The organism is Burkholderia sp. AU45274 (assembly GCF_030482505.1).
GTDB lineage: Bacteria > Pseudomonadota > Gammaproteobacteria > Burkholderiales > Burkholderiaceae > Burkholderia.
Genome location: NZ_JAUJQE010000002.1, coordinates 229292 through 286962 on the forward strand (window position 1 = coordinate 229292; position 57671 = coordinate 286962).

The window sequence follows — 57671 nt, forward strand, 5'->3', positions numbered from 1 at the left end:
TGCGTGCGCGCAGCGCCTGTTCGATACGTCGGTCGTTGCGATCTGCAGCCCCGCGCTGTTGTCGGCCGGGCCGCCGTTGCGCAAGCCGCGCGACCTGCTGCGCCACACGCTGTGCCACGTGGACTGCGAAGTCGATGGCGTGACCTGGCCGCGCTGGTCCGCATGGATGGCCGCTGCCGGCATCGACGGTTTCGACGACAGGCGGTGCGTCGCGTTTCCGGATTCGAGCCACGTCGTGCAGGCCGTGACGGATGGCACGGCGGTCGGGCTGGCGGAGCCGCACATGATCGCGCGCGATCTCGCCGAAGGGCGCGTCGTGCAACTGTTCGACGTGAACGTCGACGTGGCGCCGGGGCTCGCCTATCACGTCGTGTATCCGGAGCACACGCAGGACGATCCGCGCATCGTCGCATTGCGCGACTGGCTCGCGGATGAAGTCGCGACGATGCACGCGTAGCGGTGACGGGGGCGCGTGCTATCGTGCCCGCATCTCCACCGCGCGATGCCCGATTCCGGGCATGTTCCTCCGATGAGCCAACCTGAAAACGACCTGGCGATCCTGCTGAGCACGATGCAGCCCGAACTGCATCCGGGCGCGTTCGCCTTCGTATCGCTGCCGACCGGCGCAGACGTATCGTTATCCGAAGTGATCGCAACGTTTCGCGAAGCGGAGGGGCTGACCGTCGTGGTCGAAGAGGAGACGGCGGGGCGTCATGGCTGGTCCGTGCTGTTCCGTGCGGCCTGGATCACGTTGACCGTGCATTCCGACCTTGCGGCTGTCGGCCTCACGGCGGCGTTCGCACGCGCGCTCGGCGCGGCCGGCATCAGTTGCAACGTGATGGCGGCTGCCTGCCACGATCACATCTTCGTGCCTTTCGACGACGGCCCGCGCGCACTCGATGCGCTCGTCGCGCTCCAGCGCGACGCGATGCGCGGTAAGCGGTGAGCGCTGGCAACGCCTCTGCAGCACGCGAAAAAAAACGGGCCCGTAACGGGCCCGCGAACGGAAAGGATTGCGCCGGAACACGACCACGGCGCACGGCGGCTTACTTGTTCGCGCCACCCTCGAACCACGCGGCGAGCTTCGTGCGCTCGTCGTCGGTCATGTGCGTGACGTTGCCGATCGGCATCGCCTTCAGGCGCACGGCCTGTTCATAGATACGCTGCGCGTTCTTCGACACTTCGTCCGGCGTGTCGAACATCACGCCTGCGGGCGCGCTGCCCATCAGCGTCGGCTTCGCCGAGTGGCACTCGACGCAGCGCTGCTGCAGGATCGGCATGATGTCGTTGATCACGACCTTCGGCGCGTTCGCGGCCTGCGCTTCCGGCGCGACCGGCTTCGGCGTCGTCCAGACCAGTGCGCCGGCCAGCAGCGCGACGCCGCCGATCGGCAGGTACCACAGCTGCTTGCCGCGGTGGCGCATCACGAAGAACTGGCGAATCAGCGCGCCGGCCAGCATGATCAGCACGAGCACGACCCAGTTGAACTTGTTCGTGTACGTCATCGCATAGTGGTTCGACAGCATCGCGAACACGACCGGCAGCGTGAAGTACGTGTTGTGCACCGAGCGCTGCTTGCCACGCTTGCCGTAGATCGGGTTCGGCTCTTCGCCCTTGAGCATCTTGTCGACCATCTTGCGCTGGCCGGGGATGATCACGAAGAACACGTTCGCCGACATGATCGTCGCGAGCATCGCGCCGACGATCAGGTAGGCGGCACGACCCGCGAAGATGTGGCACGCGAGGTACGCGGCGGCGACCACGTAGATGCCGACGCAGATGCCGAGCACGCGGTCGTTGGTGCCGAGGATGCGGCACAGCGAGTCGTAGACGATCCAGCCGGCCGCGAGGAAGCCGAGTGCGGACGCGACGGCGACCACCGGGCCCATGTCGAGCACGCTCTTGTCGATCAGGTACGTGTTCGGTGCGAGCAGGTACAGCACGAAGAACAGCGAGAAGCCCGACAGCCAGGTCGTGTACGACGGCCACTTCGACCAGTGCAGGTCATCCGGCATTTCCGGCGGGGCGACCGTGTACTTCTGCATGTTGTAGAAGCCGCCGCCGTGGACGTGCCACAGCTCGCCGAACACACCGCGCTTGCGCTGGTTCGGGTCGGTCGGCGGTTTCAGGCTGTTGTCGAGCGCGACGAAATAGAACGACTCGCCGATCCACGCAATGGCGACGATGACGTGCAGCCATCGCAGCGCGAGGTTCAGCCAGTCGGTGATGAAGCCTTCCATGAAACTCCTCCAGACTCAAATCGTTTGTTTGATGCGGGCGCTGATTCGAATGTCAGCTGCCGCGATAGGTGCTGTACGACCACGGCGACACGAGCAGCGGCACGTGGTAGTGCGAGCCGGTGTCGGCGATGCCGAAGCGGAGCACGACGCGATCGACGAAACGGGGTTCGGGCACCTTCACGCCGAGCGACGCGAAGTAGTCGCCGGCATGGAACACGAGTTCGTATTCGCCGGCGGCGAGCGCGGCGCCTTCGAGCAGGGGTTCGTCGCAGCGGCCGTCGCTATTGGTCAGCACGGTCTTGATCGCGCGGCGCGATTCGCCGTCCAGCGCGTAGAGGTCCACCTTGATTGCAGCGCCGGGACGGCCGTGCGCCGTATCGAGTACGTGGGTAGTGAGCTTTCCCATTCGTTGTGTCCTTGTGTGAATGCGAGGTTCGGCGGCGACTCGATCCATTGACTGTGCGGCGGATCGAGGCTCCACGTCACGTGGCTACATACCCGTCGGCGAGATTGAAGCGAGCGCCGTGCAGGCATTGTAAAAAGGTTCCCCGCGCAAATACGGGCGCGATATCAAAGATAATGCGCCGCGCATGAGCGGCTGTCGACGGCACGCCGGAGACGGTTTCCGGTGGGCTTCCGGCGGGCATTTCGGGCCGGCGGCGGGGCGTTGCGCGGCGTACCATATCGAAACCGTGAAACGCGGTATTCCGGATCGCGCATTGTGTGCGGCGCGCGCTTGGGCGATCCTCCCGCCGTGCGCGTCGGCCCGTGGCCTGCGCGTACCCCGAAGACGGCGAGCACGCCGGGTAACCGGGCCAGGGCGTTCGAACGGACGCAGGCACCGGAGCGTGCCGCGATTCAGCGTTCGAACGGCTGTGTGACCGCTCCCAGGATCCGCCCCTGGGGGCAGACCGACGCGGAGAACGCATGAACCTCGAGCAGCACGCTGGCGCACGCGCGCCGAACCCCTCCTCATCCCGCCCGACAACCCTGCTGGTCAAGCACGCCGACGTGCTCGTGACCATGGACGACACGCGTCGCGAGCTGCGCGATGCGGGGCTCTACATCGAAGACAACCGGATCGTCGCGGTCGGTCCGACCGCCGAGCTGCCCGAGACGGCCGACGAAGTGCTCGACCTGCGCGGCCACCTCGTGATCCCGGGGCTCGTGAACACGCACCACCACATGTATCAGAGCCTCACGCGCGCGGTGCCGGCGGCGCAGAACGCCGAGCTGTTCGGCTGGCTCACGAACCTGTACCGGATCTGGGCGCACCTGACGCCCGAGATGATCGAAGTGTCGACGCTCACCGCGATGGCCGAGCTGCTGCAGTCGGGCTGCACGACGTCGAGCGATCATCTGTACATCTATCCGAACGGCAGCCGCCTCGACGACAGCATCGGCGCCGCACAGCGGATCGGCATGCGTTTTCACGCGAGCCGCGGTGCGATGAGCGTCGGCCAGCGCGACGGTGGGCTGCCGCCCGATTCGGTCGTCGAGCGCGAGCCCGACATCCTGCGCGACACGCAGCGCCTGATCGAGACCTATCACGACGAAGGCCGTTACGCGATGCTGCGCGTGGTCGTCGCGCCGTGCTCGCCGTTCTCGGTGAGCCGCGACCTGATGCGCGACGCGGCCGTGCTCGCGCGCGAATACGGGGTGTCGCTGCACACGCACCTCGCGGAGAACGTCAACGACATCGCGTACAGCCGCGAGAAATTCGGGATGACGCCGGCGGAATATGCGGAAGATCTCGGCTGGGTCGGCCACGACGTGTGGCACGCACACTGCGTGCAGCTCGACGATGCGGGTATCAGCCTGTTCGCGCGCACCGGCACGGGCGTCGCGCACTGTCCATGCTCCAACATGCGGCTCGCGTCGGGTATCGCGCCGGTGAAGAAGATGCGTCTCGCGGGCGTGCCGGTCGGCCTCGGCGTCGACGGCTCCGCATCGAACGACGGCGCGCAGATGGTCGCGGAAGTGCGGCAGGCGCTGCTGTTGCAGCGGGTCGGTTTCGGGCCCGATGCGATGACCGCGCGCGAAGCGCTCGAGATCGCGACGCTCGGCGGTGCGAAGGTGCTGAATCGCGACGACATCGGCGCGCTGAAGCCCGGCATGGCCGCGGACTTCGCCGCATTCGACCTGCGCCAGCCGCTGTTCGCGGGCGCGCTGCACGATCCGGTCGCGGCGCTCGTGTTCTGCGCGCCGTCGCAGACGGCGTACACGGTCGTGAACGGGAAGGTGGTGGTAAGGGAGGGACGTCTGGCGACGCTCGACCTGCCGCTTGTCATCGCGCGTCACAACGCGCTCGCGCAGGCACTGGTCGAGGCATCGCGCTGAAGGAAGGCTGGCGCCATCCGGCGGCCGCGTTGCCGCCGGGCAGGCCGCCGGCTGTCGCCACGCCGCGCCGAAACGGCGCGTGCGGCCCGCGCCGTTACGCTTCGATCAGCGTGCGGGTGGCTTCGGCGACGAGGCTGCGCAGCCAGCGCACTTCATCGGAGTAGTGGCAACGCTCGTGCCACAGCTGGTAGTACTGCATCGGCGGGAAGTCGAGCGGCGCCGGCACGACCGACAGCGGCAGGAACTTCGCGTAGTGATCGGCGAACAGGCGCGTCGTCGTGAAGATCAGGTCGGACTTCACGAGCACGTACGGTGCGAGGTTGAAGTACGGCAGCGTGACGACCACGTGGCGCTTGAGCCGTTCGCGCGCGAGATGCACGTCGATCGCGCCGCGCTGGCCGACCGAGTACGGCGTCGGCGCGAGATGCGGGGCGTTCAGGTACTGATCGAGCGTGAGCCCGCCGCGCTTCGCGAACGGGTGCGTGTTGCTCATCAGGCAGACGATTTCATCGACGAACAGGTTCGACAGGTGCAGCTGCTCGGGCGGCTCGGGCCAGTTGCCGACGACGATGTCGAGCTTGCCGTCTTCCAGCGCGAGCTCGTAGTCGAACGCGGGGCCGAGCGAATGGAACTCGAGCGTCGCGTTCGGCGCGGCCTGGCGGAAGCGCTCGACCACGGTCGGCACGAACAGCACGTTCAGGTAGTCGGGGCAGCCGATCCGGTAGCAGCGGATCGACGTGGCCGGGTCGAAATTGTGCTGCTGGAACTTGATGCGCTCGATTTCACGCAGCGCGTTCTGCACGGGCTCGAGCAGGCGCAGCCCGTATTCGGTCGGCACCATGCCGGATTTGCCGCGCACCAGCAGCGGATCGCCGGTGATGTCGCGCAGGCGCCGCAGCGCGGCGCTGATCGCCGGTTGCGACTGGTTCAGTTTGACGGCCGCGCGCGTGACGCTGCGCTCCATCAACAAGGTGTGCAAGACGCGCAAGAGGTACGTGTCGATCGCCTCGCGTTGCTGACTCATGTTATCTCCGGTTTATATGGCTGGGCTGATCGAGGGGTGGGGTGGGTATATTGTTTTTAATATGAACGAAAATCAGCGTCAAGAGATGGATACCCGCAGGTACCCGCCGGCCGGGCCGCGACAAGGGGCCTGAACGGGGGCGAAGTGAAGCGCGCGGCGCCGCGCGGAAGCGCGTTGCACGGATCCGGTCAGCGGCGCGGCGTGTGATGCAGGGGGCGCGTCAGTCGTCGATGCGCATGCCGACCTTCAGCGTGACCTGCCAGTGCACGACCTGGTCGCCTTCGATGTGGCCGCGCGTTTCGGTCACCTGGAACCAGTGCAGGTTGTGCAGCGTCTTGCCGGCTTTCGAGATCGCGTTGCGGATGGCGTCGTCGCTCGATTGCTTCGACGAACCGGTCAGCTCGATCATCTTGTACACGTGGTCGCTCATGATGCGCTCCCTGGGATGTCGGTATGGATGGCCGGCGCAAGCCGTGGTCCCGAAGCGGCGCCGCGCGTGCCCGGCTTCTTGAGTGATAGGTATGATGGGCGGCAAGTTCAACCCATATCGGAGACGAGGAGCATCGTGGAAGTCGGATTTTGCGGACCGGGATTGATGGGCGCGCCGATGATTCGGCATTTGCTGGCGGCAGGGCATCGGGTCAGCGTGTGGAATCGCTCGCGCGACAAGGCCGAGGCGCTCGTGAAGGACGGCGCGCAGGTGCTCGGCACGCCGCGCGAACTGGCGGAGCGCGTCGAGACGGTATTCGTGTGCGTGCTCGACGGCCGCGCGGTGGGCGATGTCGTGTTCCGCGAGCACGGCCTGCTCTCCGGCGATGCGCGTGCGCGTCGCCTGCAGCGCATCGTCGATCATTCGAGCATTGCGCCCGCCGCTACGCGCGATTACGCGGCGCGTGCAGCCGCGCTCGGCGTCGGCTGGGTCGATGCGCCGGTGTCGGGCGGCGTGCCCGGCGCGCAGGCCGGCACGCTCGCGGTGATGGCCGGCGGCCGCGCGGCCGATCTCGACGCGGTGCGGCCGCTGATCGACGCGTATGCGTCGCGGATCACGCACATGGGCGACGCGGGGGCGGGGCAGACGGCGAAGCTGTGCAACCAGGCGATCGTCACCGCGACGGTGACCGCGATCGCCGAGGCCGTCGGTCTGGCGCAGGCGAGCGGCATCGATGCCGCGCGGCTCGCCGAAGCGCTGGCCGGCGGCTGGGCCGATTCGGTGCTGCTGCAGACGTTCGTGCCGCGCATGACGTCGGGCGGCCATGCTCCGATCGGCGCGCTCAGCACGTTCCAGAAGGACGTCGATGCGATCGCCGACGCGGCGCGCGACACGGGCGCCGTGATGCCCGTATCGGCCACCGTGCAGCAGGTGTTGCGGCTCGGCGCCGCGCAAGGGCTCGCCGGTGCCGATTTCGCCGCATTCATCGACATCGTGCGACCCGGCAACGAGCGTCAGCAGGTGTCGTGACGGGTAAGCGAGGCGCGTGAATGACAGATGGGCCACCCGAAGGCGGCCCATCGATCGGCAGGGTGATTAGCCGAGGGAGCGTGGTGTCGTGTCGCCGGCGTTCTGGCGACCGAGCCCGCCGCGCAGGCTCGCTTTCGTGCCTGCACCAAACTCGGGCAGGATGCGCGCACGCGCACGGCTGGCAAACACGAGGAAGCCGAAGCCGTTTGCTTCATACCAGTATCCGCCGTTCTCGAGGCCGTCCAGCGGTTGCTCGAGCGCGTTGGCGATCGATTCGATGCAGCGCTTGCGCAACTCGGCGATGGCGGGATAAGGCGGCTGGGCGCCGCGTACGCTGCACAGGAGCACGTCGAGACCGGGCAGCACATGTGCGTACAGGACGGGTTCGTCCTGCGCACGGGCGCGGGCAATCTTGGTGTCGAGCTGGGCAAACGGTTTCGAGTGGCGCAATACCGCGAGGAATGACTCCTGGCCATCCTGCTGGGCACGCCGACGTTTTTTCGGGAAGGACATAAACACTCGCCTCAAAAACAATTGCAAGAAATGCGGCACTTTCATGCGACCCACTCCCGGCTATGTACGCCGCATGTCGATCCTTTATAGCACACGAAAATGCTGCCTTCGTGCAGTACGACGATCAATGTCTCCCGTCGACCTGCTCGCCATGATCGACACAGCCAGCGTCTTGGCGCCCGTACTGTCGTTTAGTCTCCATCATAGACCTGCTTTCCCCGCGCGTGCATTCGCCCGTCACAAAAAAGTGAGATAGGCCGCATGCGGCGGTGCATCGCGCGCGCAATAAAAAGGCCCGCACGAGGCGGGCCTGGCTGGCGGGGCGCTGGGCGATCAGCGCTGCTTCAGCGAATCGCGGATCTCGCGCAGCAGCACCGTGTCTTCCGGCGTCGCGGCCGGTGCGGCTTCTTCCGGCTTGCGCAGCTTGTTGATGAATTTCACCATCAGGAAAATGATGAACGCGAGGATGACGAAATTGATTGCCACCGTGATGAACGAGCCGTAGCCGAATGCGGCGACACCCGCGGCCTGCAGGTCCTTGAACGAATCGGGATTACCCTTGAACGTCGGGGGGATGGTGCCGAGCAGAACGAACTTGTTCGAGAAATCCAGGCCGCCGGTCAGCACGCCGATGACCGGCATGATGAGGTCTTTCACGACCGAGTCGACGATCTTCGAGAACGCGCCGCCGATGATCACGCCGACGGCGAGATCCATGACGTTGCCCTTGACGGCGAACTCCTTGAATTCCTTGATGATGCTCATGAGCGGCTTTCTCCTGTTTGGGGCGAGAGGAGGCGTGCCGCGACGCGCAGGGATGCAGAGCGTCGAATGAGGGTCGGTGGCACGCCGATGGCCGCATGATAGCGAACGCTCCCCATTGCCGGTAGTCCATCTTGAAATGATTGACAAATCCGCGCGTCGGCGCGGCCGGCCCTGCAGGGGAGCGTGGCGTGCAATGCAGCGCGTCGCGGGGGCGTCGACGCGCTGCGTAGCGTCAGGTGTTGTCGTCGGTCCAGCCGTCGTCGTTGCTGCCGAGATCCATGCCGCCGCCGCCGCCGTTGCCGTCGCTCCAGTTCGAACTGTCGCCGCGGCCGAGGTCGAAGCCCGGGTCGTTCTCCTGCCGGCGGCGCTCGCCGTCGACGATCACGTCGCGTTCGACCACGCGCTCGCGGCCACCGGACATCGCCTCGCCGAGCAACACACCGGTCAGCAACCCGCCCATGCCGCCGCCGAACCCGCCGCCGCCTTGCTGGATCACCACCGGCGGTTGCTGTTGCGGGTAGGGCTGCTGAGGATACGGCTGGCCTTGCGCGCCCGTCATGCGATCGGCTTCCTGCGCATACACGGAGCCGCTGCCGTTCGCCGGTGCCGCGGGTTGCGCGGCCGGGTCGGGACGGCCTTCGACGCGTGCCTTCACGCTTGCATGACGCTGTTCGAGTTCATCGACGCGATACGGCGGCACCGGGTTCTTGCCGTTCGACAGCGTTTCGACGAGCGTGCGCGCATCGGTCTCTATCGCTTCGAGTTCGCCCGTGAGCGCCGCGGCGCCGGGCGCCGTCGACAGCTTCGCGTCGAGCTTCAGCGGGCGGATGTCGTTCAGCACGTCGGTGGCGCGCTTGAGCTGCGTGCGGCGTTCGTCGTCGGCGCGGCTGTCGTCGGCCGTGCGTGCGCGCCGCAGCGTCCAGCGCAGCACCAGCGCGATCACCGCGGCAATCAACCCGAAGCCGATCCACATGCCGGTCGACGGGCCGTGTTTTTCGGCCGGCGCGACAGCGGGCGCGAGCCCCGGCTGCAGCGTCCCTGCCTGCGTGGCCGACGGCACGTTGCCGCTCACGCGCGCGGCGTCGGCGCGGATGCGCGACTCGGTCTGCGCGAAGCGCGATGCGTCGGTGAACTTGAGTTGCGGATCGAGCGACTTCGCGCGCTGCAGCTGCTCGAGTGCGTCGGACGCGCGGCCCTCGCGGTCCAGCACCTGTGCGTACAGGTAGCGCGCATGCGCATTGTTCGGATGGGCGTCGATGACTTGCGACAGCTGCGTGTCGGCTTGCTGCCAGTTGCGTTGCGCGATCGATTGCTCGACCTGCTGCAGCGACGGGACCGCAAACGCGGCGGACGACAGCACCATCAGCGAGAGGCCGAGTGCGGCGAGAGATTTCTTCATGGTCGAACCGGGCGCAGGCGCCCGTCTCCTGACGATCGGTTCGCGCCGCGCCCGGGGCGGGCGGCGGCGCGGTTGCCCGCAGTGGCCGTTACTGCGCGGGCGTGTCGAGCTGCTTCTTCAGCGCGGCGAGGCGATCCTCGACCGACGGGCCCTTGTTCAGCGCGGCGAGCTTGTCGTCGAGCGCCTTGCCGCTCGACGTGTCGGCCGAATTCAGGCGCGCGTCCGAGCGGGCGTTCTGCAGCGCGACCTTGTCCTCGAGCTTCTGGAAGTCCTCGGACAGGTTCTTGCCGCCGATGCCGCCCAGGGCGCTGGCCGCGACGTCCTTCGCCTGCGCGATTTCCTGCTTGGCCTGCAGGATGTTCGAGCGTGCATTCAGGTCGTTGCGGCGCTGACGCATGTCGGCGATCTGCCCCTTCAGCTTGTCGACCGACGGCTCGAGCGTCGTCAATTCGGCTGCGAGCGCGTCACGCTCGGCTTCCGCGTTCGACTGCGCGGCGAGGGCCTCGCGGGCGAGCGCTTCGTCACCGGACTGCAGCGCGCGCTTCGCGCCGTCCTCGTACTTCTTCACCTTGTCGTCGGCCGCATCGCGCTTGCTGCGCTGGGTCGCGACCTGTGCCTCGATCTCGATCAGCGAATTCTCGGCACGGCCGATGCTGTCGTCGAGCTCCCGCACGATCTGCCGTGCGTCGCGCGACGGATCCTGTACCGAATCGGCCGCATCGTTCAGCAGGCCTTTGATCGTGCGCGAAACAGAGTCGAAAAGCGACATGGAATCCTCCGTGGTTGAAAGGCGCCGCGTGAGAGCGGCAGTGCCCGTTGCGAGCCGGTTCCGACCCGCATGAGCCGGCGGATATTACACCACCGGTTCACTTAAATACGGCTTAAACGCGCGAGTTCAAGCGGCTTGCGCATCACGATGTCGAACCTTTCGCGACTGAAAGAAAGCCGGCGCGTGCGCGCGATATTGCGTGTCCATGATAGGCAGAGGATGCCGACAATACGTTCCTTAAATCACGGCATTGCGGGAATTTTTACAAAAAATCGCGAAGGCACCCGGTCGATTTCATTAAAATGCGCTGTCACGTCGCGGGAACGGATCGCCGCGCGGCGGGGGCTGTCGACGTGACAGCCGCATCACGCTGTATCCGCTCTGATTCATTCGCCTGCATTTCCGCATGCGTCCGAGGGCGCCACGACCGCCCGCCATTCCGACATGCCAATTATCAAACGACCGCCTTCTTCTTCCGACAGGAACGAACCCCACTACACGCTGCGCCGTTCGCCGTCCGGAGCCTATTACCCCGATGACGACGATCGCGACGACGACCGCCGCACCCAGCGCAGCGGCGGCGGAGGGCGCGGTCGCTCGTTCGGCTCGCGCGTCATGCTGTGGTTCGCCGGCCTCATCGCGACGCTGGCGATCGTCGGCGCGCTGATCGTCGGCTACGCGCTGGTCGTGATGGCGCCGCAACTGCCGTCGCTCGACGCGCTGACCAACTACCAGCCGAAGGTGCCGCTGCGCGTGTTCACGGCCGATCATGTGCTGATCGGCGAATTCGGCGAAGAGCGCCGCAGCCTCGTGCGCTTCCAGGACATTCCGGACGTGATGAAGAAGGCGGTGCTCGCGATCGAGGACTACCGCTTCTACGAACACGGCGGCGTCGACTTCGTCGGCATCCTGCGCGCGGGTGTCGCCGACCTGATGCACGGCGGCGCGCGCCAGGGAGCGAGCACGATCACGATGCAGGTCGCGCGCAACTTCTTCCTGTCGAGCGAGAAGACCTACACGCGCAAGATTTACGAAATGCTGCTCGCGTACAAGATCGAGAAGGCCCTGACGAAGGACCAGATTCTCGAGCTGTACATGAACCAGATCTATCTCGGCCAGCGCTCGTACGGCTTCGCGGCCGCCGCGCGCGTGTATTTCGGCAAGGACCTGAAGGACATCACGCTCGCGGAAGCGGCGATGCTCGCGGGGCTGCCGAAGGCGCCGTCCGCGTATAACCCGGTCGTCAATCCGAAGCGCGCGAAGGTGCGCCAGGAATACATCCTGAAGCGCATGCTCGAGGTTGGCTACATCACGCAGCCGCAGTACGACGAGGCCGTGAAGGAGGAGATCCACGTGCGCACGCCGGGCAACCAGTACGCGGTGCACGGCGAGTACGTCGCCGAGATGGTGCGGCAGATGATGTACCAGCAGTACAAGGACGAAACCTATACGCGCGGGCTGACCGTCACGACGACGATCAACTCGTCCGACCAGGAAGCCGCGTACCAGGCCGTGCGTCGCGGCATTCTCGACTACGAGCGCCGCCACGGCTATCGCGGGCCGGAAGCGTCGATCAAGCTGCCGGCGGCCGGCGACGACCGCGACGAGGCGATCGACGACGCGCTCGCCGATCACCCGGACAACGGCGACCTGCAGTCGGCGGTCGTGCTGTCGGCATCGCCGAATGCGGTCGAGGTGCAGTTCGTCGGCGGCGCGACCACGACGATCGGCCCGGCCGGGCTGCGCTTCGTGGCGGGCGCGCTCAGCCCCCGCGCGAACGACACGCTGCGCATCAAGCCGGGCTCGGTCGTGCGCGTGCTGAAGGACGGCAAGACGGGCTGGCAGGTCGTGCAGCTGCCGCAGGTCGAAGGCGCGCTCGTCGCGATCGCGCCGCAGGATGGCGCGATCCGCTCGCTCGTCGGCGGCTTCGACTTCAACAAGAGCAAGTTCAACCACGTGACGCAGGCCTGGCGGCAGCCGGGCTCGTCGTTCAAGCCGTTCATCTACTCGGCGTCGCTCGACAAGGGGCTCGGGCCGGCGACGATGATCAACGACGCGCCGCTGTACTTCCCGCCGAGCGTGCCGGGCGGCACCGCCTGGGAGCCGAAGGACGACGACCAGCCGGACGGCCCGATGACGATGCGCACCGGCCTGCAGCGTTCGAAGAACCTCGTGTCGATCCGGATCCTCGCGTCGATCGGTACGCAGTACGCGCAGCAGTACGTGACGCAGCGCTTCGGCTTCGATCCCGCGAAGACGCCGCCTTACCTGCCGATGGCCCTCGGCGCGGGCCTCGTGACGCCGCTGCAGCTCGCGACCGGCTATGCGGTGTTCGCGAACGGCGGCTACAAGGTCGATCCGTACCTGATCGCCGAGGTCGACGACGCACGCGGCCAGGCGCTGCAGAAGTCGCAGCCGGTGCTCGCGGGCAGCACGGCGCCGCGCACGATCGAAGGCCGCAATGCGTACGTGATGAACAGCCTGCTGCATTCGGTCGCGACGGCCGGCACGGGCGCGGGCACCAACGCACTGGGCCGCAGCGACCTGCAGGGCAAGACGGGTACGACGAACGACGCGAAGGACGGCTGGTTCGCCGGCTACCAGCAGTCGCTCGTCGCGGTCGCGTGGATGGGCTTCGACCAGCCGAAGAGCCTCGGCAGCCGCGAATTCGGCGCACAGCTCGCATTGCCGATCTGGGTGAACTACATGCGCACCGCGCTGAACGGCGTGCCCGAGCAGCAGATGCCGATGCCGGACGGCCTGACGTCGATCGACGGCGAGCTGTACTACGCCGATCGCACGCCGGGCAATGGCTTCGTCGCGAACGTCGACATCAACCCGGCCGAGAATTCGATCAGCGCGAACGATGCGCTCGGCTCGGCTGGCGCGGCGGGGCTTGCGCCGCCGCCCGTCACGCCGCAGGAGAAGCAGCAGATCATGGACATGTTCGAGAGCAAGTAAGCGGCACGCCGCGGTTCCGGCATGCGACGGGCGCCTTCGGGCGCCCGTTTTTTTTGCGCGAATGGCCGGCGGACGGAGAAGGGGGAATCAGAACGATGCGCAGGCCGGCACGACCGTCATGCCGACCGATTGCTGGTGAAAGCGCTGCATATACGCTTGCCGGATCGCGGCGAGCCGCGTGCGCGTATCGGGCGTATCGTCGGCGATGATACGGATCACGAAGCTGTCTTCGCGCGTGATCCCGCCGCTTGTCTGGTCGCGCCACTGGCCGTGTGTGTCCCAGTAGGTGAGGCCGTCGGGGAACCGTGGTGTGACCGTGTCGGCGAGGAATGCCGCGCGCTCCGCATCGGTGACGGGGCCGCGCCCCGTGATGTCGCGCCCGAACAGCAGGTCGGCCTGCAGCATGCGGTTTTCGCCGGGCTGCGTGCAGGCCGGGGGGGCGTCGACGACGGGCGACGGCGGTGCCGCGCAACCGGCGAGCAGGGCGATCGCCATGGCGCAGGCGGCCAGCGGCCGCATCTGCCCATTTCGTGACGATCGACCTCCGCGCGTGCAAAACGCTGCGCGCTCAACCACTTGCGTGCTTGTCCGGCGGGTTATCAACAGGGCTGTCAACATAATCTGGGGATAACCCTAGGTTCGTCCGCGCGTGCCCGATGTGGGGTCAGTGCTTCAGTGTCGCGTGCGCGAGATGCATGCCGAGTGTGGCCGGGTCGGTACTGGTGCCCGATAGCAGCACGCCGACGCGCTTGCCCTGCAGCGTTTCGCGCAGCGGGCCGAGCAGGGCGGCCAGCGCAGCCGCGCAAGCCGGTTCGACCGACAGTTTCAGCTGCGAGAACAGGAACAGCATCGCGGCCCGCAGCGCGTCGTCGGACACGGTGACGATGCGGTCGACGTGGCGCCGGCACAGCTGGTAGCTGTATTCCTCGGTATGCGGCGCCATCAGCGAATCGGCGATCGTCTGCATCGCGCTCATCTTGATCGTGTGATTCGCCGCGAAGCTGCGGCTCATCGCATCGGCGCCTTCCGGTTCGACGCCGTACACGTGCACACGCGGATTCGCGAGCCGCAGCGCGGTCGCCATGCCGGCCGCGAGCCCGCCGCCGCCGATCGGCACGATCACCGCGTCGAGGTCAGGCGTCTGGGTCGCCCATTCGTAGCCGAGCGTCGCGGTGCCGAGGATCGTGTGATAGCCGTTGAACGGATGGATGAAGAAGCGGCCTTCCTCGGCCTCGATCCGCCGGACCAGATCGAATGCCTGCGATGCGCTGCCGGCCAGCACGACTTCCGCGCGGTACTGCTTGCACTGCGCGATGCGCGACGGGCTTGCGGTATGGAACATCACGACCTTGGCGCTGCTGCCGAGCCGCATCGCCGCGTACGCGACGGCCGGCGCGTGATTGCCGGCCGATACGCAGGTGACGCCGGCGTTCCTGCGCGCCTCGTCGAGCGCGAGCAGGTGCGTGAATGCGCCGCGCGCCTTGAAGCTGCCGCTGACCTGCAGCAGCTCGAACTTGAAGTTGACGTGCGTGCCTTCAAGCGATGGCAGGTCGGCGCGTTCGAACACGGGCGTGCGCACGACCCACGGCGACAGCGCGAAATGCTGCGCGGCGATTTCGTCGAGCGTCGGGATCGGCTCGCCGTCGATCGTCGTATGGGCGGCGCCCTGTTGTTCAGTCGACATGACGTGGCGGGTGGCGGAGTGGGCCGGCCCGCACACGCGAGCCGGCGTGGCGGGAGGCAGTCAGTGTGCGTCGACCGACATGCTGCGGATGAACTTGCGCAGGAACTGTTCGCAGCCGGCGAGCTGCGCGAGCTCGACATATTCGTTCGGCTTGTGCGCCTGCTCGATGTTGCCGGGCCCGCACACGACGCTCGGGATGCCCGCGCGTTCGAACAAGCCGGCCTCGGTGCCGTACGCGACCTTGCGCTTGTCCTGGTCGGCCGTCAGCGCGCGCACGAGCTGCGTGATCGCGGCCTGTTCGGTGGCGTCGAGGCCGGGCGCCGCGGCGATCTTCGAGAACTCGATCGCGGCATTCGGATGCTCGCGCAGCATCTGCGGCAGCAGCGTGTCCCGTGCATACGCTTCGATGCGCGTGAAGATCTGCTCGGGATCGAGCGTCGGCAGGTTGCGGAACTCGAAGTCGAAGCGGCACTCGGCCGGCACCGTGTTGATCGCGTTGCCGCCCTGGATCGTGCTCGTCTGCGCGGTCGTGAACGGCACGTCGTACAGTTCGTCGAACGGGCCTTCGGCGCGAAAGCGGTCGGCGATGTCGCGGATGTGGCAGATGAGGCGCGCCGCATACTCGATCGCGTTCAGCCCCTTCGGCGTCAGCGACGAATGCGCCGCGTGGCCGCGCACGCAGCAGCGGTAGGCATTGATGCCCTTGTGCGCGATGATCGGCCGCATGCTGGTCGGCTCGCCGACGATGCAGCCGGACGGCTGCACGCCGCGCTTGACCAGATCCGCAATCATCAGCGGCGCGCCCGCGCAGCCGATTTCCTCGTCATAGGACAGCGCGAAATGGATCGGCTTCGCGAGCTTCGTCGCCTGCATCTCGGGCAGCAGCGCGAGCGCGGCGCCGATGAAGCCCTTCATGTCGCAGGTGCCGCGGCCGTACAGGCGGCCGTCGCGGATCTCCGGCGCGAACGGGTTGCTGTCCCATTGCTGGCCGTCGACCGGCACGACGTCGGTATGCCCGGACAGCACGATGCCGCCGTTCGTCGAGCCGTCGTGCGCGGGCACGGTGGCGAACAGGTTCGCCCAGCCTTCACGCGGATCGTGCGTGATCGTCGATGCGATGCCTTTCGCGGCCAGCGCGTCACGCACCGTTTCGATCAGGCCGAGGTTCGGCACGCGGCTCGTCGTGTCCATCGACACCAGTTGCTTGATCCAGGGCAGGCTGACGAGCGACGCTTCGCCTTGGGGTGCGGCGGACGGCGCTGTCGCGTCGAGAGTGGACATGGCAAAACTCCGTCTGATGAATGGGAAAATCATACTCAAAAACGCGTCGGCCCGCCCGCGCCGGGCGCAGTGCGGTGCAGCAACGCCGCACCTGTCGCTAGCGCGTCAGCGCACCGCGGCAGCCGCTCCCTGCTTGGGTCCGAGCGCGCGCAGCGTTTCCTTGATCGTCGACACGCGGATCGCGAGATCGGGCGAGCGCGTCTCGATGCGCAGCTTGTCCTGGCCCGCGAGCTTGATGTGCCGATGCTTCTGCACCATCTCGATGATCCGCATCGGATCGATCGGCGGATTCGGCTCGAACTGCAGCCCGATCGCCACCTCGCTCGCGTCGATCTTCACGATGCCGAGCGGCTTCGCGGCGATCCGCAGCCGGTGCGTCTCGACGAGCGCGTGCGCCTGCGGCGGCAGCTTGCCGAAGCGGTCGATCAGCTCTTCCTGGATGCCGTCGATCGCGTCGCCGTGTTCGCAGTTCGCGAGCCGCTTGTACAGCGACAGCCGCTCCTGCACGTCCGCGCAGTAGTCGGCCGGCAGGATCGCCGGCGCATGCAGGTTGATTTCCGTCGTCGCAGCGAGCGGGGCGGTGAGGTCGGGCTCCTTGCCGTTCTTCAGCGCCTTCACCGCGTCGTTCAGCATGTCGGTATAGAGCTGGAAGCCGATCTCGTGGATCTCGCCGGACTGCTTGTCGCCGAGCACTTCGCCGGTGCCGCGGATCTCGAGGTCGTGCATCGCGAGATAGAAGCCCGAACCGAGTTCCTCCATCTGCTGGATCGCTTCGAGCCGGCGCTGCGCCTGCTTGGTCAGCGCCTGCGGATCGTGGACCAGCAGGTACGCATATGCCTGGTGGTGCGAGCGGCCGACGCGGCCACGCAGCTGGTGAAGCTGCGCGAGGCCGAACTTGTCCGCGCGATGCATGATGATCGTGTTCGCGCTCGGCACGTCGATGCCGGTCTCGATGATGGTCGTGCACAGCAGCACGTTCGCGCGCTGCGCGACGAAATCGCGCATCACCCGTTCGAGTTCGCGTTCGTGCATCTGGCCGTGCGCGATCACGATGCGTGCTTCGGGTACGAGCGCCTCGAGCATCGCCTTGCGGTTCTCGATCGTCTCGACCTCGTTGTGCAGGAAGTACACCTGGCCGCCGCGCTTCAGTTCGCGCAGCATCGCCTCGCGGATCACGCTTTCCTCCTCGCGGCGCACGAAGGTCTTGATCGCGAGCCGCTTCTGCGGTGCCGTCGCAATCACCGAGAAATCGCGCAGCCCTTCGAGCGCCATCCCGAGCGTGCGCGGGATCGGCGTCGCGGTGAGCGTCAGCACGTCGACTTCCGCGCGCAGCGCCTTCAGCGCTTCCTTCTGGCGCACGCCGAAGCGGTGTTCCTCGTCGATGATCACGAGGCCGAGGCGCTTGAACTGCACGTCCGACGACAGCAGCTTGTGCGTGCCGATCACGATGTCGACGCTGCCTTCGTTGATCTGCGCGATCGCGGCATTGACTTCCTTCGTGGTCTTGAAGCGCGACAGCTCGACGATGCGCACCGGCCAGTCCGCGAAGCGGTCGGCGAAGGTCTGCGTGTGCTGCTCGGCGAGCAGCGTGGTCGGCGACAGCAGCGCGACCTGCTTGCCGCCCAGCACCGCGATGAACGCGGCGCGCAGCGCCACCTCGGTCTTGCCGAAGCCGACGTCGCCGCACACGAGGCGGTCCATCGGCTTGCCGCTCGTCATGTCGCCGATCACGGCGGCAATGGCGGCCGCCTGGTCGGGCGTTTCCTCGAAGCCGAAGCTTTCCGCGAACTTCACGTAGTCGCGCGGATCGAGCGAGAACGCATGGCCTTCGCGGGCCGCGCGGCGTGCGTAGAGGTTCAGCAGCTCGGCGGCGGTATCGCGGATCTGCTGCGCGGCCTTGCGCTTCGCGCGTTCCCACTGGCCGGAGCCGAGCGCGTGCAGCGGCGCGCTGTCGGGATCGGCGCCGCTGTAGCGCGAGATCACGTGCAACTGCGCGACCGGCACGTAGAGCTTGCTGTCGCCCGAGTATTCGAGATGCAGGAATTCGGTTTCGCCTTCGCCGAGATCCATCGACACGAGGCCCATGTAGCGGCCGATGCCGTGCTGTGCGTGGACGACCGGGTCGCCGACCTTCAGCTCCGACAGGTCGCGCACCATCGCGTCGACGTTGCTCGCCTGTTCCTGCCGGCGGCGGCCCGTGCGGCGGCCGAGGGCGCCGTACAGCTCGGTTTCGGTGACGACCGCGTAGCCTTCGCCCGGCACCGCGAAGCCGTTCGCGAGCGGCGCGACGCCGAGCGCGAAACGTGCGTCGCTCTCGAGCCAGCCGGCGAAGTGGTCGTTCGACGCGGGGCGCAGATGGTGTTCGGCGAGCAGTTGCAGGATCGTCTCGCGGCGGCCGGCCGATTCGACCGTCAGCAGCACGCGCTTGCCCGACGATTCGACGAACGTGCGCAGCGACGCGAGCGGATCGTCGGCATGGCGGTCGACGGTGAGCTCGGGCAGCGCCGTCGCCCAGCCGCCGGCCGGCTGCGCGGGCAGCACGACGCGGGCGAACGGCTTCGCGAATGCGAAGAAATCCTCGTCGGACAGGAACAGGCGCTGCGGCTCGAGGATCGGCCGCTCGCGATCGTGCGCGAGGAACGCATGGCGCTGCTTCGTGTCGGCCGTGAAGCGGCGGATCGACGCCTCGAGATCGCCGGTGAACACGAGGTGCGCATCCTGCGGCAGGTAGTGGAACAGCGTGGCGGTTTCGTCGAAGAACAGCGGCAGGTAGTACTCGATGCCGGCCGACGGCACGCCGTTGCCGATGTCCTTGTAGATCGGCGCGCGGCTCGGGTCGCCTTCGAAGGTCTCGCGCCAGCGGCTGCGGAAGGCCGTGCGCGCGGCTTCGTCGAACGGAAACTCGCGGCCGGGCAGGAGGCGCACGTCGCGTACCGGGTAGAGGCTGCGCTGCGTGTCCGGGTCGAACGCGCGGATCGAGTCGACCTGGTCGTCGAACAGGTCGATTCGGTACGGCAGCGGCGAGCCCATCGGGTACAGGTCGATCAGCGAGCCGCGCACGCAGTATTCGCCGGGCCGCACGACCTGGCTCACGTGCTCGTAGCCGGCCAGCGTGAGCTGCGCCTTCAGCTTCGCCTCGTCGAGGCGCTCGCCCTGTGCGAACGCGAACGTGTACGCGGCCATGAACGACGCGGGCGGCATCCGGTACAGCGCGGTGGTTGCGGGCACGAGCAGGATGTCGCAGCGGCCCTCGCCGAGGTCGTGCAGCGTGGCCAGCCGCTCGGACACGAGATCCTGGTGCGGCGAGAACGTGTCGTACGGCAGCGTTTCCCAGTCCGGCAGCAGGCGCACGCGCGCGTCGGGCGAGAAGTAGCGGATTTCCTGCGAGAGCCGCTGCGCGTCGACCGCGTTCGCGCAGATCACCGCGAGGAGCGGCACGTCCTGGCGGTTGTCGGCGAGATAACGGGCGATGGCGAGCGCGTCGGCGGAACCATGCGCGCCGTCGAAGGCGAAGCGCTGGCCGGGCTTGACGCGGGCAACGGGCGAGGCGGACGGGGTGGAAGCGTTATCTGGCATAGGGACGACAGGGGTGGCGTGCACGGGCGCATCGCGGTGCGCCGGTCGAGACGAAAGACCTATTATAAAATCCGCTTCTCGATTTCATCTTTCCGGCGTTTCCCTTCGTGACTCCCCGACTTTTCGCCCTGATTCCCTGTGCCGGCACCGGCAGCCGCTCCGGCTCGGCCGTGCCGAAGCAATACCGCACGCTGGCAGGCCGCGCGCTGCTGCATTACACGCTTGCCGCGTTCGACGCGTGCAGCGAATTCGCGCAGACGCTCGTCGTCCTCGCGCCCGACGATTCCCACTTCGATGCGCGCCGCTTCGCGGGCCTGCGCTTCGCGGTGCGCCGCTGCGGCGGCGGCTCGCGTCAGGCGTCGGTGCTGAACGGGCTGCTCGAACTGGCCGAATTCGGCGCGACCGACCATGACTGGGTGCTGGTGCACGACGCCGCGCGCCCGGGCATCACGCCGGAGCTGATTCGCACGCTCGTCGCGACGCTGAAGGACGATCCGGTCGGCGGCATCGTCGCGCTGCCGGTGGCCGATACGCTCAAGCGCGTGCCGGCCGGCGGCGACGCGATCGCGCGCACCGAGTCGCGCGACGCGCTGTGGCAGGCGCAGACGCCGCAGATGTTCCGCATCGGCATGCTGCGCGAGGCGATCCTGCGCGCGCAGCGCGAAGGGCACGACCTGACCGACGAGGCGAGCGCGATCGAATGGGCTGGCCATACGCCGCGCGTCGTGCAGGGCAGCCTGCGCAATTTCAAGGTCACGTACCCGGAAGATTTCGCGCTCGCGGAAGCGATCCTCGCACGCTCCTCGAACGCTTCCTGACTTTCACCCCTCACAATCGGAATACGCATGGATTTCAGAATCGGACAAGGCTACGACGTGCACCAGCTCGTCGAGGGGCGCCCCCTCATCATCGGCGGCGTGACGATTCCGTACGAACGCGGCCTGCTCGGCCACTCGGACGCGGACGTGCTGCTGCACGCGATCACCGACGCGCTGTTCGGCGCGGCGGCGCTCGGCGACATCGGCCGCCACTTCTCCGACACGGACGCGGCGTTCAAGGGCGCCGACAGCCGCGTGCTGCTGCGCGAGTGCGCCGCACGCGTCAAGGCTGCCGGCTTCACGATCCAGAACGTCGACAGCACCGTGATCGCGCAGGCGCCGAAGCTGGCGCCGCATATCGACGGGATGCGCGCGAACATCGCGGCCGATCTCGGGCTGCCGCTCGATCGCGTGAACGTGAAGGCGAAGACCAACGAGAAGCTCGGCTATCTGGGCCGTGGCGAAGGGATCGAGGCGCAGGCCGCCGCGCTGCTGGTGAAGCAGGGCGGCTGACGCCGGGCGGCGGCGCGCGGTTCGCCCGCTGCGCTGCGCCGCGCTGCGGAAATGAAAAATGCCACGCGGGTGCGTGGCATTTTCGTTTGGCGCGGCGACCGGGCCGGCGCGGTTGCCGGCCGGGTGGTGCAACCGCTTATTCGCCTTCTGCGGCGATCACTTGCGCGGCGGCATTGATCACCGACGCGATACGGCCGACGTCGCGCAGCTGCGTGACGGTCATCCCTTGCTCGTTCTTCAGCAGCGCATAGTGCGACTTCACGCAGAAGTGGCACTTGCCGACGATCGATGCGGCGAGCGCGTACATCTCGAACTTGCGCTTGTCGACGCCACCGTGCGTCGCATACGCGCCCATCCGCAGCTCGGCGCGTTGCGTCTTCAGGTCGGCATCGTCGGCCATCTCGACATACGGATACCAGGTGTTGTTCATCCCCATCAGCGCGGCCGCCGTCAGCACGGCGTTCGTCTCTTCGGGCGACAGGACGCCGGCTTCGCGGATCGTCTTGATGAGCACCGTGCTCTTCGCCGCGATGGCCGCAGCCAGCGCGACGCCCACCGCGTCGGTGCCTTCGAGCGACGAGCGCGAGATCGTGCCGTCGAGGTTCAGGCGAATGTCCTTCGCGTAGTCGGGAATACGTGCCTTAATCGAATCGATGAATTCCATTGATATCTCCTATGGGTTGGCCGTTAAAAAAGCCCGCAGGCAGGACGTGCGCCGCGGGCTTCGTGCATCGATGCGCTTACAGCGTTGCGCCGCCGACTGCACGGTTGCACGGGCACAGTTCGTCCGTTTGCAGGCCGTCCAGAATCCGCAGGACTTCTTCCGGGCTGCGGCCGACGTTCAGGTTGTTCACCGAAACGTGCTGGATCGTGTTGTCCGGATCGACGATGAACGTTGCGCGCAGGGCCACGCCGGCTTCCTTGTCGCGCACGCCGAGCTGGTCGATCAGCTCGCCCTTGACGTCGCCGAACGAGTAGTGGTTCAGCTTGTCGAGGTCCTTGTGCTCACGGCGCCATGCGAGCTTGACGAATTCGTTGTCCGAGCTGCCGCCCAGCAGGACGGCATCGCGCTCTTCGAACTGCTTCGTGAGCTTCGCGAATTCGACGATTTCCGTCGGGCACACGAACGTGAAATCCTTCGGATAGAAGTAGATGATCTTCCACTTGCCCGGGAACGACGCTTCGGTGACGGTCTCGAACGCCGACTGGCCGTTTTCCTCGTGATTGTTGAAGCCCGGCTTCGCGGCTACGACGGTGAAAGCTTCGAGTTTATCGCCCACGGTTTTCATGCGGATACTCCTGTATGAGTTGGGAAGAAGACTGAGTCAAGCTACCTCGGTGCTGCAACGATGATGTGACAGCATGGGCAAAACTATAACACTATTAGTTAGTCGCTTCAATAGATTTTGACTAACGAGCCTCATAGCTTTTTTCAACCGGATCGATAGTGTGCAGCGCAAGAAGCGTGCGCGAGCGCGTCACGCAGTCGCACGCGCCTTGCCGGCGCCGGGGAATTCGACCGTGACTTCGAGGCCCGCTTCCGGGTTGCGGTTGCGCAGCCGCAGCGCGCCGCGATAGCGGCCGACGAGGCGCAGCACGATCGCCATCCCGAGGCCCGTGCCGTCCGCCTTGGTGCGCGCGGTGTCCACGCGGTAGAACGGCCGCATCACGAGCGGCAGCTGATCCTCGGGGATGCCGGGGCCTTCGTCGCTCACCGACAGCTCGACGCGCGCGTGCGACACGCGCGTCTCGAGCGTGATGCGCGACACGCCGTCCTGCGTGCTCTGGCCATACTTGCGCGCGTTCTCGACGAGGTTGCCGATCACGCGGCGCATGTCGGTCTCGTCGGCTTCGATCACCGCGCTCGGCGCGAGCCGCGTGCGGATCTCGACGCCATCCTCGCCCGACACGCGGGCGGCGACTTCCTGCGCGATCGACGACAGATCGACGGGCTCCGGCTTGCGTTGCGACGGGCGGGCGTAGTCGATGAAGGCCGCGATGATGCGATCCATCTGCTCGATGTCGTCGACCATCGCGTCCTTGGTCGCCTGGTCGGACGGGCTCATCTCGGTTTCGAGCCGCAGCCGCGCAAGCGGAGTGCGCAGGTCGTGCGAGATGCCCGCGAGCATCAGCGCGCGGTCGGCCTCGAGCTGCTCGAGGTCACGCACCATCTGGTTGAAGCTGCGATTGGTCTCGGCCGCGACGCCCATCCCGCGCTCGGGCAGCAGCTCGGGTGTCTGGCCCGAGCCGATCTGCCGCGCGGCGAGCGCGAGCCGCGAGAACGGCCGGTTCACCAGACTGGTGATGAACGCGGAGCCGAATAGCGACAACGCGAGCGCGAACAGCCCCCAGCCGGCCCACTGCAGGCCCGTGACGTTGTCGAGCTGGTCGCGGTCGAGCGCGACCCAGTAATCGTCGTCGTCGATCTTGAAGCTGATCCACACGCCGGGAATGTCGTTGACCGACTGCGCGATCACGGTATCGTCGCCGAGGCGGCTGCGGATGTCGTGTTCGATCAGGCGGTTCAGCGATTCGTCGGGCTGCAGCTTGAACTTGTCGGTCTTCTCGCGCGGGTATACGCGCACGCCCTCGTTGCTCTCGAGATCCTGCAGCAGCGCGCGCCGCAAATCGGGATCGGAATAGAGCAGGGCGGTGCGCGTGAGCTTCACGATCGCGACGAGCTGGAGAGCCACGCGCTGCGCACGCGGCTCGCGCTCGATTACGCGAAAGCTCTGGAACCACGCGGCGAGACTGACCGAGATCAGCAGCGCGATCAGCAGGAAGGTGCGCCAGAACAGCCCGCCGAACGCGAGCTGAAGGAGGCGCCGGTCGATACGCATGGGACGGGCCGTGGGCGGGCGAAACCGGAAAGGAAAAAGATCAGGCGGCGCCGTCCGGGATGAACACGTAGCCGAGGCCCCAGACAGTCTGGATGAAGCGCGGGCTGCCCGGATCCGGTTCGATCAGCTTGCGCAGGCGCGAGATCTGCACGTCGAGGCTGCGGTCGAACACTTCGTATTCACGGCCGCGTGCGAGCTCCATCAGCTTTTCGCGCGACAGCGGCTGGCGCGGATGACGCGCGAACACCTTCAGCACCGAGAATTCGCCGGTGGTGAGCGGAATTTCCTGGCCCGACTTCGTCAGCGTGCGCGTCGCGAGGTTCAGCGAGAACTCGCCGAACTCGAACACCTCGGTGGTTTCCGACGGCGCGCCCGGCAGTTCGGCCGGCGCCTGGCGGCGCAGCACCGCATGAATGCGCGCCACGAGTTCGCGCGGGTTGAACGGCTTCGGCAGGTAATCGTCGGCGCCCATCTCGAGGCCGACGATGCGATCCACGTCCTCGCCCTTCGCGGTGAGCATGATGATCGGCGTGCGGTCGTTGCTGCCGCGCAGGCGGCGGCAGATCGACAGGCCGTCTTCGCCCGGGAGCATCAGGTCGAGCACGAGCAGGTCGAAACGCTCGCGTACCCAGAGCTTGTTCATTGCGGTCGCGTTTTCCGCGACGTAGACATTGAAACCCTGCTCGCCGAGATAGCGGCGCAGCAGATCGCGCAGGCGCGGGTCGTCGTCAACGACGAGAATCTTGGAGGGGTTTTTCGTTTCCATGATCGGCATCTTATCGCGAATGGGAATTGACGCACGGCCGCGTATTTTCGTGCGTTACAGTCGGTTACAAAATTTACCCGTAGTGTCGCGCCGAGTAAAGGCAGGCTATAGAGATTCCTTTACTCGAAGCCGAAATTCGGTAGATACTCCCCTGCACTCCATCATCCATCTTTGCACACCCGAATTCCGCAGGGTTTTTCAAGTACCAGAGGTAGCCGGTTGCCGCGTGACGAAGGGAACAAATCGACCAAAGAAGCGAGGACGGTCATGCGATCTGCCCGGATTGCACTGATGCTGACGATCGCGCTTGCCGGTCCGTATGCGTCGAACTTCGCGTATGCGCAGCGCCCCGAGCAGGGCGCATCGTCGCGCAAGCTGCCGCGCGGCAAAGCGCCGCAGTCCGATCGTACCGCCGAGATGACGGTTCGTTCCGCCGTGCCTCCCGATCTCGAACAGCGCCGCCGCGACGGGCACATGACGCCCGAGGAACGCCACCTTTTGCGCCAGCACATCGAAGACGCCGTTCGCGAGCTGTACAAGCGCTGACACGCCGTCTTTCGCCCGGAGCGACATACTTCGCGCGGAAAAGATTCGTAGCAATTTTTCCGTCAACTTTCGCCTGCCGATTGCCGTTGTACCGGCATCCGCACCGCCGGTGCGCTCCGGGAGTCCATGACAATGAAAGCGAACGCTGCCGCACCGGCGCCGTCGCCCGCCATGCAGTCGCCGCTCGATGCGGACGATGCATTGTTTTTCCTGAGTCGTACCGGTTTTTCTCCCGCGCCCGCCGATGTTGCGCGCGTCGTCGGCATGACGCGCGCGCAGGTCGTGGCCGACACGCTCGGCAACGTTCGCCGCGACCCCGTCACGACCTGGCCCGACTGGATCGCCGAGTTGCCGCCGACGCGCGCGCAGCGCCAGGCGCTGACGCCCGACATGCGGCGCGACGAGCAGCGCGAGCGCAACGTTCGGTACGATGCGCTGCGCGCGGCATGGGTCAACGAGATGATCGTCACGCCGTCGCCGCTCACCGAGCGCATGACGCTGTTCTGGCACGGGCACTTCACGTCGGGGCAGGACAAGGTGCCTTACCCGCAGACGATGGCGGCGCAGAACGCGCTGTTTCGCCGCGAGGCGCTCGGCAACTTCGGCGTGCTGCTGCATGCGGTCGCGAAGGATCCGGCGATGCTGCAGTACCTCGATGGCGCGAGCAATCGCAAGGGGCGCCCGAACGAGAATTTCGCGCGCGAGGTGATGGAGCTGTTCACGCTCGGCGAAGGGCATTACACGCAAAACGACGTGACCGAAGCCGCGCGTGCGATGACGGGCTGGACGGTCGACCCCGATACGTATCGCTTCGAGGTTCGGCCGGATCTGCACGACGCCGGCGACAAGACGATCCTCGGCGAAACGGGGCCGTTCGATGGCGACGGCTTTCTCGACATCCTGCTGAAGCGGCCCGGTACCGCGCGTTTCATCGCCGCCAAGCTGTGGCGCGAGTTCGTGTCGGATACGCCCGATCCGGGCGCGCTCGATGCGGTGGCCGAACGGTTTCGTTCGAGCGGCTACGACATTCGCGCGGCGCTCGCCGCGCTGTGGTCGACCGACGCCTTCTGGGATCCTCGCAATCGCGGCGTGCTCGTCAAGTCGCCGGCGGAGTTCGTCGTCGGGTCGGTGCGGCTGTTCGAGGTTTCATACGGCGATCCGCAGATGCTCGCGAACACCGTGCGCACGCTCGGGCAGAACCTGTTCTATCCGCCGAACGTGAAGGGTTGGCCGGGCGGCGCGCTGTGGATCAACAGCACCACGCTGCTCGCGCGCAAGCAGTTCGTCGAGCAACTGTTCCGCGCGACGGAGACGGCCGGCATGCACCCGCCGGCGCATGCGATGGTGCCGCCGCCGAATGCCCGCGCGCATGCGATGCCGGTGGTCGAGACGGCGTCCGCTGCCGGCATGCACGGAACGCCTGCCAAGCCCGCGCGCGCCGGCCTGCGTTTCGACCTCGAGCGCTGGCTTGCGCAATATCGCGCGCGGCCGCAGGCGATCGCCGGTTTGTCGACCGAGCTTCAGTTGCAGCATGCGGTGCTGCAACTGTCGCCGGTCGCGGCGATCGATACGGATTCGACCGGCAGCGCGTATCTCGAGGCGCTGCTGATGGATCCGGCCTATCAACTGAAATGATTCGAACGACGATGAAGCGGGGAGCCGGTGCGGCAAAGGTGTCGGACGGTGAACCAAAGGATGCGCGATGAACCGACGTGATTTTCTGACGCTGACAGGCGCCGCGGCCGCGGCCGGCGTGTCGATGTGGCAGGCGCCTGCGATGGCGGCTGCCGTGGCGCAGGCGGGGCGCCAACCGGCGGCCGGGTACGCGAACGTGCTGATCCTCGTCGAGCTGAAGGGCGGCAATGACGGCCTCAACACGGTGGTGCCGTATGCGGACCCGCTGTATTACCAGTTCCGTCGCAGCATCGGCATCAAGCGCGAGCAGGTGCTGCAACTCGACGCGCACACGGGGCTGCATCCGTCGCTCGCGCCGTTGATGCCGCTGTGGCGCGACGGGCAGGTCGCGGTCGTGCAGGGCGTCGGCTATCCGCAGCCGAACCTGTCGCATTTCCGCTCGATCGAGATCTGGGATACCGCGTCGCGCTCGGATCAGTATCTGCACGAAGGCTGGCTGACGCGCACGTTCGCGCAGGCGCCCGTGCCGCCCGGTTTCGCGGCCGACGGCGTCGTGCTCGGCAGTGCCGAGATGGGGCCGCTCTCGAACGGTGCGCGTGCGATCGCGCTCGTCAATCCCGCGCAGTTCATTCGTGCGGCCCGGCTTGCCGAGCCGTCGTCGCTGCGCGAACAGAACCCCGCGCTCGCCCACATTATCGACGTCGAGAACGACATCGTGAAGGCGGCCGACCGGCTGCGTCCGCGCGGCGGGATGCGTGAATTCAGGACCGCCTTTCCGGCCGGCGCGTTCGGCACGTCGGTCAAGACCGCGATGCAGGTGCTGGCTGCGTGCGAAGCGTCCGGCCCGGGTGCGCAGGATGGCGTCGCGGTGCTGCGTCTGACGCTCAACGGCTTCGATACGCACCAGAACCAGCCGGGGCAGCAGGCTGCGCTGCTCAAGCAGTTCGCGGAAGGGATGAGCGCGATGCGCGGCGCGTTGATCGAACTCGGGCGCTGGAACCAGACGCTCGTGATGACGTATGCGGAATTCGGGCGGCGCGTGCGCGAGAACCAGAGCAACGGCACCGATCACGGCACGGCCGCGCCGCATTTCGTGATGGGCGGGCGCGTAGCCGGCGGGTTGTACGGTGCGCCGCCGGCGCTCGGTCGGCTCGACGGCAACGGCAACCTGCCCGTCGCGGTCGATTTCCGCCAGCTCTACGCGACCGTGCTCGGGCCATGGTGGGGGCTCGACGCGACCCGCGTGCTGCAGCAGCGCTTCGATACGCTGCCGTTGTTGAAGGCGTGAGGCGTGAGGCGTGAGGATCAGCGGCGGCGTGCGGTACGCCACGCGATCCACAGCTTGCGGATCGGCGTCAGCGCGATGCGCTGATGCAGCACCTGGTAGCCGTCGCGCGCGATTTCGTCGAGCAGCGAGCCGGCCAGCGCGATCTGCGCGCGCAGCGTGCGCTGGGCGCGGCGTTCCGATGCCGGGATCGCCGCTTCGGCGGCCACGAGCGCTTCGCGCGCGCGGGCCGTCTGGAATTGCAGCAATTCGGTGAAGGCCGGGCTGTAGCGGCGGTTCAGCAGATCGGCCGCGGTCACGTTGTAACGCTGCAGTTCGTCGATCGGCAGATAGATGCGGCCGTGGCGTGCGTCGTTGCCGAGATCCTGCACGAACTGCGCGAGCATCAGCGCGCGGCCGGCGTCCGCGGCCCACGGTTGCGGATCCGCCGGGTTTGGCGAACTTGCGCGCGCGACCAGCGACGCGAAGGTGCCGCCGACCTGTGCGATATAGCGCTGCAGGTTCGCGAAATCGAGGTAGCGCGCCTGTTCGAGATCCATCCCGTAACCGTTGACGAGCGTACGCAATGCATCGGCCTCGGCGGCGATCGCCGGATGATGCTGCGCGAGCGCCTTCGTGACCGGGTGCGATGGCTGCCCGTCGGCCAGCGCCGCGAGTTCCTTGTGCCACCACGCGAGCTTCGTGTGTCCGACGGTCGGGTCGCTGGTTTCCTTGACGGTTTCCTCGAGTTCGCGGCGCAGCGCGAACAGCGCGGTCAGGCGCGGCTGCGTGGCGTGCGGCGCCTGACGCAGCGCGTAGTAGACGCTGGAGCCCGCAGGGGCGGCCTTTTGCTGACAGTAGTCGTCGAAGTTCACGGGCGGAATCGTGTGGGGGGCGGGTTCGGGGGACGCGCGGCGGCGCGGTGCCGAAACGTTGAGCGCGGCATTCTAGCATCGCTGCACGACGGGTGCCGGCAGGGGCGAGACAAGCCCGTGCGGATCGGGTAGAATCTCGCGCTCGCCTGATCGGGCGTGCTGGTTACAAACCAACCGGCGCGATGTCCCGGGCGCGTGGTCACGCATCTTTCGTGCCGCGTGGTCAGGCGACAGAAATGCGCGTGAGTGGCGAAATTGGTAGACGCACCAGGTTTAGGTCCTGACGCCCGCAAGGGTGTGCCGGTTCGAGTCCGGCCTCACGCACCAGAAGTCGAATGCGCCTCAGTGAGGGGCCGTTCACCCAAAAGCGCTGTCGGTCGATTGACCGCAGCGCTTTTTTGTTGATGTCGGTGCTTTTCCCGGCACGAGCGCCGGGGCAAGCGGTGCGCGAATATTCGTGCCGCGTGTAATATCGTGTTCGCTTTCCCTATAAGAAACACAATTACGCCGAGGGCCATCGATGAAAAACACCGTCCGCGTTCCGATTTCCGTACTGGCGCTGATACTCGCTGCGCCGGCATTTGCCACGACGCCCGCCGACAACGTAGCCTGGAGCGCAAAGCCAGTGCAGCGGTTCGTCATGCCCCCGGAGTGTTACGCCTACTCGAAGCGGCAGATTTCGAGTGATGAGTCGCTGACGACGGAACGTGTGCTGATAGCGGCCGCCAGGTTCCTGACCGGCACCGGGCCCACCCTCGTCATCGGCGGGAATCGGGGCACAGTCCCCGATCCGTGTGCGTCCTCCGGCCTGTGACCGGCCCGCAAGCGAACCGCGGGAATTCCCGCTTCATCTGAAACAAGCCGGATACCAGCGCCGCGCGTCGCCCGACCCGCGGCGCTGCGTCATTCCAGGCATGCCTATTCCCAGAAGCTCCGGATCGCGACCGCCACGATCACCGGCACCGAGAACACCAGCGGGATCGCGAAATATTGCGCTTCGCGATCGACGACCCAGCTATAGATCACCCACGCCGCGCCGATCGCGAACGTGATGAGGCCGACCGTCACGGCGGCGATGTTCAGGACCAGCTTCGAAGGCTGGCGGCGCGTCTTGGCATCGTCATTGTGATCGCGCGGGGACGATTTCATCGGAAGAGTGCGGCTTCGGGCCGGAACGGGGATAAAAGCACAGGAAACCCCATCCGCATCGATCGCGCAAGAGGGCCGGCGCCGGCCGGCCCTCGTCGCGTCCGCCGGCGCGCGCTACAACCCGAACGACGTAGCCAGTTCGTCGAGCAATTCGCGCTGGAACGCAACGAACCGTGCGCCCGGCTGCTGCGCGATCGCGAGGTCGAGCATCGGATCGGCGACGTCGGTGCGAACACCCGCCAGCGCCTCGACGATCGCGAGCCCGCAGAACGGCACGTACGCCTCCGAATAGCCGCCTTCGTGCACGATCACGAGCCGCCCGCCGCAATGGCGTTGCGCGGCCTCCTTCACCGCATGCGTCATGAACCGATAGCTGTCGGTATGCAACTGCATGCGTGCGAGCGGATCGACCGCGCTTGCGTCGAGGCCGCTCGCGACGATGATCAGCTCGGGCCGGAAACGCTCGAGCGCCGGCAGCACGATTCGTTCGAACGCGTAGCGATACGCATCGTCGCCGCTGCCCGCGAGCAGCGGCACGTTCAGGTTCGCGCCGACGCCTGCGCCTTCGCCGCGGTCGTCGGCACCGCTGTAGCCGGGCGGGAAGCAGCGGTCCTGATGCAGCGAGATCGTCAGCGTGTCCGCATCGTCGTAGTAGATCGACTGCGTGCCGTTGCCGTGGTGCACGTCCCAGTCGATCACCGCGACGCGCTCGATGCCGTGTTTCGCACGGGCGGCCTCGATCGCGATCGGGATGTTCGCCAGCAGGCAGAAGCCCATCGGGCGATCGCGCAGGCAATGATGGCCGGGCGGCCGCGACAGCGAGAAGGCGTTCGTCGCACGTTCGCCGAGGACCGTATCGACGGCCGCGATCGCGAGTCCGGCCGACAGCGCAGCGATCTCGTAGCTGCCCTTGCCGAACGGCGCGAGATCGCCGAGGTCGCCGCCGTTCGCGTCGCTGAGTGCGCGGAACGCGTCGAGATAGTGTGCGGGATGAATGCGCAGCAGATCGGCGGTCGAGGCCGGCTCGGCGCCGCGCAGGTCGAGCTGCGCGGCCAGGTCCGAGGCCTGCACGAGCGACAGGAAGCGGCGCTTCGAATCGGGCGATTCCGCGTAGCCCGCGCTCGACGGCGGCTGGACCCAGCCGCCGACCGGGAAGAACAGCGCGTGCGTGCCGCCGGTGTGCCAGAAAGTGCGTTCGTCGGTGAAGAAGGCAGTGCGATTCATGGATGTGCTTGACCTGTCACGGTTGGGTGGAAATGGAAGGGCGCGTGCGGCGATCGATGTGGCGCAACGCGGCGAAAGACACGATCGCGACGGCCGTCGCGGCCGTGAACAGCGCGCGCATCGTGCCGCCCGCATCGAGCATCAGCCCGGCGAGCAGCGGGCCGGCCGCGAGGCCCGCGCCGATCACGAAATTGAGCGTGGCCACGAGGCGGCCCGACGTGTCGATCTGCGCGACGGTCGCGAGGACGAACGGCAGGACGAACGTCCACGCGAACTTGAACGCGAAGATCGCCGCGCTGTAGCCGCCGGCGTGCCGCATGACCGCGAGCGCGACGAGCGAGGCCGCCAGCAGCGCGTAACCGGCCGCGAGCATCGCGCGCCGCGCGAGCCGGCCGCCTGCGCACGACGCGAGCGCCGCACCGGCGATCCCCATCACGCTTGCGATCGCGAGTACGTTGCCGGTCGACTGCGGATCGAGCCCGGCTTCGGTCGCGGCGCGGCTGGCGAACGTCCACACGCTGCCGATCGCGAGATAGAACGTCAGCACCGCGCCGATCGCGAGCACGACGAAGCTTTGCGGTGTCTGCGCCGCAGCGTTGCGCGCGTTCTGCGCGGGTGTGGCTCGCGTGCCCAGCGTGGACGGAAAGCCGCGCGACAGCGGCGCCGCGACCAGCGCGAGCGCGGCGAGTGCGACATACAGCGCGCGCAACCCGAACGCAGCGAACACATGCGGCAGCACGAACAGGCCGATCGCGCCCGCGATCAACTGGCCGATGACCCACAGGCCGTACACGCGGTCGCTGTTCTCGCTCGTCGCGGCGCTCGTCATGCAGAGCACCATCAGCGAGCCGCCGCCGAGCGCGGTGACGGCGCGCAGCGCGAGCAGCGCGACGAAGCCCGGCATCCACAGCGCGGTCAGCAGGTTGCCCGCGCCGAACAGCGCGATGGCGAACGCGGCGACGCGGCGCGCGTCGACCCGGCCGAGCCACAGGTACGACGGCACGGTCGCGAGGCTGAACGCGCCGAGTTCGACGAAGAAGTAGGTGCCGATCTGCGACGCGGACAGCCCGAGCTGCGTCGCGAGCTGGCCCGCGACGGCGGGTGCCACGAGCAGCAGCAGCGGCGTGATGGCCGCGAATACGACGAGCGCGACGAGCGTCGAGCGCGCGAAGGTCGATGCACGGCCGTCGGACGGGAGTGCGGCATCCGGTGAAAGGGTTTTCATGGCGGGTTCTCGTGTGGGGATCAGAACAGGTGGTACATGCCGACCATCGCGCCGAACTGCGATGCGCCGGCGAGCGGCGTCGGGTCGTATTCGTAGACGGTCTGCGAACTCTGGCCGCTGTTGCGTGCGTAGCCGAGGTTCACGTAGGCGACGGTGCGTTTCGACAGCGCATACGTGGTGCTCGCGATGAACAGCGTCGGGTGGCCGATTGCCGGCGTGCGCGAGTCGGTGTGGTAGACGCCCGCGTTCAGGCCGATCTCGCTCGACATCTGGTAGCGCGCACCGCCCCAGACGATCGTGCGTGCCGCGTCGAGATCGCCGGTCAGGCGTTCGACGCCCGCATAGACGGTGAGCGGCAGTGTGGCGAACGCATAGCGCGCGGCGAGCGTGCCGAGCTCGCGGCGGCGCGCCGACGTGTCGTCGGCCGCCGAAACCTCGCCATGTGCCTGATGCAGTACCGCGCTGACCGACAAGCCGTTGCTCGTGAACTGGCCGCCGAGTTCGAGCACGCGTCCGGCGCGCGTATTGCCGGCGACGCCGGACGTCGCGGCAAGCGCCTCCACGTCGAAGCCGGCGAACGTCGGCGACTGGTACTTGACCGAGTGATCGATGAAGTTCGCGGTCATCGGCACGATGACGCCCTGGCCGCTGTACGACGCATACCAGAGCGGGTCGTAGAACAGCGTCTTGTCGAACAGCACGCTGAACTGCCGGCCGAGCGTGACGGTGCCGACGGGCCCCGCGAGGCCGACGTACGCACCGCGGAAGAAGGCATAGCCGGGCACGGTCGCGGTGCCGTCGTTGAGGTTGAGGCCCTGTTCGAGCTTGAACAGCGCACGCCAGCCGCCGCCGAGATCCTCGTGACCCTTCAGCCCGATCTGCGAAGGCAGGATGCCGTAGTTCTGCAGTTGAACGGCCGAGTGGCGCCCGTCGGCATGCGTCAGGTATTGCACGCCGGCGTCGAGCGCGCCGTACAGCGTGAGACTCGACTGCGCGTGCGCGGCAGCGCTGCACGCGGCAAGCGTCGCGACGGCCGCGGCCGTGCGGATGAAGCGGGGTTTCGTCACGTGGGGTTCTCCATACCGTCCTGCATCGGTTTGTCGTTGGTGTCGTCGCGACGCAGTGTCCGCAGCGGGAAAACCTTCGAACAGTCGTACAGATGAACGGTGTGGAAAACCCGTGGTGCGCGACACACAAGCGGCGAGTAGCCGTGGCGCGGCGTGCTGCGGAGCAGCAACGTGCCGTGCACCGTTCAAATGGATGGGGCTGGCGCCCGTTCCGGCACCGTGGCCCGTCAAAAAAGCCGATCGCTATAATCGATCGGTGTCGTTGCGCACATCAGCAGCCCGAACGGGCAGGGGAGCGGAAGGTGAGGATCACGACGGATTTCGGGCAGGATCTCGATGCGCTGCGCGACGTGCCGGCCGCCATCGTGCTCGACGACTTCGCCTGGCCGCCGCTGCCGTCCCGGCGCGCCGATTTCGACGGTGTCACGCGCGGTGATGCATCGCAGCGCGAACTCGGGCTGATGCTGCTCGACCTGTACGCGGTTGCCGCACGGTCCGGCATCGGCGAATTCGAATACCGCTTCTTTTCGCTGCTGCAGGCGCTCGTCCCGTTCGACGCCGCATGGACGGGCGTCGCGACTCACGTGCCGACCGGCCCGGTGATGCACAACAGCTTCCTGTACCGTCTGCCGCACGCATTCTTCAGCGACTGGAAGCGCGTGCGCGATTGCGACCCGCTCGCGCACCGCACGCTGCGCGGCGCGCATGGCCATGCGGTGCGGCTGTCGGTCGTCGAACCGGGGCTCGATGCCCGGTTTCGCGACTGGTGCGTGAAGTACGGGCTCGCACAACTGATGTGCGTGTGCACGCTCGATCGCCGGTTCGGCCTGACGACGTTCATGTCGATCTACCGCCAGGGCCTGAATCGCCCGTTCAGCGATGACGATGCACGCCGCTTCGAGGAAGTGATTCCGCATCTCGCGGCGGCGCTGACGATCAATCGCGCCGCGCAACTCACGCGCGAACGCGGCGAAACGGTCGCGCCGGCGGCGCGTGCACTGTGCGACAACTTCGGCGTGCTTCACCATGCCGATCACGGTTTCGACGACGTGCTGCGCACCGAATGGCCGGCATGGGCCGGTGCGCGCGTGCCGGAGCCGCTCGTCGCGCATTTGCGGCGCCAGTCGGGCCAGCCGTTCGTCGGCGATGCGCTGCGAATCCAGTGCGTGCCGGTTGCGGGCCTGTTCCAGATCGAGGCGCGGCCGCGCTCGCTGCTCGACCGGCTGAGCCCGCGCGAGCTCGCGGCGATCCGCTATTACGGCGCAGGGCGCTCGCACAAGGAAGTCGCGCAACAGATGGCGATTTCGCCGACGACCGTGCGCCACTACCTGCGCTGCGCGTACCGCAAGCTCGGCATGCACGACAAGAGCCAGATCGCCGGCGTGCTCGGCGCAACGGGCAGTGCGGCCGACGACGAGCCGGTGGAAGCCGGTGGCGAGTCGCGCTGAATTGCGCTGAGTCGCACGACCGCCGCACGTTGCATGCGGTCACGCGAATGGTTGTGCCCGCAACTATTGAGCGTTATGCTCGTCAGCTCCCAGGAGACGGAATTCCATCATGAACGACACGAATTCAGGGTCGGTGCGCGCGGCGGTGGTCGGGGTCGGCGCGATCGGCGGGTTGCTCGCGGCCGCGCTGTCGCGGGCCGGCATGACCGTGAGCGCGTATGCGCGTGGCGCGACGCTCGATGCGCTGAATGCGCACGGCGTGCGTGTGATCGACGAGGCGGGCGAGACAGCGTCGGTTCCGGTGCGGGCGAGCGACGATGCGGCCGCGCTCGGGGTCCAGGACTACGTGGTGATCGCCCTGAAGGCGCAGGCGTTGCCGGCGCTGGCCGCGCGCATCGCGCCGCTGGTCGGGCCGGACACCGTGATCGTCGCGGCGATGAACGGCCTGCCGTGGTGGTTCACGCACGGGCTCGAAGGGGCGCTCGACGGCGTGTCGCTCGATGCGGTCGATCCGGCCGGCGCGGTGTCGGCGGCGTTGCCGCCGGCGCAGGCGATCGGTTGCGTCGTGCACCTGTCGTCGAGTACCGACGCGCCGGGCATCGTGCGCCGTGGGCGCGGCAACCGGCTGATCGTCGGTGCGCCCGATCCGCGGCTTGACGTCGCCACGGCCCGGTTCGCCGCGGCGCTCGCCGCGGGCGGTTTCGACGTCGAGTCGACGCCCGCGATCCGGACCGAGATCTGGACGAAGCTGTGGGGCAACATGAACATGAATCCACTGAGCGCGCTGACGGGCTCGACGGCCGAGCAGCTGCTCGATGATCCGTTCACGCAGGATCTCGCGCTGCGGATGATGGAGGAGGCGGCCGCGATCGGCGCGAGGCTCGGTCTGTCGACGGGCATGAGCGGGCCCGAGCGGATCGCGGTCACGCGCAAGCTCGGCGCGTTCAAGACGTCGATGCTGCAGGATTTCGAAGCGGGGCGCGCGCTCGAGATCGGGCCGATCCTCGGCGTGTTCCCTGAACTCGGGCGCAAGCTCGGCGTGCCGACCCCGTATTGCGACGCGGTACTCGGGCTGTTGCGCCAGCGCGCGGCGAACAGCGGGCTGTAGCGCGGGCGGGGCCGCTGCATGCGCGACGCCGGCGAGACGGAGCGCTGCAGTCCGTTTGCATCGCGACGCGCCGCATGACGCAAAGCGGGCCGCCCGCGTCGCCGGTGAGGCGACCGGGGCGGCCCGTCAAATTCGTCGGATCAATACTGCGGGCGCCGTGCCCGCGTCGCGGCTCAGTCGTCCCGCTCGGTCGCGTGCGCGACGACCTTGTCGAGCAGGCGTTCGAACGTCTGGCGTTCGCTGTCGGACAGGCACGCAAGCAAGCCGTCGTTCCACTTGCGCACGATCGGCATGATCTTGCGATGCAGCGCGCGGCCGTCGGCGGTCAGCGCGATCAGCACGATCCGGCCATCCTCCTCGCTTGCGCTGCGCTCGAGCAGCCCCTGGCGCAGCAGCGCCTCGGCTGCCCGGCTCGCCTGGCTCTTGTCGAGATTGGTGTGGCGTGCGAGATCCATGATCGAGAATGGGCCGAAGGCGCCGACGGCGGCGATCACGCGCGCCTCGGGCAGCGAGATGTCGAGCTTGTGCCGGTACACCTCGCCGATCCCGCGGTCGGATCGCTTCGTGAGCGCGTGGAGGCGATAGGTCAGAAACTGATCGAGCCCGGCTTGACGGCCTTTCATGTCGAATCCTGAAGAAAAAGGGCGGGCCCGATTGTTCCTGTATCGCGCGCTCGGGTCAACGGTCAGTGTGCGCCGTACTTCAGGCGTGTCAATTGCTCCGCTTCGTTCGCGAGCAGATTGGCCGCGTCGCGGATCGCGACGTCGAGCGTGATCGGCCCGGGAGCCGGCGAGAAGCAGCCGGAAAAATGTTCGGACAGGCGCGGCAGCGCCGCCGGGTCGACCGCCCCCGACAGCAGCGACGCCGGCACGCCGGCGGCCTGCGCGTGGCGGCACGCGATGAACGGCGCCTTGCCATGCAGCGTCTGCACGTCCGAGCGGCCTTCGCCGGTGATCAGCCAGTCGGCGCCGGTGAGCGCCGCATCGAGGCCGACCTGCCGCGCGACCACTTCGGCGCCCGCTTCGAACTGCGCGCCGAGCATGTGCAGCGCGAAACCGAGGCCGCCTGCCGCGCCGGCCCCCGGCAGGTCGCGGCTGCGACGGTCGAGGGCGGCTTCGAGGAGGTCGGCGAAGCGGGCGAGGGCGGCGTCGAGGGTCGCAACCTGCCCGGGCGTCACGCCCTTTTGCGGGCCGAACACGGCGGTCGCGCCGTGCGCGCCCGTCAGCGGGTTGTCGACGTCGGACATGCCGATGAATTCCGTTTCCTTCAGCCGCGGGTCGAGCCCCGACGCGTCGATGCGCGCGATATCGGCGAGCCGCGACGGCACGGGCTCGACCGGCTGGCCAGCCGCGTCGAAGCACTGCAGGCCGAGGCCCGCGAGCAGCCCGGCGCCCGCGTCGTTGGTGCTGCTGCCGCCGAGCGCGACGAAGAAGCGGCGCACGCCTTCGTCGAGCAGCGTGCGGATCGCCTCGCCCATCCCGCGCGTGCTGCGCGCGTCGACCGGCACGCTCATGCCGACCGGATCCGTAATGCCGACGATCTCCGCCGTCTCGACGATCGCGGTGCGCGCGTCGATCACGCCGACCGCCGCATCGCGTGCCGCGAGCGACGCGCCGGCCACCCGCAGTGCGCGCCGCGTGCCGCCGCCTGCCAGCATCGCGTCGAGCGTGCCTTCGCCGCCGTCGGCCATCGGGCAGCAGCGCACGACGGCGTCGGGCCGGGCCCGGCGGATGCCGGTGGCGATCGCGTCCGCGACCTGCTCGGCGGAAAGCGAGCCTTTGAACGAATCGGGCGCGATGACGACGACAGGCGCGGACGGGTGTTGCGGCATGGTGTCTCCGGAAGGCGTGATTGGTGTGAAGAATGGCGGGGCCGCGACGGCGGCGACCCTTCAATTGGAGCTTACAGGATGGCGGGCCCGTGGTGGATACGGCGTTCGGCATAGCGGCGATCCGCTTGCATTGCCGTGCAAAGGGCGGTTGACGCGGCGCGGACGCATGCGTGTCGCGCCGATCTGGCGGTGTGATGAAAATTGTTTGCTAGAATAGTCGATTCTTCCGGCCAAAGCCGTGCTCCGAGCCGCTTGCGCTAGCCATCCGGCGCGTGCAGGGATGGCGTGGCGCTCCGGCGCGGCGAGTGGATGTGACACACATCACGCCGCAGGCAGGCACGGCAAGGAAAACCCGATTCGCTCGAATAATTTTAGGACGATTGAAGCCATGGCTAACGTTGTTGAGAACCTCGGCAAGCTTGAACGCCGCGTGACGATTTCCCTGCCGAAAGACACCGTGCAGAAGGAAATCGACGCCCGTATCCAGAAACTCGCGAAGACCGTGCGCATGCCGGGTTTCCGCCCGGGCAAGGTGCCGGTGAAGATGGTCGCGCAACAGTACGCGGGTCAGGTCGAGGCGGAAGTGCTGAGCGACAAGATCGGCCAGGAATTCTTCACGATCAGCCGCGCGGAAAACCTGCGCGTCGCTGGCCAGCCGAGCTTCGAGCCGAAGCAGGAGCAGGCTGAAGGTGCATACGCGTTCGACGCGACGTTCGAGGTCTACCCGGAAGTCAAGATCGGCGATCTGGCGACGGCTGAAGTCGAGCGCTCGACGACGTCGATCGGCGACGCCGAAATCGACCGCACGCTGGACATCCTGCGCAAGCAGCGCGTGCACTTCCACGCACGTGGCGAAGCCGGCGAGCACGGCGACGGCGGCGCGGACACCGCAGCGAAGGACGGCGACCGCGTGACGGTCGACTTCGTCGGCAAGATCGACGACGTCGCGTTCCAGGGCGGCACGGCTGAAGATTTCCCGTTCGTGCTCGGCGAAGGCCGCATGCTGCCGGAATTCGAAACCGCAGCGCTGGGCCTGAAGGTCGGCGAATCGCGCACGTTCGACCTGGCGTTCCCGGAGGACTACCACGGCAAGGACGTCGCGGGCAAGACGGCGCAGTTCACGGTCACGATGAAGAAGATCGAGTGGCCGCACCTGCCGGAAATCGACGCTGAATTCGCGAAGTCGCTCGGCATCGAAGACGGCGACCTCACGAAGATGCGCGCCGAGATCAAGGAAAACCTCGAGCGCGAAGCGAAGCGTCGCACGCAGTCGATCGTCAAGAACCAGGTGATGGACGCGCTGCTGAAGATTTCCGAACTCGACGTGCCGAAGGCGCTGATCGAGCAGGATCAGCAACGCCTCGTCGAAATGGCTCGCCAGGATCTGGCGCAGCGTGGCGTGCCGAACGCGAAGGACGCACCGATCCCGGCCGAGATGTTCACCGAGCAGGCAGAACGCCGCGTGAAGCTGGGCCTCGTGCTGGCCGAGCTCGTGAAGTCGAACGGCCTCGAAGCGAAGCCGGAACAGATCCGCGCGGAAGTCGACGAGTTCGCGAAGAGCTACGAAGACCCGAAGGAAGTGGTCCGCTGGTATTATTCGAACCAGCAGCGCCTCGCCGAGATGGAAGCGTTCGTCGTTGAAAGCAACGTCGTCGATTTCGTGCTGGGCAAGGCGAAGGTGACGGACAAGGAAGTGAGCTTCGAAGCACTCGCGAGCGCATCGGCGCAAGCGTAAGTGTTGCTCTAGCGGCGTGCCGGCTGTCGGAGCGACGGCCCGCACGCCGTTTTTACGTCAAGCGCACGGTTGCCATTAATATGGCGATTGAGCGGGCGGCTTCCTTCCGTTCAATTTTCCATTCGAACAAGGTTCATTGAATGATCACTCGCGCTGAATTGCTGGACATGCTTGCTTCGAACGCGCCGCAGGGTTTCGAGGCGCAAGCGCTGGGGCTGGTGCCGATCGTCGTCGAAACGAGCGGCCGCGGCGAGCGTTCGTACGATATCTACTCGCGTCTCCTGAAGGAGCGCCTGGTGTTCATGGTCGGCGAAGTGAACGACCAGACCGCCAACCTCGTGGTCGCGCAATTGCTGTTCCTCGAGAGCGAGAATCCCGACAAGGACATCAGCCTGTACATCAACAGCCCGGGCGGGTCGGTGTCGGCCGGCATGGCGATCTACGACACGATGCAGTTCATCAAGCCGGACGTGTCGACGCTGTGCATGGGCCTCGCGGCCAGCATGGGTGCGTTCCTGCTCGCGTCGGGTGCGAAGGGCAAGCGTTTCGCGCTGCCGAATTCGCGCGTGATGATTCACCAGCCGCTCGGCGGCGCACGCGGCCAGGCATCCGACATCGAGATCCAGGCACGCGAAATCCTCTACCTGAAGGAGCGGCTGAACCAGTTGCTCGCGCAGCACACGGGCCAGGACGTCGAGCGCATCGCGCGCGACACCGACCGTGATAACTTCATGTCGAGCGAGGACGCGAAGGCGTACGGGCTGATCGATCAGGTGCTGTTGAAGCGCCCGTGAGCTTAAACGGGGTGCCGCCCCGATTCGGGCGGCGCCCTCAAACGTCCCGAGTGCCCTGAGCATCTGCGGCAAGCGCATCCAGCCGGCTCCGGTCGCGCCCTAGGCGCGGCGTCCGGAGCAATCGGCGTATCATGTCATTTACCTGTCCGGAGGCTCTACATTCATGGCGGACAAAAAAGGTTCGAACAGCGAGAAGCTGTTGTATTGCTCGTTTTGCGGAAAGAGCCAGCATGAGGTGAAAAAACTCATCGCGGGCCCGTCGGTGTTCATCTGCGATGAATGCATCGACCTCTGCAACGAAATCATTCGCGACGAGGCGGCTGCCGCCGGCGTCGAGGCCAGCCTGTCCCGGTCGGATCTCCCGAGCCCGCAGGAAATTCGCGACATCCTCGATCAGTACGTGATCGGCCAGGAGCGCGCGAAGAAGATCCTCGCGGTGGCCGTGTACAACCACTACAAGCGCCTGAAGCATCTCGACAAGAAGGACGACGTCGAGCTGTCGAAGAGCAACATCCTGCTGATCGGCCCGACGGGCTCCGGCAAGACGCTGCTCGCGCAGACGCTCGCGCGGTTGCTCAACGTGCCGTTCGTGATCGCCGATGCGACGACGCTGACCGAAGCCGGCTACGTCGGCGAGGACGTCGAGAACATCATCCAGAAGCTGTTGCAGAACTGCAACTACGAGGTCGACAAGGCCCAGCGCGGGATCGTCTACATCGACGAAATCGACAAGATCAGCCGCAAGTCGGACAACCCGTCGATCACGCGCGACGTGTCGGGCGAGGGTGTCCAGCAGGCGCTGCTGAAGCTCGTCGAGGGCACGATGGCATCGGTGCCGCCGCAGGGCGGCCGCAAGCACCCGAACCAGGATTTCATCCAGGTCGACACGACCAACATCCTGTTCATTTGCGGCGGTGCATTCGACGGCCTCGAAAAGGTGATCACCGACCGTACCGAGAAAACCGGCATCGGCTTCGGCGCGACGGTCAAGAGCAAGCAGGAACGCGACGCGGGCGAAGTGCTGCGCGAAACGGAACCGGAAGACCTGATCAAATTCGGTCTGATCCCCGAATTGATCGGCCGCCTGCCGGTGGTCGCGACGCTCGGCAAGCTCGATGAAGCCGCGCTGATGAAGATCCTGGTCGAGCCGAAGAACGCGCTCGTCAAGCAGTATCACAAGCTGTTCGCGATGGAGCGCGTCGAGCTGGAGATCCGGCCGGGCGCACTGCAGGCAGTCGCCCGCAAGGCGATCCGCCGCAAGACCGGCGCGCGCGGTTTGCGTTCGATCATCGAACAGGCATTGCTCGACGTGATGTACGAGCTGCCGACGATGAAAGGGGTCAGCAAGGTCATCATCGACGAGAACGTCATCGATGGCGACGGCAAGCCTTTGCTGATCTACGAGGACACGCCGAAGGTGGCGGGTTCGAACTGACCGGCTTGCCGAGACGATGTTCTGCGAAAAAGGCCGTTCATGAGACCGTGGGCGGCTTTTTTTCGTTTATCTTGTGGGTAACTCTGACTCGACACGCGGTGGTTACTTTCTTACCGAATATTTCCCGCACTTGAAGGCTTGCAATTCGTTGTGGCGGCCTCAATTACCGAACAATTGATTCCACTCATGGGGAAATGAAATGTCAGGCACCCAACTTCTCCCGCCGGAACGCATCACGCTCCCGCTGCTGCCGCTGCGGGATGTCGTCGTTTTCCCGCACATGGTGATTCCGCTCTTCGTGGGCCGGCCGAAATCGATCAAGGCCCTCGAAGCAGCGATGGAAGGCGGCAAGCACATCATGCTCGTCGCCCAGAAAACCGCGGCCAAGGACGAACCGACCGAAAAGGACATGTACGAGGTCGGTTGTATCGCCAACATCCTGCAGATGCTGAAGCTGCCGGACGGCACCGTGAAGGTGCTCGTCGAGGGCCTGCAGCGCGCGAAGGCGTTGTCGATCGAAGAGCAGGAAACGCAATTCTCCTGCGAAGTGATGCCGCTCGAACCCGATCACGCCGACAGCGCTGAAACGGAAGCGCTGCGCCGCGCGATCGTGTCGCAGTTCGACCAGTACGTGAAGCTGAACAAGAAGATCCCGCCGGAGATTCTCACGTCGCTGTCGGGCATCGACGAAGCGGGCCGCCTCGCCGACATGATCGCCGAGCGCCTGCCGCTGAAGCTCGACCAGAAGCAGCACATCCTCGAGATGTTCCCGGTCATCGAGCGCCTCGAGCACCTGCTCGCGCAGCTCGAAGCCGAGATCGACATCCTGCAGGTCGAAAAGCGCATCCGCGGGCGCGTGAAGCGCCAGATGGAAAAGAGCCAGCGCGAGTACTACCTGAACGAACAGGTCAAGGCGATCCAGAAGGAACTGGGCGAAGGCGAAGAGGGCGCAGATCTCGAGGAACTCGAGAAGCGCATCAACGCCGCGCGCATGCCGAAGGAAGCGAAGAAGAAGGCCGACGCCGAGCTGAAGAAGCTGAAGCTGATGTCGCCGATGTCGGCGGAAGCCACCGTCGTGCGCAACTACATCGACACGCTGATCGGCCTGCCGTGGCGCAAGAAGAGCAAGGTCAACAACGACCTGTCGAACGCCGAGCAGGTACTCGACGAGGATCACTTCGGCCTCGAGAAGGTGAAGGAACGCATCCTCGAGTATCTCGCGGTCCAACAGCGCGTCGACAAGGTGAAGGCGCCGATCCTGTGCCTCGTCGGGCCTCCGGGCGTCGGCAAGACCTCGCTCGGCCAGTCGATCGCCCGCGCGACGAACCGCAAGTTCGTCCGGATGGCGCTCGGCGGCGTGCGCGACGAAGCCGAGATCCGTGGCCACCGCCGTACGTACATCGGTTCGATGCCGGGCAAGATCCTGCAGAGCCTCACGAAGGTCGGCGTGCGCAATCCGCTCTTCCTGCTCGACGAAGTCGACAAGATGGGCATGGATTTCCGCGGCGATCCGTCGTCGGCGCTGCTCGAAGTGCTCGATCCGGAACAGAACCACACGTTCGCCGACCACTACATCGAAGTCGACTTTGACCTGTCGGACGTGATGTTCGTCGCGACGTCGAACTCGCTGAACATCCCGCCGCCGCTGCTCGACCGGATGGAAGTGATCCGTCTGTCGGGTTACACGGAAGACGAGAAGGTCAGCATCGCCCAGCGTTACCTGCTGCCGAAGCAGAAGAAGAACAACGGGCTGAAGGAAGGCGAGATCGAGGTCACCGAGCAGGCGATCCGCGACATCATCCGCTACTACACGCGTGAAGCCGGTGTGCGTTCGCTCGAGCGGGAAGTGTCGAAGATCTGCCGCAAGGTCGTGAAGATGCTGCTGCTGAAGAAGGCATCGGGTGCGATCAAGGTCGACGGCGAAAACCTCGATACGTTCCTCGGCGTACGCAAGTACGACTTCGGCCTCGCGGCGAAGGAAAACCAGGTCGGTCAGGTGACGGGCCTCGCGTGGACGGAAGTCGGTGGCGATCTGCTGACGATCGAAGCCGCGGTGATGCCGGGCAAGGGCAACGTGATCCGTACGGGTTCGCTCGGCGACGTGATGAAGGAGTCGGTCGAGGCGGCACGTTCGGTCGTGCGCTCGCGCTCGCGTCGTCTCGGCATCAAGGACGAAGCGTTCGAGAAGCAGGACATCCACATCCACGTGCCGGAAGGCGCGACGCCGAAGGACGGTCCGTCCGCGGGTGGTGCGATGACGACCGCGCTGGTGTCGGTGCTGACGGGTATCCCCGTGCGTGCCGATGTCGCGATGACGGGCGAAATCACGCTGCGTGGTGAAGTCCTGCCGATCGGTGGTCTGAAGGAGAAGCTGCTCGCCGCGCATCGCGGTGGCATCAAGCTCGTGCTGATCCCGGAAGAGAACGTGAAGGATCTCGCCGAGATTCCGGACAACGTGAAGAACGCGATCGAGATCGTGCCGGTCCGCTGGATCGACAAGGTGCTGGAACTCGCGCTCGAGCGTTCGCCGACCCCGCTGCCGCCGGAAGAAGAGGCGAAGGCGGCGGCACCGGTCGCCGATGCGGCGAAGGATGCCGGCTCGACGGAATTCGTCAAGCACTAAGCATCGGGACATCGTCGTTCCTGACGGTTGTTCACGAAACCCGCGGCATGGCCGCGGGTTTTTTTATGCGTAGCCGAATCGTATGCGCGAACGTTTAAAAAAATCGCGTCAGGGCTTTGCAAAATGATCGGGGATGAATTAAACTTGCGGGCTCGCTGGTTGTTGATGCCGAAACGCAGATCGCAGCCAGAACGAATCGGAAACGGGTGCTTAGCTCAGCTGGTAGAGCGGCGCCCTTACAAGGCGTAGGTCGGGGGTTCGAACCCCTCAGCACCCACCAGTTTCCTGATTCAGCCAGACCAAGGAGCGGTAGTTCAGTCGGTTAGAATACCGGCCTGTCACGCCGGGGGTCGCGGGTTCGAGTCCCGTCCGCTCCGCCAGACAAACGAAAGTGCCCGCCGAGTGCGGGCACTTTCGTTTTGTGCGCCTGTTTGCCGCGCCGTACTCGCGGACGCTACGTCTGCTTTTCTCCCGTCCCACCCCGTATGTTGTAATATCGGACGTTTTGTCCAATTTTCCGGTCACGCATGCTCGATTTCTTCCGTAATCACCAGCGCCTGATGATGGCGCTCCTGCTCCTGATCGTGTTGCCGGGGCTGGGTTTCGTCGGGATCCAAGGCTTCCGCGGCTTCTTCGACGACAGCGCGAACGTCGCGGCAGTCAACGGGCACAAGATCACGCGGGTCGAATTCGACGGCGCGTTCCGTCAGCAGATCGACCAGGCGCGTCAGGCGCTCGGCGGGCAGTTCGACGTCAAGATGTTCGATACGCCCGAGCACCGCAAGCAGGTGCTCGACGGCCTGATCCAGCAACGCGTGCTGGCCGACGAGACCCAACGTCTGCACCTGACCGCATCCGACAACGCCGTGCGCGACGCGCTGATGAGCGACCCGATGATTGCGTCGCTGAAGAAGCCCGACGGTTCGATCGATGTCGAGCGCTATGCGCAATTGCTGTCGTTCCAGGGGATGACGCCCGAGCAGTATCAGGAGCGCGTGCGCTACAGCCTCGCTCTACAACAGATTCCGGCCAGCATCGTGTCGAGCGCATTCACGCCGAAGAGCCTCGCGCAACGCCTGTCCGAACTCGCCGCGCAGCAGCGCGAAGTGCAGGCGCTCGTGCTGAAGACGAGCGACTTCGCCGCGAAGGTCCAGCCGACCGATGCGCAGCTCGCCGCGTACTATGACGCGCACAAGCAGAGCTTCGCGACGCCGGAGACCGCGACGATCCAGTACCTCGTGTATTCGCCTGCCGCAGCGGCCGCGAGCGCGCAGCCGACCGAGGCGGACATCAAGAAGTTCTACGACGATAACCCGACGCACTTCCGCACCGAAGCGCAGGTGCGCGTGAGCCACATCTTCATCGCCGCGCCGGGCAGCGCAAGCGCGGCCGACAAGGCTGCAGCGAAGACGAAGGCCGAGCAGCTGCTGGCCGACGTGAAGGCGCATCCGGACCAGTTCGCGCAGGTCGCGCAGAAGAGCTCGCAGGACGCACCGTCTGCCGCGAAGGGCGGCGACCTCGGCTTCATTACGCGTGGCTCGACGGCGGGCGGCAAGGCGTTCGACGATGCCGCGTTCGCGCTCAAGCAGGGCGACGTGAGCGGTGTCGTGCAGTCGGATCTGGGCTTCCACATCCTGAAGGCAACGGAAGTGAAGCCGGCGGCGGTCAAGCCGTTCGCCGACGTGAAGGACCAGATCGCAGTCGAGCTCAAGCAGCAGTACGCATCGAAGGCGTTCACGGACAACGCGGAAGGCTTCACGTCCACCGTCTACGAAAAGGCGAAGACGCTGCAGCCGGCCGCGGACAAGTACAAGCTGACGATCCAGACGGCCACCGTCACGCCGACGCCGAATCCGCAGCTGCCGCCGACGAGCCCGCTGAACAATCCGAAGTTCCTGGCCGCCGTGTTCGCCAACGACTCGGTGAAGAGCCAGAACAACACGCAGGCGATCGACGTCGGCAACAACACGCTGATCTCGGCGCGCGTGACCGACTACAAGCCGGCCGCCGTGCCCGCGCTCGACGCGATCAAGGACGTCGTGCGCCAGAAGGTCGTGGCCGAACAGGCTGCGGAGCTCGCGAAGAAGGACGGCGCGGCGAAGCTTGCCGAACTGCAGAAGTCGAAATCGGTCGACGGGTTCGCGGCCGCGCAGAAGGTGTCGCGCACGCAGTCGCAGGGCCTGACGCCGGCTGCACTGAGCGCCGTGTACAAGGTCGATGCGAAGACGCTGCCGGCGTACGTCGGTGTCGATCTCGGCGCGGACGGCTACGCGATCTACCGCGTGAACGCGGTGATCCCGGGTTCGGCGGTCGATCCGCAGCAACTGGCCGCCGCGCAGCAGCAGATGGCGCAGGTCGACGCGCAGAGCGAAGGCGAAGCGTATCTTGCTGCGCTGCGTGACCGCTCGAAGGTGAAGCTGTACGGTACGACGGCCAGCCAGTCGCAGGACGGCGACAACTGAGCGTCGTTTCGCACGCAACAAAAAGCCCCGCTTCATGCGGGGCTTTTTGTTTTCCGGCGGGGCGGCAGCGTCAGCCGCGCGGCTTGCCGAGCAGCGGCTTCAGCGCAGGCCAGACGTTGTCGAGCAGAATGCCTTGCGCCTGTTGTGCAGGGTGCATCTGGTCGGCCTGGAACAACTCCGGCTTGTTCTCGATGCCGGCCAGCAGGAACGGCACGAGCGGCACGCCGAGATCCTTCGACAGCCGCGTATAGACGGCGTGGAACTTCTGCGTGTAGTCGGGGCCGTAATTGGGTGGCACATACATGCCGACCAGCACGACCTTCGCCCGCGCCTGTCGTGCGCCTGCGATGATGTCGCGCAGGTTCTGCTCGGTCGTGGCGAGCGGCACGCCGCGCAGCGCATCGTTGGACCCGAGCTCGACGACGACGATCGACGGCTTGAGCCGTTGCAGCACCGCGGGCAGCCGCGCGCGGCCGCCGCTCGTGGTGTCGCCGCTGACGCTGGCGTTCGCGACGCTATAATCGATTCGCTCGGTCGTGAGCCGTTGCCGCAGCAATGCCACCCAGCCGGTGTCGCGCGGCAGCCCGTATTCGGCCGACAGGCTGTCGCCGAGCACGACGATCACGGGCTGGCCTGATGTCGCCGCCGGCGTCGTTGCGGCGCGCGCCGGCACGGTGGCAGCGAGCAGGGTGCCCAGCAGCGCGGCGACCGCCGCGCGTCTTTTCCAGCGAAATGTCGTGTCCATGTTCAAGATTACCGATCCGATCATCGAAGTCCATGACGTATGCAAGCGGGTCGCCGATGCAACGGGCGAGCTGACGATCCTCGACGGCATCACGTTCGCCGTGCAGCCGGGCAGCAGCCTCGCGATCGTCGGCGCGTCGGGGTCGGGTAAATCGACGCTGCTCGGCCTGCTTGCAGGGTTGGACAGCGCGACGAGCGGCACGGTTCGCCTGCTCGGGCGTGCGCTCGACCAGCTCGACGAGGACGCGCGCGCGGCGCTGCGCAACGGCGCAGTCGGGTTCGTGTTCCAGTCGTTCCAGTTGATGCCGCACCTGACGGCGCTCGAGAACGTCATGCTGCCGCTCGAGCTGCAGGGAGGCATCAGCGCGCGTGAAGCAGCCGATCGTGCCCGGGCGCTGCTCGTGCAGGTCGGTCTCGGCGAGCGTACCGCGCATTATCCGAAGCTGTTGTCCGGGGGCGAGCAGCAGCGCGTCGCGCTTGCACGCGCATTCGTCACGCGCCCGGCGATCCTGTTCGCCGACGAGCCGACCGGTAGCCTCGATGCGGCCACCGGCCATGCGGTCATCGACCTGATGTTCGAACTGAACCGCACGCACGGCGCCACGCTCGTGCTCGTCACGCACGATGTCGAACTCGCGCGCCGCTGTGCGACGACCGTGACGATCGACGCCGGACGCATCGTCGAGCCGCACGCGGAGCAGCGCGGCACCTGAATTGAGCGGCCGGCCGCGCAAGCAGGGCTGCGCGGCCGGCATCGGCATGACGCCGCTACCCGAGAGCGTCAGCGCTTCAGCGCCGCGCGGGCGCGCTCGATCAGCGCGGTGGTCGACGAGTCGTGCTTGGCTGGATCGACCGACTCGGCCGTCAGGTCGGCTTCCACCACCTTGCCGAGAATCTTGCCGAGCTCGACGCCCCACTGGTCGAACGGATTGATGTCCCACACCGTTGCCTGCACGAGCACCTTGTGTTCATACAGCGCGATCAGCGCGCCGAGCGTGCGCGGCGTCAGCGCATCGACGAGCAGTGTCGTCGTCGGGCGGTTGCCCGGGAACGTCAGGTGCGGCGCGAGCGCTTCCTTGCCCGACCCCGCGACCTTGCGCGCTTCGTCGAGCGTGCGTCCGAGCATCAGCGCCTCGCTCTGCGCAAAGCAGTTCGCCAGCAGCTTCGGATGATGGCTCGCGAGCGGATGCTCGGGCGTCAGCACCGCGATGAAGTCGATCGGCACAATCGTCGGCCCCTGGTGCAGCATCTGGAAGAACGCGTGCTGGCCGTTGGTGCCCGGCTCGCCCCACGTGACGGCGGAGGTCGGGTAGTCGACGAAGGTGCCGTCCAGGCGCGCGGATTTGCCGTTGCTCTCCATTTCGAGCTGCTGCAGGTATGACGGCAGGTAGTGCAGCGCTTCCGAATACGGTGCGACGAGATAGCTCTGCGAACCGAAGAAATTCCGGTACCAGATGCCGATCAGGCCGAGCAGCACGGGCAGGTTGCGCTCGAGCGGCGCTTCGCGGAAATGACGGTCCATGTCGTTCGCGCCGGCCAGCAGCTCGTCGAACTGCTCGGGGCCGATCGCGATCATGATCGACAGGCCGACCGCCGACCACAGCGAGTAACGGCCGCCGACCCAGTCCCACATTTCGAACACGTTGTCCGCGGCGATGCCGAACTTCACGACTTCGGCCGGGTTCGCCGACACGCCGACGAAGTGCTTCGCGAGCGCGTCCTCGGGGCAGCCGCGCGCGACGAACCAGTCGCGCAGCGAGCGTGCGTTCGTCATCGTCTCGAGCGTCGTGAACGTCTTCGACACGATGATCGCGAGCGTTTCCTCCGGATCGACCTGTTCGAGCACGCGCGCGAGATCGGCGCCGTCGACGTTCGACACGAAGTGCGTGGTGATTTCAGGCGTCGCGACGTGGTGCAGCGCATGCACGACCATCTTCGGCCCGAGATCGGAGCCGCCGATGCCGATGTTGATCACGTGGCGGATGCGCTTGCCGGTGTAGCCCGTCCACGTGCCGCTGCGCACGGCGCGCGCGAAGGTCGCCATCTTCGCGCGCTCGGCGCTGATCTGTGCATGGAACGGCACTTGCGGATCGGTCGCGCGCAGCGCGGTGTGCAGCGCGGCACGGCCTTCGGTCGGGTTGACGATCTCGCCCGCGAACATCGCGTCGCGGCGTGCTTCGACGCCCGCGTCACGTGCGAGCTGCACGAGCAGGCGCAGCGTCTCGTCATTGATGCGGTTCTTCGAGAAATCGGCCGCGAGGCCGCCGCCTGCGAGCGTGAAGCGTTCGGCACGCGTCGGCGTGGGGTCGTTTTCCGGCGCGAACCAGTCGCGCAGGCGAGCATGGCGGATTTGCTCGAAGTGGGATTGAAGGGCAGTCCAGGCGGGGAGCGAATTCAGCGTCATGGCGGTTCGAGTGAAGCGTGAATCGGGAGGAATGCCGCGCCGGCTCATCGGGATCGGAAGGCCGGCGGACGAGAGGGCCCGCCGTGCGGCGGGGCAGTCAGTATAGCGGCCTTATGTGTCGGCGCGCGGCGACGCGTAAAAAAGGCGATTGATCAGCGTGCGCACCATCGGCGCGAGTTCGCCGGCCGTGAGTCCGGCCGGGCCGGTGCCGTGTGCGGTCAGCGTATCGGCCGCGAGGCCGTGCAGGTAGACGCCCGCGAGCGCTGCCTCGTACGGTGCGACGCGCTGCGCAAGCAACGCGCCGATCAGTCCGCCGAGTACGTCGCCGGTGCCGCCCGTGGCAAGCGCCGCGTTGCCGGTCGGATTGATCGTCACGCGGCCGTCGGGTGCCGCCATCACCGTGCCCGAGCCTTTCAGCACGACATGCGCCGCATAACGAGTCGCAAGTGCCTGCGCGGCTGCGACGCGGTCGCGCTGGATAGTCGCCGTGTCGCTGCCGAGCAACCGGGCGGCTTCGAGCGGATGCGGCGTCAGCACGCACGGATTGCCGCGCGCACCGCGCGTGGCGACGGCGGCCGCGAGATCGGCATGTGTCGCGACGAGGTTCAGCGCATCGGCATCGAGCAGCGTCGCGGCATCGTGTGCGAGCACGTCACGCACGAGCGTCGCCGCGGCCTCGCGCGTACCCAGCCCGCAGCCGGCCGCGATGGTGGTCATCGCGCCGAGATCGAGGCCGTCGGCCGGATGCAGCATCAGTTCGGGGAACGGCGGGTCGTACGGCGGCGCACCGGCGCCGAGGAAGCCGACGTGCACCTTGCCGGCACCGGCGTACAGCGCGGCGCGGGCGGCCAGGATCGGCGCGCCGCACATGCCCGTGTCGCCGCCGAGCACTGCGAGACTGCCGAACGTGCCCTTGTGGGACGCGAATGCGCGCGCGGGCAGGGCGGCGGCGAACCGCGCGGGCGCGTTCAGCACGATGGCCGGCGCGGCGGGTGGCGCGACGTCGAGCGAGGCGACGTCGATCTCGCCGGCGAGATCGCGGCCTTCGCCCGTATAGAGGCCCGGCTTCGCGGCGATGAAGGTGAGCGTATGGGTGGCGGCGACGGCGACGCCCGCGCCGACGATCTGGCCCGTATCGCTGTCGAGCCCGCTCGGCACATCGAGTGCGAGCACGTGGCCGCCGCTGCGCGCATGCGCGGCGATGCGCTGGGCCTGCTCGGCGAATGCGCCGTCGAGCGCGCGGCCGAGGCCGATGCCGAACAGCCCGTCGACGACCCATGCAAAGCTGTCCAGCGAAGCAGGCGGTGTGGCGGATAGCGGTACGCCCGCTGCGCGCGCGAGGCCGAGCGCCCATTGCGCGTCGTCTGGTTTGACTGGCACCGGCATCCACGCTTGCGTGGCGACGCCAAGCTGCTGGAGGTGAGCGGCTGCAACCAGCGCGTCACCGCCGTTGTTGCCCGGGCCGACCGCGAACCACACGGGGCGGTCGTCGCCGGCCATGCGCTCGGACAGCCAGTGCGCGGCGGCGGCGCCGGCGCGACCCATCAGCGTATGCGGCGGCAGCGCCGCCGTGGCGTCGGTTTCGGCCGTGCGCAGGTCGGTGACGCGCAGCAGCGCGATCGGATCGGAATCGGGGAGCGGGCGGGTATTGACGGTCATCGCGGGGTCGTGGCGGCTGGCTAGGTGGCCGCCGGGGACGGGCCCGCGGCGGTCAGGTCGTGAAGCGCCCGGCGCGCAGCGCGGCGAGCGTGTCGGCGGGCCAGTGCTGCACGTCGCCGCCCAGATAGTCGGTCACCACTTTAGCAGACCCGCAGGCGAGCCCCCAGCCGGCCGGGCCATGCCCGAAATTGACGAACACGCGCGGATGCGGGGTCGGACCGACGACCGGCAGGCCGTCCGGCGACAGCAACTGCGTGCCTTGCCACGACAACGCGGCCGAGATGCGCGCGGCGCCGGGCACCCAGTCGTGGACGGCCTGGCCGAGCAGCGCGAGCGCGGCCTCGGACAGCGGCTCGGCGAGCGGCTTCGCGGTCTCGGGCAGGCTCTGCAGCACCGCGCCGCCGCCGACGCGCAGCCGCTGGTGGGTGCGCGTGATCGAGATCCGCTTGATCGAATCGATGACGTTCAGGTGCGGCGCATGTTCTTCGTACGCGACCGGCGCGGTGAGCGTATGGACGCGCACCGGATGCAGCGGCAGGCGCCAGCCGAGCCGGTCGAGCAGCGGCAGGCTGCCGGCGCCGGCGGCGACCACGATCGCATCGGCGGAAATCACGTCGACCTCGCGTGCGTTCGACGCACGCCGGTCGCCGGGCGGGACGAGCTCGACCGCGGCACGGCCGGTGTCGACGCGGATCGCGGCGACTTCCGCGCCGAAGCGGAACTGCACGCCATGCTCGTCGAGCGTCTGCTTGACCAGTTTCGCGAACAGCGGGCAATTGCCGGTGCGTTCGGTCTCGAGCAGCACGCCGCCGGCGAAGCCGGGTTCGGCCGGCACCGACGGTTCGAGCGTCGCGCATTCGTCGGCGGAGAGCAGGCGGTACGGCTGGTCGAGCGTGCGCAGCAGGTCGAGCGCCGGCTGCATCGCGTCCCAGTCGCGCGGATCGCGCACCACGTGCAGGATGCCGGGCTTCTGTTCGAATTCGAGTTCGAGGCGGGTCTCGATGTCGGCGAGCGTGTCGCGTGACGCATCGATCAGCGGGCGCAGCCGCGCGTACTGGGCGGCGAACGCGTCGGGTTCGCGCAGCGTGCCGAGCTGCTTGACGAAGCGGCGCACGCCGCCGTTGAAGCCCGGCTTGTAGACGATGCCGCTGTCGCGCGGCTGGCGCTGGCGCATGAAGGTCGGGCCGAACCAGACGTCGAGCGGGCTCGGCAGCAGCGCGCCGCCGTCGCCGTAGGTCGCACCCTGCGCGACGGTGGCGTGACGTTCGACCACGCACACGCGATGGCCGGCCGCGCGCAGCTGGTAGGCGGTGGCGACGCCGCTGATTCCGCCGCCGATGACGATGACATCCATGGATTGCTTCGATGACGGGCGGCGCGCAGGCGCCGCCCGGTGAGAATTCGCTGAGGGCCCCGGCCCGGTGAACCCGGAATGATAGCGCCAAAATCGCGGGAACCGGCGCCGGGCGAGCACGGACCGTGCAGCCGTGCCACGGCCGCCGGCTGCCGCGCCCGCGCGGGGCGGCCCGGCGGGCGGGCTGTACACGGCGCGCACCGTGGCACCGTTGCGGTGCATGCACGCTACCGATTGGCCGGTCTGGGGCGACCGACTTCCGGGTATAATTACGGCCTTCCTTTCGCCCCACGTCGCCACCTTGCGCGACTCATCGACGTCAGTCCAGCCCATGGCTCACTTCTCGTGTTTTCCCGGCGCTTCGGCCCTCTCCGATTTCCGTCAAACCCGTCTGCTCGACACGCTCAAGCAAATCGACGCCAACATCGTCGCGGTGCGCGGGCAGTTCCTGCACTTCGTCAATGCGGCCGAGCCGCTTTCGGCCGACGACAGCGCGCGCATCGACGCGCTGATGCACTACGGCGCGCCGTTCGAGCCGGCGGCCGAGAAGGGCACGGCCGAGACCTTCGTCGTGCTGCCGCGTTTCGGCACGGTCTCGCCGTGGGCGAGCAAGGCGACCGACATCGCGCAGCACTGCGGCCTCACGCAGGTGCGTCGCATCGAGCGCGGCGTCGAATTCACGGTCACGCTGAAGTCGGGCCTGCTCGGCGGCAAGAAGGCGCTGTCGGACGACGCGCGCGCAGCCGTGGCGGCCGCGCTGCATGACCGGATGACCGAAAGCGTGGTCGCGGCACGCGACGACGCGAAGCACCTGTTCGACGAACTGCCGGCCAAGCCGCTCGCGCGCGTCGACGTGCTGGGCGTCGGCCGCGGCGCGCTCGAACGCGCGAACGTCGAGCTGGGCCTCGCGCTCGCCGACGACGAGATCGACTACCTGGTCGATGCGTTCCGCAAGCTCGAACGCAACCCGACCGACGTGGAACTGATGATGTTCGCGCAGGCGAACAGCGAGCACTGCCGCCACAAGATCTTCAACGCGCAGTGGACGATCGACGGCGAGGCGCAGGACATGTCGCTGTTCGCGATGATCCGCAACACCGAGAAGCTGAACCCGCAGGGCACGATCGTCGCGTATTCGGACAACTCGTCGATCATGGTCGGCGCCGAAGCCGAGCGCTGGTTCCCGCGCAACGCAGGCGCGGCCGGCGAGCCGGGTGAACGCTATGGCCGCCACACCGAGCTCACGCACACGCTGATGAAGGTCGAGACGCACAACCACCCGACGGCGATCTCGCCGTTCCCGGGTGCGGCGACCGGCGCGGGCGGCGAGATCCGCGACGAAGGCGCGACGGGCCGCGGTGCGCGCCCGAAGGCCGGCCTCACGGGCTTCACCGTGTCGAACCTCGATCTGCCCGACGCACGCCAGTCGTGGGAAAACGCACGTGACGCGGCCCAGCCGGTCGGCGAGCGCAACCCGAACGAGGCGCACGGCCCGTACGGCCGCCCGGACCGCATCGCGTCACCGCTGCAGATCATGATCGACGGCCCGCTCGGCGGCGCCGCGTTCAACAACGAATTCGGCCGTCCGAACCTCGGCGGCTATTTCCGCGTGTACGAGCAGAACGTCGGTGGGAAGGTGCACGGCTATCACAAGCCGATCATGATCGCGGGCGGTCTCGGCAACATCGCCGACCAACATACGCACAAGCACGACGTGCCGGCCGGCTCGCTGCTGATCCAGATCGGCGGCCCGGGCATGCGGATCGGCATGGGCGGCGGCGCCGCGAGCTCGATGGCGACCGGCGCGAACACGGCCGAACTCGACTTCGACTCGGTGCAGCGCGGCAACCCGGAAATCGAGCGTCGCGCACAGGAAGTGATCAACGGCTGCTGGCAGCTCGGCGCGGAAAACCCGATCCTGAGCATCCACGACGTCGGCGCGGGCGGCCTGTCGAATGCGTTCCCCGAGATCGTCGACGGTGCGGGCAAGGGCGCGCGCTTCGAGCTGCGCAAGGTCGCGCTCGAGGAATCGGGCCTGTCGCCGCGCGAAATCTGGTCGAACGAAGCACAGGAGCGCTACGTGCTGGCGATCGCGCCGGCCGACCTGCCGCGCTTCGAGGCGATCTGCGCCCGCGAGCGCTGCCCGTTCGCGGTGGTCGGTGTCGCGACCGACGAACGCCAGTTGAAGCTCGTCGACGACGAAGCGACGGGCGCCGACGAATACCCGGTCGACATGCCGATGGAAGTGCTGCTCGGCAAGCCGCCGCGCATGCATCGCGACGTCACCCGCGTGGCGACCGAGCGTGCGCCGGTCGACGTGACGGGCATCGCCTTGTCGGCGGTCGCGGTCGACGTGCTGAAGCACCCGACGGTCGGCAGCAAGTCGTTCCTGATCACGATCGGCGACCGCTCGGTCGGCGGCACGTCGGTGCGCGACCAGATGGTCGGCCCGTGGCAGGTGCCGGTGGCCGACTGCGCGGTCACCGCGCTCGACTACGCGGGCTTCAAGGGCGAGGCGATGACGATGGCCGAGCGCACGCCGCTTGCCGTGATCAATGCGCCGGCATCGGGCCGCATGGCGGTCGGCGAGGCGATCACGAACATCGCGAGCGCGCCGATCGCGTCGCTCGACAAGCTGAAGCTGTCGGCAAACTGGATGGCGGCATGCGGCACGGCCGGCGAGGACGCCGCGCTGTTCGACACGGTCAAGGCGATCGGCATGGAGCTGTGTCCGGCGCTCGGGATCGGCATCCCGGTCGGCAAGGATTCGCTGTCGATGAAGACGAAGTGGGACGAGCAGGGCGTCGCGAAGGAAGTGGTGTCGCCGGTGTCGCTGATCATCTCCGCGTTCGCACCGGTCGAGGACGTGCGCCGTCACCTGACGCCGCAACTGCGTCGTATCGCCGACGCGGGCGACAGCGTGCTGATCGCGATCGATCTCGGCCGCGGCAAGAACCGGATGGGCGGCAGCATCTTCGCGCAGGTCACGCAGCAGGTCGGCGACACGACGCCGGACGTCGACGACGCGGAAGACCTGAAGCGCTTCTTCAACGCGATCCAGTCGCTCAATGCGCAAGACAAGCTGCTGGCCTACCACGACCGCTCGGACGGCGGCCTGTGGGCGACGGTGTGCGAAATGGCGTTCGCGGGCCACGCGGGCGTGTCGCTGAACGTCGACATGCTGACGCTCGACCCGAATCACGAATCCGACTACGGCGACGCGAAGGACTGGGCGAAGCAGACGAGCGGCCGCCGCGAGGATCGCACGCTGCGCGCGCTGTTCTCCGAGGAACTCGGCGCCGTCGTGCAGGTGCGTGCGACCGATCGCGACGCGGTGCTCGGCGCGCTGCGCGAGTTCGGCCTGTCGGCGTGCTCGCACGTGATCGGCTCGGTCAACGATCGCGACGTGATCGAGGTATACCGCGACGCGAAGAAGATCTTCGACGCACCGCGCACCGAACTCCATCGCGCATGGAGCGAAGTGAGCTGGCGCATCGCGCGCCTGCGTGACAACCCCGCATGCGCGGATGCCGAATACGACGCACTGCTCGACGCGGCCGATCCGGGCATCTCGCCGGTGCTGAGCTTCGATCCGGCCGACGACATCGCCGCGCCGTTCATCGCGACGGGCGCACGGCCGCGCGTCGCGATCCTGCGCGAGCAGGGCGTGAACTCGCATCTGGAAACGGCCTACGCGTTCGACCGCGCGGGCTTCGATGCACACGACGTGCACATGAGCGACCTGCTCGCCGGCCGTGCCACGCTCGCCGATTTCGCGGGTGCGGTCGCATGCGGCGGCTTCTCGTACGGCGACGTTCTGGGCGCGGGCGAAGGCTGGGCGAAGACGATCCGCTTCAACGCGAACCTCGCCGACATGTTCTCGGCCTTCTTCGCACGTCCCGACACGTTCGCGCTCGGCATCTGCAACGGTTGCCAGATGCTGTCGAGCCTCGCGTCGATGATCCCGGGCGCGGATGCGTGGCCGAAGTTCACGCGCAACAAGTCCGAGCAGTTCGAGGCGCGCTTCTCGTTCGTCGAAGTGGAGAAATCGCCGTCGATCTTCTTCGCGGGGATGGAAGGTTCGCGGATTCCGGTCGCCGTCGCGCACGGCGAAGGCTATGCGGACTTCTCGCAGCAGGGG

Annotated in this window: 47 protein-coding genes and 3 tRNA genes (2 of these 50 running past the window's edge); 23 read left to right on the forward strand and 27 right to left on the reverse strand. The window is 67.1% G+C overall.

Translation table 11 applies throughout. The annotated features are described in order from the left end of the window. Window positions 1-457 carry the 3' portion of a LysR substrate-binding domain-containing protein gene (locus QZM35_RS09855; protein ID WP_089431214.1) on the forward strand. It extends 464 nt beyond the left edge of the window, so only the last 457 of its 921 coding nucleotides appear in the window; its start codon lies beyond the left edge, outside the window; it ends in the stop codon at window positions 455-457. Between the two features lie 72 nt (window positions 458-529). Further along, the gene (locus QZM35_RS09860; RefSeq protein WP_301775854.1) at window positions 530-946 is read left to right on the forward strand and encodes an ACT domain-containing protein; all 417 of its coding nucleotides are present in this window, start codon (window positions 530-532) and stop codon (window positions 944-946) included. Window positions 947-1046: 100 nt separating this feature from the next. Here the strand turns inward: QZM35_RS09860 and QZM35_RS09865 are convergent, their stop codons facing one another. After that, window positions 1047-2240 carry a urate hydroxylase PuuD gene (locus QZM35_RS09865; protein WP_039342830.1) on the reverse strand — a complete coding sequence of 398 codons (1194 nt, stop codon included), beginning with the start codon at window positions 2238-2240 and terminating at the stop codon, window positions 1047-1049. A gap of 52 nt (window positions 2241-2292) precedes the next feature. Continuing rightward, window positions 2293-2646, reverse strand: coding sequence for a hydroxyisourate hydrolase (gene uraH / locus QZM35_RS09870; protein WP_011352401.1), 354 nt, complete (start codon window positions 2644-2646; stop codon window positions 2293-2295). A 521-nt stretch (window positions 2647-3167) separates the two neighbouring features. Between uraH and QZM35_RS09875 the strand changes: the two genes are divergently transcribed. Next, window positions 3168-4580, forward strand: a complete 1413-nt coding sequence (locus QZM35_RS09875; protein ID WP_301775855.1) for an 8-oxoguanine deaminase — start codon at window positions 3168-3170, stop codon at window positions 4578-4580. A 94-nt stretch (window positions 4581-4674) separates the two neighbouring features. On the opposite strand, the gene QZM35_RS09880 is transcribed toward QZM35_RS09875, so the two are convergent. Beyond that, a complete protein-coding gene (locus tag QZM35_RS09880; RefSeq protein WP_006762467.1) occupies window positions 4675-5604 on the reverse strand; it encodes a LysR substrate-binding domain-containing protein in 930 nt (309 codons plus the stop codon). Window positions 5605-5824: 220 nt separating this feature from the next. Beyond that, window positions 5825-6034 carry a dodecin gene (locus QZM35_RS09885; protein ID WP_011352399.1) on the reverse strand — a complete coding sequence of 70 codons (210 nt, stop codon included), beginning with the start codon at window positions 6032-6034 and terminating at the stop codon, window positions 5825-5827. Window positions 6035-6169: 135 nt separating this feature from the next. Here QZM35_RS09885 and QZM35_RS09890 point away from each other — a divergent pair, with 135 nt between their 5' ends. Beyond that, window positions 6170-7063, forward strand: coding sequence for an NAD(P)-dependent oxidoreductase (locus tag QZM35_RS09890; protein WP_301775856.1), 894 nt, complete (start codon window positions 6170-6172; stop codon window positions 7061-7063). A 66-nt stretch (window positions 7064-7129) separates the two neighbouring features. On the opposite strand, the gene QZM35_RS09895 is transcribed toward QZM35_RS09890, so the two are convergent. The 4 genes from QZM35_RS09895 to QZM35_RS09910 all read right to left on the reverse strand — a co-directional run bounded on the left by QZM35_RS09895 (window position 7130) and on the right by QZM35_RS09910 (window position 10509). Continuing rightward, window positions 7130-7576 (reverse strand): hypothetical protein, encoded by a 447-nt coding sequence (locus tag QZM35_RS09895; RefSeq protein WP_027784713.1) that lies wholly within the window; start codon window positions 7574-7576, stop codon window positions 7130-7132. Window positions 7577-7909: 333 nt separating this feature from the next. Further along, window positions 7910-8341: a large conductance mechanosensitive channel protein MscL gene (gene mscL / locus QZM35_RS09900; protein WP_006487991.1), complete on the reverse strand. Its 432-nt coding sequence runs from the start codon at window positions 8339-8341 to the stop codon at window positions 7910-7912. A 232-nt stretch (window positions 8342-8573) separates the two neighbouring features. Beyond that, on the reverse strand, window positions 8574-9740 hold the full coding sequence (locus QZM35_RS09905; protein ID WP_089425648.1) for a M48 family metallopeptidase: 1167 nt from the start codon (window positions 9738-9740) through the stop codon (window positions 8574-8576). Window positions 9741-9828: 88 nt separating this feature from the next. Then, the gene (locus QZM35_RS09910; RefSeq protein ID WP_059233905.1) at window positions 9829-10509 is read right to left on the reverse strand and encodes a PspA/IM30 family protein; all 681 of its coding nucleotides are present in this window, start codon (window positions 10507-10509) and stop codon (window positions 9829-9831) included. A 444-nt stretch (window positions 10510-10953) separates the two neighbouring features. Here QZM35_RS09910 and QZM35_RS09915 point away from each other — a divergent pair, with 444 nt between their 5' ends. Then, a complete protein-coding gene (locus tag QZM35_RS09915; protein WP_089425647.1) occupies window positions 10954-13470 on the forward strand; it encodes a penicillin-binding protein 1A in 2517 nt (838 codons plus the stop codon). Window positions 13471-13557: 87 nt separating this feature from the next. On the opposite strand, the gene QZM35_RS09920 is transcribed toward QZM35_RS09915, so the two are convergent. From QZM35_RS09920 to mfd, 4 genes are all read right to left on the reverse strand, one after another. After that, entirely contained in the window at window positions 13558-13989 is a 432-nt protein-coding gene (locus QZM35_RS09920) for a DUF3574 domain-containing protein (protein WP_089425646.1), read from the reverse strand. 145 nt (window positions 13990-14134) lie between these two features. Next, window positions 14135-15154 (reverse strand): threonine/serine dehydratase, encoded by a 1020-nt coding sequence (locus QZM35_RS09925; protein ID WP_301775857.1) that lies wholly within the window; start codon window positions 15152-15154, stop codon window positions 14135-14137. 60 nt (window positions 15155-15214) lie between these two features. Further along, complete coding sequence (gene argE, locus QZM35_RS09930; protein WP_089425644.1) at window positions 15215-16435, reverse strand: acetylornithine deacetylase; 1221 nt, start codon at window positions 16433-16435, stop codon at window positions 15215-15217. Window positions 16436-16540: 105 nt separating this feature from the next. Continuing rightward, window positions 16541-20011, reverse strand: a complete 3471-nt coding sequence (gene mfd / locus QZM35_RS09935) for a transcription-repair coupling factor (RefSeq protein ID WP_089431209.1) — start codon at window positions 20009-20011, stop codon at window positions 16541-16543. Window positions 20012-20118: 107 nt separating this feature from the next. Here mfd and ispD point away from each other — a divergent pair, with 107 nt between their 5' ends. Beyond that, the gene (gene ispD / locus QZM35_RS09940) at window positions 20119-20829 is read left to right on the forward strand and encodes a 2-C-methyl-D-erythritol 4-phosphate cytidylyltransferase (RefSeq protein WP_089425642.1); all 711 of its coding nucleotides are present in this window, start codon (window positions 20119-20121) and stop codon (window positions 20827-20829) included. Between the two features lie 27 nt (window positions 20830-20856). Beyond that, complete coding sequence (ispF, locus tag QZM35_RS09945) at window positions 20857-21342, forward strand: 2-C-methyl-D-erythritol 2,4-cyclodiphosphate synthase (protein ID WP_089431208.1); 486 nt, start codon at window positions 20857-20859, stop codon at window positions 21340-21342. 136 nt (window positions 21343-21478) lie between these two features. Here ispF and QZM35_RS09950 read toward each other — a convergent pair whose 3' ends face one another. The 4 genes from QZM35_RS09950 to ompR form a co-directional block, all read right to left on the reverse strand. After that, a complete protein-coding gene (locus QZM35_RS09950) occupies window positions 21479-22006 on the reverse strand; it encodes a carboxymuconolactone decarboxylase family protein (RefSeq protein ID WP_011352388.1) in 528 nt (175 codons plus the stop codon). A 76-nt stretch (window positions 22007-22082) separates the two neighbouring features. Further along, entirely contained in the window at window positions 22083-22631 is a 549-nt protein-coding gene (locus QZM35_RS09955) for a peroxiredoxin (protein ID WP_006478563.1), read from the reverse strand. 189 nt (window positions 22632-22820) lie between these two features. Beyond that, window positions 22821-24182 carry an ATP-binding protein gene (locus QZM35_RS09960; protein WP_174972666.1) on the reverse strand — a complete coding sequence of 454 codons (1362 nt, stop codon included), beginning with the start codon at window positions 24180-24182 and terminating at the stop codon, window positions 22821-22823. Window positions 24183-24222: 40 nt separating this feature from the next. Then, window positions 24223-24948 carry a two-component system response regulator OmpR gene (ompR, locus tag QZM35_RS09965; RefSeq protein ID WP_004199523.1) on the reverse strand — a complete coding sequence of 242 codons (726 nt, stop codon included), beginning with the start codon at window positions 24946-24948 and terminating at the stop codon, window positions 24223-24225. Window positions 24949-25215: 267 nt separating this feature from the next. On the opposite strand from ompR, the gene QZM35_RS09970 reads away from it, so the two are divergent. From QZM35_RS09970 to QZM35_RS09980, 3 genes are all read left to right on the forward strand, one after another. Continuing rightward, the gene (locus QZM35_RS09970; protein WP_011352385.1) at window positions 25216-25494 is read left to right on the forward strand and encodes a hypothetical protein; all 279 of its coding nucleotides are present in this window, start codon (window positions 25216-25218) and stop codon (window positions 25492-25494) included. Between the two features lie 132 nt (window positions 25495-25626). Then, window positions 25627-27129 carry a DUF1800 family protein gene (locus tag QZM35_RS09975; protein WP_089431439.1) on the forward strand — a complete coding sequence of 501 codons (1503 nt, stop codon included), beginning with the start codon at window positions 25627-25629 and terminating at the stop codon, window positions 27127-27129. A gap of 67 nt (window positions 27130-27196) precedes the next feature. Then, window positions 27197-28417: a DUF1501 domain-containing protein gene (locus QZM35_RS09980; RefSeq protein ID WP_089431207.1), complete on the forward strand. Its 1221-nt coding sequence runs from the start codon at window positions 27197-27199 to the stop codon at window positions 28415-28417. 17 nt (window positions 28418-28434) lie between these two features. Here the strand turns inward: QZM35_RS09980 and hpnD are convergent, their stop codons facing one another. Further along, the gene (gene hpnD, locus QZM35_RS09985) at window positions 28435-29268 is read right to left on the reverse strand and encodes a presqualene diphosphate synthase HpnD (RefSeq protein ID WP_089425636.1); all 834 of its coding nucleotides are present in this window, start codon (window positions 29266-29268) and stop codon (window positions 28435-28437) included. Window positions 29269-29508: 240 nt separating this feature from the next. Here hpnD and QZM35_RS09990 point away from each other — a divergent pair. Continuing rightward, window positions 29509-29595, forward strand: a tRNA-Leu gene (locus QZM35_RS09990). Between the two features lie 193 nt (window positions 29596-29788). Then, a complete protein-coding gene (locus QZM35_RS09995; RefSeq protein WP_089425635.1) occupies window positions 29789-30082 on the forward strand; it encodes a hypothetical protein in 294 nt (97 codons plus the stop codon). Window positions 30083-30186: 104 nt separating this feature from the next. Here QZM35_RS09995 and QZM35_RS10000 read toward each other — a convergent pair whose 3' ends face one another. From QZM35_RS10000 to QZM35_RS10015, 4 genes are all read right to left on the reverse strand, one after another. Beyond that, window positions 30187-30417, reverse strand: a complete 231-nt coding sequence (locus tag QZM35_RS10000) for a hypothetical protein (RefSeq protein ID WP_089440309.1) — start codon at window positions 30415-30417, stop codon at window positions 30187-30189. A gap of 114 nt (window positions 30418-30531) precedes the next feature. Next, entirely contained in the window at window positions 30532-31641 is a 1110-nt protein-coding gene (locus QZM35_RS10005) for a class II histone deacetylase (RefSeq protein ID WP_301775858.1), read from the reverse strand. Between the two features lie 16 nt (window positions 31642-31657). After that, window positions 31658-32866 carry an MFS transporter gene (locus tag QZM35_RS10010; RefSeq protein ID WP_301775859.1) on the reverse strand — a complete coding sequence of 403 codons (1209 nt, stop codon included), beginning with the start codon at window positions 32864-32866 and terminating at the stop codon, window positions 31658-31660. A 20-nt stretch (window positions 32867-32886) separates the two neighbouring features. Next, entirely contained in the window at window positions 32887-33933 is a 1047-nt protein-coding gene (locus tag QZM35_RS10015) for a porin (protein WP_089431201.1), read from the reverse strand. Between the two features lie 302 nt (window positions 33934-34235). Between QZM35_RS10015 and QZM35_RS10020 the strand changes: the two genes are divergently transcribed. Both QZM35_RS10020 and QZM35_RS10025 read left to right on the forward strand, forming a co-directional pair. Then, complete coding sequence (locus QZM35_RS10020; protein WP_174972679.1) at window positions 34236-35381, forward strand: helix-turn-helix transcriptional regulator; 1146 nt, start codon at window positions 34236-34238, stop codon at window positions 35379-35381. Window positions 35382-35490: 109 nt separating this feature from the next. After that, on the forward strand, window positions 35491-36489 hold the full coding sequence (locus QZM35_RS10025) for a 2-dehydropantoate 2-reductase (protein WP_089431198.1): 999 nt from the start codon (window positions 35491-35493) through the stop codon (window positions 36487-36489). A 173-nt stretch (window positions 36490-36662) separates the two neighbouring features. Here QZM35_RS10025 and QZM35_RS10030 read toward each other — a convergent pair whose 3' ends face one another. Together QZM35_RS10030 and QZM35_RS10035 are read right to left on the reverse strand one after the other, a co-directional pair. Next, entirely contained in the window at window positions 36663-37112 is a 450-nt protein-coding gene (locus tag QZM35_RS10030) for a MarR family winged helix-turn-helix transcriptional regulator (RefSeq protein WP_039367176.1), read from the reverse strand. 62 nt (window positions 37113-37174) lie between these two features. Beyond that, a complete protein-coding gene (locus QZM35_RS10035; protein ID WP_089425627.1) occupies window positions 37175-38320 on the reverse strand; it encodes a glycerate kinase in 1146 nt (381 codons plus the stop codon). Window positions 38321-38708: 388 nt separating this feature from the next. Between QZM35_RS10035 and tig the strand changes: the two genes are divergently transcribed. The 7 genes from tig to QZM35_RS10070 all read left to right on the forward strand — a co-directional run bounded on the left by tig (window position 38709) and on the right by QZM35_RS10070 (window position 47369). Continuing rightward, window positions 38709-40055: a trigger factor gene (gene tig, locus QZM35_RS10040; protein ID WP_089425625.1), complete on the forward strand. Its 1347-nt coding sequence runs from the start codon at window positions 38709-38711 to the stop codon at window positions 40053-40055. A gap of 140 nt (window positions 40056-40195) precedes the next feature. Further along, on the forward strand, window positions 40196-40849 hold the full coding sequence (clpP, locus tag QZM35_RS10045; protein WP_010092137.1) for an ATP-dependent Clp endopeptidase proteolytic subunit ClpP: 654 nt from the start codon (window positions 40196-40198) through the stop codon (window positions 40847-40849). 163 nt (window positions 40850-41012) lie between these two features. Next, window positions 41013-42284, forward strand: coding sequence for an ATP-dependent Clp protease ATP-binding subunit ClpX (clpX, locus tag QZM35_RS10050; RefSeq protein WP_006489345.1), 1272 nt, complete (start codon window positions 41013-41015; stop codon window positions 42282-42284). 199 nt (window positions 42285-42483) lie between these two features. Continuing rightward, window positions 42484-44907 (forward strand): endopeptidase La, encoded by a 2424-nt coding sequence (gene lon, locus QZM35_RS10055; RefSeq protein ID WP_011352361.1) that lies wholly within the window; start codon window positions 42484-42486, stop codon window positions 44905-44907. A 204-nt stretch (window positions 44908-45111) separates the two neighbouring features. Then, window positions 45112-45187, forward strand: a tRNA-Val gene (locus QZM35_RS10060). 23 nt (window positions 45188-45210) lie between these two features. Continuing rightward, a tRNA-Asp gene (locus QZM35_RS10065) sits at window positions 45211-45287 on the forward strand. 147 nt (window positions 45288-45434) lie between these two features. Further along, complete coding sequence (locus QZM35_RS10070; protein ID WP_301775860.1) at window positions 45435-47369, forward strand: SurA N-terminal domain-containing protein; 1935 nt, start codon at window positions 45435-45437, stop codon at window positions 47367-47369. Between the two features lie 70 nt (window positions 47370-47439). Here QZM35_RS10070 and QZM35_RS10075 read toward each other — a convergent pair whose 3' ends face one another. After that, window positions 47440-48114, reverse strand: a complete 675-nt coding sequence (locus QZM35_RS10075; protein WP_089425623.1) for an arylesterase — start codon at window positions 48112-48114, stop codon at window positions 47440-47442. Between QZM35_RS10075 and QZM35_RS10080 the strand changes: the two genes are divergently transcribed. Further along, window positions 48113-48826 (forward strand): ABC transporter ATP-binding protein, encoded by a 714-nt coding sequence (locus tag QZM35_RS10080; protein WP_174972685.1) that lies wholly within the window; start codon window positions 48113-48115, stop codon window positions 48824-48826. The two genes, QZM35_RS10075 and QZM35_RS10080, sit on opposite strands and share 2 nt — an antisense overlap. Window positions 48827-48894: 68 nt before the next feature. Here QZM35_RS10080 and pgi read toward each other — a convergent pair whose 3' ends face one another. The 3 genes from pgi to QZM35_RS10095 all read right to left on the reverse strand — a co-directional run bounded on the left by pgi (window position 48895) and on the right by QZM35_RS10095 (window position 53530). Then, window positions 48895-50517, reverse strand: a complete 1623-nt coding sequence (gene pgi / locus QZM35_RS10085) for a glucose-6-phosphate isomerase (protein ID WP_301775861.1) — start codon at window positions 50515-50517, stop codon at window positions 48895-48897. A 111-nt stretch (window positions 50518-50628) separates the two neighbouring features. Further along, a complete protein-coding gene (locus QZM35_RS10090; protein ID WP_301775862.1) occupies window positions 50629-52176 on the reverse strand; it encodes an NAD(P)H-hydrate dehydratase in 1548 nt (515 codons plus the stop codon). Between the two features lie 52 nt (window positions 52177-52228). Then, window positions 52229-53530, reverse strand: coding sequence for an FAD-dependent oxidoreductase (locus QZM35_RS10095; RefSeq protein WP_089431192.1), 1302 nt, complete (start codon window positions 53528-53530; stop codon window positions 52229-52231). A 331-nt stretch (window positions 53531-53861) separates the two neighbouring features. On the opposite strand from QZM35_RS10095, the gene purL reads away from it, so the two are divergent. Beyond that, window positions 53862-57671, forward strand: partial view of a phosphoribosylformylglycinamidine synthase gene (gene purL / locus QZM35_RS10100; RefSeq protein WP_089431191.1) — the 5' portion only. Its footprint extends 255 nt past the window's final position; the window shows 3810 of its 4065 coding nt (coding positions 1-3810); it begins with the start codon at window positions 53862-53864; its stop codon lies beyond the right edge, outside the window.

What these genes read in the sequence shown, in the direction of transcription:
- QZM35_RS09860 (WP_301775854.1), top strand. Translation starts at nt 530, where the DNA reads ATGAGCCAACCTGAAAACGACCTGGCGATCCTGCTGAGCACGATGCAG.
- QZM35_RS09865 (WP_039342830.1), bottom strand. Translation starts at nt 2,240, where the DNA reads ATGGAAGGCTTCATCACCGACTGGCTGAACCTCGCGCTGCGATGGCTG.
- uraH (WP_011352401.1), bottom strand. Translation starts at nt 2,646, where the DNA reads ATGGGAAAGCTCACTACCCACGTACTCGATACGGCGCACGGCCGTCCC.
- QZM35_RS09875 (WP_301775855.1), top strand. Translation starts at nt 3,168, where the DNA reads ATGAACCTCGAGCAGCACGCTGGCGCACGCGCGCCGAACCCCTCCTCA.
- QZM35_RS09880 (WP_006762467.1), bottom strand. Translation starts at nt 5,604, where the DNA reads ATGAGTCAGCAACGCGAGGCGATCGACACGTACCTCTTGCGCGTCTTG.
- QZM35_RS09885 (WP_011352399.1), bottom strand. Translation starts at nt 6,034, where the DNA reads ATGAGCGACCACGTGTACAAGATGATCGAGCTGACCGGTTCGTCGAAG.
- QZM35_RS09895 (WP_027784713.1), bottom strand. Translation starts at nt 7,576, where the DNA reads ATGTCCTTCCCGAAAAAACGTCGGCGTGCCCAGCAGGATGGCCAGGAG.
- mscL (WP_006487991.1), bottom strand. Translation starts at nt 8,341, where the DNA reads ATGAGCATCATCAAGGAATTCAAGGAGTTCGCCGTCAAGGGCAACGTC.
- QZM35_RS09905 (WP_089425648.1), bottom strand. Translation starts at nt 9,740, where the DNA reads ATGAAGAAATCTCTCGCCGCACTCGGCCTCTCGCTGATGGTGCTGTCG.
- QZM35_RS09910 (WP_059233905.1), bottom strand. Translation starts at nt 10,509, where the DNA reads ATGTCGCTTTTCGACTCTGTTTCGCGCACGATCAAAGGCCTGCTGAAC.
- QZM35_RS09915 (WP_089425647.1), top strand. Translation starts at nt 10,954, where the DNA reads ATGCCAATTATCAAACGACCGCCTTCTTCTTCCGACAGGAACGAACCC.
- QZM35_RS09920 (WP_089425646.1), bottom strand. Translation starts at nt 13,989, where the DNA reads ATGCGGCCGCTGGCCGCCTGCGCCATGGCGATCGCCCTGCTCGCCGGT.
- QZM35_RS09925 (WP_301775857.1), bottom strand. Translation starts at nt 15,154, where the DNA reads ATGTCGACTGAACAACAGGGCGCCGCCCATACGACGATCGACGGCGAG.
- argE (WP_089425644.1), bottom strand. Translation starts at nt 16,435, where the DNA reads ATGTCCACTCTCGACGCGACAGCGCCGTCCGCCGCACCCCAAGGCGAA.
- mfd (WP_089431209.1), bottom strand. Translation starts at nt 20,011, where the DNA reads ATGCCAGATAACGCTTCCACCCCGTCCGCCTCGCCCGTTGCCCGCGTC.
- ispF (WP_089431208.1), top strand. Translation starts at nt 20,857, where the DNA reads ATGGATTTCAGAATCGGACAAGGCTACGACGTGCACCAGCTCGTCGAG.
- QZM35_RS09950 (WP_011352388.1), bottom strand. Translation starts at nt 22,006, where the DNA reads ATGGAATTCATCGATTCGATTAAGGCACGTATTCCCGACTACGCGAAG.
- QZM35_RS09955 (WP_006478563.1), bottom strand. Translation starts at nt 22,631, where the DNA reads ATGAAAACCGTGGGCGATAAACTCGAAGCTTTCACCGTCGTAGCCGCG.
- QZM35_RS09960 (WP_174972666.1), bottom strand. Translation starts at nt 24,182, where the DNA reads ATGCGTATCGACCGGCGCCTCCTTCAGCTCGCGTTCGGCGGGCTGTTC.
- ompR (WP_004199523.1), bottom strand. Translation starts at nt 24,948, where the DNA reads ATGGAAACGAAAAACCCCTCCAAGATTCTCGTCGTTGACGACGACCCG.
- QZM35_RS09970 (WP_011352385.1), top strand. Translation starts at nt 25,216, where the DNA reads ATGCGATCTGCCCGGATTGCACTGATGCTGACGATCGCGCTTGCCGGT.
- QZM35_RS09975 (WP_089431439.1), top strand. Translation starts at nt 25,627, where the DNA reads ATGAAAGCGAACGCTGCCGCACCGGCGCCGTCGCCCGCCATGCAGTCG.
- QZM35_RS09980 (WP_089431207.1), top strand. Translation starts at nt 27,197, where the DNA reads ATGAACCGACGTGATTTTCTGACGCTGACAGGCGCCGCGGCCGCGGCC.
- QZM35_RS09995 (WP_089425635.1), top strand. Translation starts at nt 29,789, where the DNA reads ATGAAAAACACCGTCCGCGTTCCGATTTCCGTACTGGCGCTGATACTC.
- QZM35_RS10000 (WP_089440309.1), bottom strand. Translation starts at nt 30,417, where the DNA reads ATGAAATCGTCCCCGCGCGATCACAATGACGATGCCAAGACGCGCCGC.
- QZM35_RS10005 (WP_301775858.1), bottom strand. Translation starts at nt 31,641, where the DNA reads ATGAATCGCACTGCCTTCTTCACCGACGAACGCACTTTCTGGCACACC.
- QZM35_RS10010 (WP_301775859.1), bottom strand. Translation starts at nt 32,866, where the DNA reads ATGAAAACCCTTTCACCGGATGCCGCACTCCCGTCCGACGGCCGTGCA.
- QZM35_RS10025 (WP_089431198.1), top strand. Translation starts at nt 35,491, where the DNA reads ATGAACGACACGAATTCAGGGTCGGTGCGCGCGGCGGTGGTCGGGGTC.
- QZM35_RS10030 (WP_039367176.1), bottom strand. Translation starts at nt 37,112, where the DNA reads ATGAAAGGCCGTCAAGCCGGGCTCGATCAGTTTCTGACCTATCGCCTC.
- QZM35_RS10035 (WP_089425627.1), bottom strand. Translation starts at nt 38,320, where the DNA reads ATGCCGCAACACCCGTCCGCGCCTGTCGTCGTCATCGCGCCCGATTCG.
- tig (WP_089425625.1), top strand. Translation starts at nt 38,709, where the DNA reads ATGGCTAACGTTGTTGAGAACCTCGGCAAGCTTGAACGCCGCGTGACG.
- clpP (WP_010092137.1), top strand. Translation starts at nt 40,196, where the DNA reads ATGATCACTCGCGCTGAATTGCTGGACATGCTTGCTTCGAACGCGCCG.
- clpX (WP_006489345.1), top strand. Translation starts at nt 41,013, where the DNA reads ATGGCGGACAAAAAAGGTTCGAACAGCGAGAAGCTGTTGTATTGCTCG.
- lon (WP_011352361.1), top strand. Translation starts at nt 42,484, where the DNA reads ATGTCAGGCACCCAACTTCTCCCGCCGGAACGCATCACGCTCCCGCTG.
- QZM35_RS10070 (WP_301775860.1), top strand. Translation starts at nt 45,435, where the DNA reads ATGCTCGATTTCTTCCGTAATCACCAGCGCCTGATGATGGCGCTCCTG.
- QZM35_RS10080 (WP_174972685.1), top strand. Translation starts at nt 48,113, where the DNA reads ATGTTCAAGATTACCGATCCGATCATCGAAGTCCATGACGTATGCAAG.
- QZM35_RS10075 (WP_089425623.1), bottom strand. Translation starts at nt 48,114, where the DNA reads ATGGACACGACATTTCGCTGGAAAAGACGCGCGGCGGTCGCCGCGCTG.
- pgi (WP_301775861.1), bottom strand. Translation starts at nt 50,517, where the DNA reads ATGACGCTGAATTCGCTCCCCGCCTGGACTGCCCTTCAATCCCACTTC.
- QZM35_RS10090 (WP_301775862.1), bottom strand. Translation starts at nt 52,176, where the DNA reads ATGACCGTCAATACCCGCCCGCTCCCCGATTCCGATCCGATCGCGCTG.
- QZM35_RS10095 (WP_089431192.1), bottom strand. Translation starts at nt 53,530, where the DNA reads ATGGATGTCATCGTCATCGGCGGCGGAATCAGCGGCGTCGCCACCGCC.